This is a genomic window from Rhizobium sp. M1 (assembly GCF_002531805.1).
In the GTDB taxonomy this organism is placed as follows: Bacteria; Pseudomonadota; Alphaproteobacteria; order Rhizobiales; family Rhizobiaceae; genus Rhizobium; species Rhizobium etli_C.
The window spans coordinates 115,344-171,123 of record NZ_NWSW01000017.1; the positions used below are offsets into that span (position 1 = coordinate 115,344).

Here is a 55,780-nt window from a genome sequence, read left to right on the forward strand (position 1 = left end):
TCGGAGACGCGCATGACGCGGCCGGTCTCGGCGGTGCGCTGTGCCGGCGTTTCGACTGCCTCGTCGGCAAGCAGCGACGGGTCGAGCAGCCGGTGCGTATAGTCGAAGGTCGGCCCGAGAAGCTGGCCGCCCGGCAGATCCTTGTAGGTCGCCGAGATGCGCCGTTCGATCGTCATATCAGCCGTGTCGAGCGGCTTGGAATAACCGAAGCGCGGCAGCGTCGTGCGATAGGCGCGCAGCAGGAAGATCGCCTCGATCATGTCGCCGCGCGACTGGCGGATGGCGAGTGCGGCGAGCGTACGGTCGAAAAGCGAGGCCTCGGCCATGACCCGGTCGACGGCGAGCGCCAGCTGCGCGACGATCTGGTCGATGCCGATCGCCGGCAGCGACCGGTCGCCGCGCCGGCGGTCGGCAAGCAGGCGGTGGGCATTGGCGATGGCGGCCTCGCCACCCTTGACGGCAACATACATGAGCTCAGATCTCCGTTGCGGTGATCTTGGTGGTGCGCGGCAGGCAGAGGAAGCGCTTGCCCGAGGTCAGCACGATGTCGATGCCGCGCGGAAAGAGCGCGCGGTTCTCGGTCCAGAGCCGCAGGAAGGTCTCCGGCAGGCCAACCGGCGCAATGTCCGCGACACTCTGGATGCCGGGGCCGATCAGCGCCAGCCTGCGCCCACCCTCGAGGTCGGAAAGTTCGATGATGAGCGTCGTCGAGCGGTCGGGATATTCCTGCGTGCCAGAGGCGAAGAGGCCGAAGGGGCAAAGCGCAGTTCCGGCTTCCGTGAAGGCGAAGCGTGCCTCGGCCTTCTCCTTGGTCAGCGGCGCGCCGGCGTGGAAGCCGAGCCATTCCGGCACGGTGGATTTCGTCAGCCCCTGCGAAAGCCAGACCGGCGTGTCGTGGTCGCAAAGCGTCAGCGCGATCGCGCCGGCGGCGATGCCGAGCGGCGCAGGCGGCGCGACATCGGGCTGAACGGTCTGGATCGTCCCGGGACGGGCCATGCCGTCCATCAGCATCTTGAAGACGCTCTGGGCATGGAAGACCGGCTCGGCAAAGCCGCCGGTCAAGGCTTCCGTCTTGAAACCCATCAGTTGTCTCCCCGCACCATGGTGAAGAAATCGACGCGGGTCGCCGCCGTCTCGTCGGCCTTGCGGCGTTCGGCATCGGCGATCCGCTCAGTGATCGGTAAAAGCAGCGCCCGTTCGACGAAATCCTTCGTCGCCTCCTCCTGCCAGAGCGCATCGAAGATCGCCGCAAGCCGCGCCTTCTCACGGTCGGTGCCGAGCGCCTGCGCATGGCCGACCGAGCCGGAGTCGAGCCGGACCGTCGCGCGCGTCACCGTCACTTCGCCAAGATTGAAGGGAGCGCCGCCGCCGCCGATGCGTCCGCGCACCATCACCAGCCCGGTCTCCGGTCCACGCACCGGATGCGCCGCAGGCTTTTGCGGCAACGCATCCCAGGCCGCCGAGAGTTCGCTGCGCTCTGCGCGCGCCAGCAGATCGGCGACGCGTTTGCGCTCCGATGCCGTCTGTGACGCAGCGTTGTTGCTGTCCGCTGATATCATCGCCGCTTCCTCTAAAATGTCTATTGATATAGACAATCATACAAGCTATATCTAGTCCTAAATCGATGCCGTGACAAGCGTGTGACATCCTGCAGCGCGGCCACGTCTTTTCAGGCGCGTGTAGAGTGTTAAAAAGGCGCGAAATGGCAGGGCAGGGGATGGAATGGCGGGACTGAAGCAGGTGCAAAGGCAGACCGGCGTGGCGCTCTGGCGCCAGATCGCCGACCGGATTCGCGAGGCGATCGGCAATGGAGCCTATGATGAAACCGGAATGGTGCCGCCAGAAACCGTTCTGGCGCTGCAATTCGGCGTCAACCGGCATACGGTGCGCAGCGCCTTGGCAGCCTTGGCACAGGAGGGCATCGTCCGGGCGGTGCAAGGTCGCGGCACGCTGATCGAACGCAAGGAGCGGCTGAATTTCCCGATCACCAGGCGCACCCGTTTTACCGCCGGCATCGGCGATCAGGCGCGCGAGATGCGCGGCCTGCTGCTCGATGAGGTGAAGGAGGAGGCGAGCCCCGAGAGCGCCCGCTGGCTGGGGCTGAAGCCGGGAGCAACGGTGATCCGGCTGGAAACGCTGCGCGAGGCCGACAAGCGGCCGGTGTCAAAAGCGACGAGCTGGTTTCCCGCCGAGCGTTTCGCCGGGATCGGCGAGGCCTACCGCAAACATCAATCGATCACCAAGGCTTTCGCCGAACTTGGGTTGGCGGATTATGTCCGGGCGACGACCGAGGTGACGGCGGCCCATGCCGATACGGCCGATCTGGCCGATCTCGAACTCACCCCCGGGGCGATCCTTCTGATCGCCAAGGCGATGAATACCGATCTCGACGGCGTGCCGGTGCAATATTCGATCAGCCGGTTCGCGGCCGACCGGGTGCAGTTCACCATCGAGAACTGAGGACGGCCTTCCCTGTCGGTGCAGGGAAGGCCGTTGGCTTCAATGTGCGCCGGACATGTCGCCGAGCACTTCCTTGGAAGCGACGGTGGAATCGGCGTTCAGCTTGTAGACCATGGGAACGCCGGTCGCGAGGTTGAGGGCAAGTACGCCTTCCTTGGTCAGCTTGTCGAGCACCATGACGAGCGAGCGCAGCGAATTGCCGTGTGCGGCAACCAGCACCTTCTCGCCCCTGAGCACGCGCGGCAGGATCTCCGTGAGATAATAAGGCCAGACGCGGGCGCCGGTGTCGCGCAGGCTCTCGCCGCCCGGAGGCGGTACGTCGTAGGAGCGGCGCCAGACATGGACCTGTTCCTCGCCCCATTTGGCGCGGGCATCGTCCTTGTTGAGCCCGGAGAGGTCGCCGTAGTCGCGCTCGTTCAGCGCCTGATCGCGGATCGTCTGCAGGTCGGGCTGGCCGACCTTGTCGAGAATGAGCTTCAGCGTGTGTTGGGCGCGCACCAGCGCCGAGGTGTAAGCGACGTCGAATTTGATCCCGTATTCGGCAAGTGCTGCGCCGCCGGCATTGGCTTCCTGGATGCCGAGTTCAGTCAGATCGGGATCCTTCCAGCCGGTGAAGAGATTCTTCAGGTTCCAGTCGCTCTGGCCGTGGCGAACGAGGACGAGGGTTCCGCTCATGAATATATCTCCGAAATGTCGTTATTGGGAAGAAAGCCCGAGCACGTCGAGCATGGAATAGAGACCCGGCTTCTTGTCGCGCGCCCAGAGAGCCGCCTTGATGGCGCCGCGCGCGAAGATCGAGCGGTCGGCCGCACTGTGCGACAGGGTGACGATTTCGCCTTCTCCGGCGAAAAGCACGGAATGCTCGCCGATGACGGAGCCGCCGCGCAGCGTCGCAAAGCCGATCGTGCCGGCTTGCCGAGCGCCGGTATGGCCGTCGCGCACCCGGACCGATTTCGAGGCCAGATCGATGCCGCGCCCCTTGGCCGCTGCCTCGCCGAGAAGAAGCGCGGTGCCGGAAGGCGCATCGACCTTGTGCTTGTGATGCATTTCCAGGATTTCGATATCCCAGTCATCAGGATCGAGCGCCCGGGCGGCCTGCTCGGCGAGCACGCTGAGCAGATTGACCCCGAGGCTCATATTGCCCGACTTGACGACGCGGGCATGGCGGGCGGCCGCGGCGATCCTGGCATTGTCGTCTTCCGAGCAGCCGGTGGTGCCGACGACATGGACGATGCGGGCCTGGGCAGCGAGGCCCGAAAATTCCACCGTCGCCGCCGGCGAGGTGAAGTCGAGCACGCCTTCGGCATGCAGGAAGGCATTGAGCGGATCGTCGCCGATGATGACGCCGGTCGGGCCGAGCCCGGCAATCTCGCCGGCATCCTTGCCGACGTACGGCGAACCGGGGCGCTCGACGGCGGCATGCAAAGTCACGCCCTCGATGGAATGGATGAGCCGGATCAGCGTCTGTCCCATGCGCCCTGCCGCGCCGACCACCACCAGTTTCATCGCAGCATCGCTCATTTCAGTCTCACCAGGTCAGTTTAGATCGGAGGCCGAAGGCCTCTGCAAATTGTTGAGGCGAGCGTAAAGACCGTCGCTGACCTTCGCAAGCGTCTCGTGATTGCCTTCTTCCACGACCCGGCCCTGCTGCATGACGACGATCTTGTCGGCGCGCACCACGGTTGAAAGCCGGTGGGCGATGACGACGACGGTGCGTCCGGTCATCGCCTCGTCGAGCGCCTTCTGCACAGCGGCTTCGGATTCGGTGTCCAGCGCCGACGTCGCTTCGTCGAGAAGCAGGATCGGAGCATTGCGCACCAGGGCCCGCGCAATCGACAGCCGCTGGCGCTGGCCGCCCGACAGCGTCACGCCGTTTTCGCCGACCGGCGTATCGTAACCCTGCGGCTGGGCGCAGATGAAATCATGCGCATAGGCAAGCCGGGCTGCCTCCTCGACCTCGGCATCGGTCGCTTCCGGCCGGCCGTAGCGGATATTGTCGCGGATCGTGCCCTCGAACAGGTAAGGCTGCTGCGAGACATAGGCGAGCTGCTGGCGCAGCGACTTCTTGGTGATGTGGGCGATGTCCTGCCCGTCGATCAGGATCTCGCCCTCGCGTGGGTCGTAAAAGCGCGGAATGAGGTTGATGACCGTGGATTTGCCGGCCCCCGAGGGCCCGACCAGGGCCGTCGTCGCGCCGCCCTCGGCGATGAAGCTGACGCCGCTCAACACGCTCTCATTGCCGTAGCCGAAGGAAACGTTGCGGAATTCGATCTTGGCTTGCGTCACCGTCAGCGGCTGAGCATCCGGCAGGTCGCGCTGGCGCGGCTCCATGTCGAGCAGTTCGTAGATCATCCGCGCATTGACGACGGCGCGCTCCATCTGCACCTGCAGGCGCGCAAGCCGACGGGCCGGGTCATAGGCCAGCAGCAAGGCGGTGACGAAAGAGAAGAAGGCGCCCGGCGGCACGTTGTAATAGATCGAGCGGTAGGCGGCATAGGCCAGCACGCTGGCGACGGCAAAGCCCGCGAAGCTCTCGGTCAGCGGCGAGGTGCGTTCTGAAAGCCGGGCAATCCGGTTTGCTCGGTTTTCGGCGCCTTTGATCAGTTTATTGACCTTGCGTTCCAGCTCCTCTTCCATCGTGAAGGCTTTCACGATGGCGATGCCCTGGATCGTCTCCTGCATGGCGCCCAGCACGTGGCTGTTCAGATGCACGGCCTCGCGGGTTGCCGAGCGCAGCCGTTTGGAAACATAACGCAGCGCATAGAGCAGCGGCGGCGCCATGATGAACACGGCAAGGCTGAGCAGCGGGTCCTGGAGGACCATCACGCCGATCAGCGAAACGAAGGTCAGGAGGTCGCGGACCGTCGAGGTGATCGTCAGGTTGAGCACGTCGCGGATGCCGCTGACGTTCTGGCTCACCTGCGCGGCGATATGGGCCGAGCGCGCCTCGCTGAAGAAGCCGACGGAAAGCGTCATCAGATGCGCGTAAAGGCGGCGCTGATATCGGGCGACGATATCGTTGCCGACCTTGGAGAGCGCCACCGCCTGACCGTAGCTCGCAAAACCGCGCAGCACGAAGGCGACGAAGATCGAAAGACAGATGATCCAGACGACGTCGGCGCGGCGATTGGCGAAGGCCTCATCGATGATCGCCCGCATGATCCAGGCAGTGAACGCCGTCGAAAGCGCCACGATGATGAGGCAGGCAATCGCGAAGACATAACCCCAGAGATGGTCGCGGCCGTTTTCAGCGATGATGCGCTTCAGGATGCCGGTGACGGTATCGCTGCTGACGCTCTGCTTTCTGCTTTCCGCCGCTTCCAATAATGAGCTTTCCTGTCTCGACCCAACGCGGCGCAGGGGCGACGCGTGCTTTTGGCGGCTCTATAAAGAGTTGGGATCGGTTTGGCTAGAGTGCGGCGCGTCCGGGTGGGACGCGCACTGGATCAGCGCCGCCAGCGGCGGCCTTCCGTCGAGACGCCGAAATTGGCCGGCATGCGCGCATAGGAGGAAAGCCCGGCAAGGGCTGCCAGCGGGTGCGTCACGACATAGGTCGGGATGGTGCGAAGCAGGGCGGTATGCGGAGCCTTGTCCTCGAAGGCCGCGCGGAATTCCGGCTTCTTCAGGGCCGGGAGAATCTTCTGCGAGATGCCGCCGGAGAGGTAGACGCCGCCGCGTGCCATGAACACCATCGCCATGTCGCCGGCCACGCGGCCGAGATAGGTGGCGAATAGCGAGACGGTCTCGACGGCGGCCTTGTCGCTGCCGGCAAGCGCGTGCGAGGTGATGTCGGCCGGATCCTTCATCGTCGGCTGGATGCCGTCGACGATGCAGATGGCGTTATAGAGATTGACGAGGCCGCGCCCGCAGAGGATCTGCTCGGCCGAGACGCGGCCTTCGATCGTCTCGATATGCGGAAAGATCTCATAGTCGCGCTTGCTGCGCGGCCCGAGATCGATATGGCCGCCTTCGCCCGGGACCGGGATCCAGCTGTGTTGGGCATGCACGAGCCCGCCGACGCCGAGGCCGGTGCCGGGTCCGAGCACGACGCGCGACGCGATCATGTCGCCGGTGGCATTGCCGATGCGCTCGCGGTTTTCATCCGACAGGGCGGCGATCGCCAGTGCCTGTGCCTCGAAATCATTGACGACGAGCACGTCCTCGATGCCGAGGCCCTCTATCATCGTTCTCGGCCGCACCACCCAGTCGCAATTGGTGAGCGGGATCTCGTCGTCGTTGATCGGGCCGGCGACGGCGAGGATCGCCGAGCGCGGCTGCACCGCGGTCTTGTCGAGCACGCCCTTTTGGATCGCTTCGTCGATCGTCGCGAAATCCGCCGTGCGCACGTTCGGAAACTGTTTCGGCTCGGCATAGGCATCGGACAGGATGGAGAAGCGGGCATTGGTGCCGCCGATATCGCCGATCAGGATCGGGAAGGGCAGCGGAGCGGTGCTGTGGTTCGGTTTTGGCATGGCCGGTTCCGTGCTGATCAGGCTTCGAGGGTGGGAAGGAGCTTTATAGCGGTCGCATGGTTGAGAGCCATCGGAATGTCGTAGACGATCGCCAGCCGCATCAGCGCCTTCACGTCGACATCATGCGGCATCGGCGTCAGCGGGTCGACGAAGAAGATCAAGGCATCCACCTCACCGGTCGAAATCAGCGCGCCGATCTGCTGGTCGCCCCCAAGCGGCCCGCTTTTCAGCCTGACGACGTCGAGGTCGGGCACGGCATCGAGCACCCGCCCGCCGGTCGTGCCGGTGGCGACGATCTTCCAGCGCGAGAGAAGGTCCTTATTGGCGCGGGCGAACGCGGCCATGTCGTCCTTCTTCTGATCATGCGCAATCAATGCGAGGCATTTGCCGCCGGCCATCAATCCCTCCGACCCAATAATTCAATCGATTTGACCGCTTCTATACCAAGAATTTGCGATTTGAAAGACAGCGCCGGGCGCACCTCATTGGACCACCGGCTTGTCGTTCGGAACCGGGCCGACATCGGGCAGTTCTCCGTCGTCATCGTCGGCGGCCGGCGCCGCCGCCGGCGCGGCGGCAAGCGCGCTCGCGGCAGAAGGTCCGCCCGCGGCGGAAGGTCCGCCGTAGGTGGCGGCCTGCATCGAGGTGACGGAAGCGGCGTCGAGCACGGCGGCGCAGGCCTTCGGCATGTCGGAGACCATCATCTCGCGCGGCGGCTTCGGCGGCTTGGCGTCGGGTTTTGGCGGTTTCGGCGGCGCCCAAGGCGCCGGCGTGAACCAATAAGCGAGCGACTTGTCGCAGCCGTCTCCCGCGGCGACGGCTGCTTGCGGGGTGCATCCGGCTGCACCGGGCGGGCACTTCATACGGATGTGAAAATGCGAGTCATGGCCGTATATCGGCCGGAGCTTGCCGAGGTTGGTGCGATCGCCCGTCCAGGTGTCGCACATCTTTTTCTTGATGGCGGGATTGACGAAAATGCGCTCCACCTGGGGATAGCTTGCCGCCAGCATCAAGAGCCGCGCCCGCGATTCCGTCCATACTTTGGGGTTGACGGTCAGGAACTTGTTCTTTTGCAGCATGGTGGTGAAAGGCAGGTTCTCGCGCTCCTCGGCCGTCAGGCGGCGAGCCGGCATCGGCGTGAACCATATATCGGCATCGAGGCCGATCTGGTGCGAGGAATGGCCGTTGAGCATCGGTCCGCCGCGCGGCTGGGCGATGTCGCCGACGAGGATGCCCGGCCAGCCGGCATAGTTGACCGCATCCTGCGAAAACCGTTCCAAGAGCGCGATCATCGCGGGGTTGCCCCAGCGGCGGTTGCGCGAAAGCCGCATCGCCTGCCAGGTCGGCCCGTCGGTCGGCAGCGCCACAGCGCCGGTCATGCAGCCCTTGGCATAAAAGCCGATCGGCTGCGCCGGCCCCTGCGTCGGCAGGCTGGCGCCTGCGAATAGCGCCTTGGCGCTGCCCGGGCTTGGCGTCTTCTGCTCGGCGCCGACGTCGCCGGCGGCAAGGCCTGCGCCGATTGCGCCGGCGAGCGCCAGTCTGCCGAATGTCCTGAAAGATTGAGCGAAGCCGAAAGCCATGCTGTTTCCTTAAGTCGATGCCGAAGTGATTTGCGCTGGAATCTATCGTGAAAAGCGATTTTGGTGAATCGATGATTTGGCGGACAGGCGCAGGAGGAACCGGTGACGGATCGCCGCAGCGCCGCCGAACCCGCCCTTGGACAGGAGCTGGCGGTCTCAAAATTTCGCGAGCCCGGCAAAAACCAAACTCTTTCCTGTTTTTCGCCCCTATTTCTCGTATTGTCGAATCCATCAATATTCAGGGGAAAGTGTGAATGGCTCTGTGGTCGAAGATCGGATTGTTTCTATCGCTTGCGGGGCCCCTGGTGCCGTTGACGGCAGCGGCTGAGGAGCAGCCGTTCCAGATAGGAAGCTCGGTCATCAGCGAGATGAAATACAAGCCGGGCTTCGCCCATTTCGATTACGTCAACCCCAATGCTCCGAAAGGCGGCGACCTGCGCCTTTCCGCAAGCGGCGCCTTCGACACCTTCAACCCGCTGCTGGCCAAAGGCCAGACGGCGGTAGGCCTGTCGCTCGTATACGACACCTTGATGAAGCCCGCTGATGACGAGCTGCTTGTGTCCTATGGCCTGCTTGCCGAAGGGCTGTCTTTCCCCGCCGATGTTTCGAGTGCGACCTTTCGCCTGCGCAGGGAGGCAAAATGGGCGGACGGGCAGCCGGTCACGCCAGAGGATGTCATCTTCAGCCTGGATAAGACCAAGGAGCTCAATCCCGTCACCGCGAACTACTATCGGCACGTGGTAAAGGCCGAAAAAACCGGCGATCGCGACGTCACCTTCACTTTCGACGAGAAGAACAACCGCGAGCTTCCGAATATTCTCGGCCAGTTGGTTGTCGTGCCGAAACATTGGTGGGAGGGGCAGGGATCGGACGGCAAGCCCCGCGATATTTCAAAGACGACGCTCGAGCCCGTAATGGGGTCTGGACCTTATAAGATTGCATCCTTCTCGCCCGGAGCGACGATCCGTTATGAACTGCGCGACGACTATTGGGGCAAGGATCTCAATGTGAATGTCGGCCAGAACAATTTCCGCAACGTCATCTACACCTATTTCGGTGATCGGGACGTCGAATTCGAGGCCTTTCGCGCCGGCAACAGCGACTATTGGCAGGAAACCACAGCTGCCCGCTGGGCGACGGGATATGATTTCCCTGCAGTGAAGGAAGGACGCGTCAAGAAGGAGGAAGTCAAAAATCCGCTGCGCTCCACCGGCATCCTGCAGGCGCTCGTGCCCAACATGCGGCGCGACCTGTTCAAGGACATCAGGGTCCGCCAGGCGCTGAATTACGGTTTCGATTTTGAGGAGCTGAACCGCACGGTTGCCTTCAACAGCTACAAGCGCATCGACAGCTACTTCTGGAACACCGAACTCGCCTCCACCGGCCTGCCGCAGGGACGTGAACTGGAAATATTGCAGGGCATGAAGGACAAGGTTCCGCCCGAGGTCTTCACGACGCCTTACACCAATCCCGTCGGCGGTGACCCGCAGAAAAGCCGCGACAACCTTCGAAAGGCGATTGCACTGCTGAAAGACGCTGGCTGGGAGATCAAGAGCAATCGCATGGTCAATACCAAGACCGGCCAGCCGATGAGCTTTGAGATACTGTTGTCGAGCCCCATGTTGGAGCGCTGGGCGGTCCCTTATGCCAACAATCTCAAGAAAATCGGTATAGATGCGCGCGTGCGGACAGTCGATGCGTCGCAAGCTGTCAACCGCGAACGCAGCTTCGACTACGATATGATCTGGAATGTCTGGGCGCAGTCGATGAACCCCGGCAACGAGCAGGCCGACTATTGGGGATCCGGCTCGGTGAACCAGCAAGGCTCCCAAAATTATGCCGGCATCGCCAATCCGGCGGTCGACGAACTCATCCGCATGATCATCTTCGCGCCGAACCGCGATGAACAGCTCGCGGCAATCAAGGCGATGGACAGGGTCCTGCTTGCAAACCACTACGTCATTCCGCTGTTCTATCGCGGTACCCAGAACATCGTCTATTGGAACACGATTACCCATCCGGCCGAATTCCCGGCTTACAGCCTTGGCTTCCCCGATGTCTGGTGGTCAGCCTCGGCAAAATGAGCGGGCTTGCAATGCTGGGGCTCTGGGCTCCAAATGGCACGAGCGAATCACGGAAAGCCGGCAGGGCCGGCAAGGGAAGGCTGGCGGATTGAGCGGCATTAGACTGGACGGCAGGCAGACAAGAAGAAGATTTCCGGAGGCTGAAGGCTGATGGGCGCCTATGTCATTCGCCGCCTGCTTTTGATGATTCCGACCATTATCGGCATCATGGCGATCTCTTTCATCGTCGTGCAATTCGCCCCCGGCGGTCCGGTCGAGCAGGTGATCGCGCAATTGACCGGCCAGGCCGATGGCGCCGACCAGCGCCTGTCGGGAGGCAGCGACCTGATGGGCGATGGAGGAGGGGACGAAGGCTCCAGATATCGCGGCGCCCAGGGGCTCGATCCGGAACTGATCGCCAAGCTCGAAAAACAGTTCGGTTTCGACAAGCCGCCGCTGACGCGCTTTGGCGAAATGATGTGGAATTACATCCGCTTCGATTTCGGCGAGAGCTTCTTCCGCAACACCTCAGTGCTCGACCTCATCAAGGAGAAGCTGCCAGTGTCGATCTCGCTCGGCATCTGGATCCTGATCTTCTCCTACGCCATCTCCATCCCACTCGGCATTCGCAAGGCGGTCAAGGATGGGTCGACCTTCGATGTCTGGACGTCGGGCGTCATCGTCGTCGGTTACGCCGTGCCGAGCTTTCTCTTCGGCATCCTGCTGATCGTGCTTTTCGCCGGCGGCTCGTTTTACGACTGGTTCCCGCTGCGGGGACTCGTCTCCGACAATTTCGACCAGCTCGCCTGGTGGCAGAAGCCGCTCGATTATTTCTGGCACCTCACTTTGCCGCTGATCTCGCTTTCGCTTGCCGCTTTCGCCACAACGACGCTGCTCACCAAAAATTCCTTCATCGAGGAGATCAAGAAGCAATATGTCGTCACCGCCCGTGCCAAGGGCCTGAACGAGCGGCAGGTGCTTTACGGCCATGTGTTCCGCAATGCCATGCTGATCATCATCGCCGGTTTTCCAGGCGCCTTCATCTCCGCCTTCTTCACCGGCTCGCTGCTGATCGAGAATATCTTCTCGCTCGATGGTCTCGGCCGCCTCGGCTATCTCTCGGTAGTCAACCGGGATTATCCGATCGTCTTCGCGACGCTCTACATCTTCTCGCTGCTCGGCCTTTTCGTCAGCCTGATCTCCGACCTGATCTACACCTGGATCGATCCGCGCATCGATTTCGAGCGGAGGGATGTCTGATGGACGCTGCCGCAAATCCTGCCGTCGCAACCCCGGTCAAGCCGCCGCGCAAGGGCCTGCTGTCGCCGACCAATATCCGCCGCTGGAAGAATTTCCGGGCGAACGGCCGCGGCTACTGGTCGCTGTGGCTGTTCCTGCTGCTCTTCGTGCTCAGTCTCTTCGCCGAATTCCTCGCCAACGACCGGCCGATTGTCGCCTCTTACAAGGGCGAGATCCTGTTTCCGGTGCTGATCGACTATCCCGAGGAGAAGTTCGGCGGCTTCCTTGCCGAAACCGATTACCGTTCCTCGGTGATCGCAGACGAGATCAACGCCAATGGCTGGATGATCTGGCCGCCGGTGCGTTATTCCTACCGCTCGGTCAACTCCAACATCCCGCATTCGGCGCCGACTGCTCCTTTCTGGCTGATGACCAAGGAGGAGCGCTGCTCCGGCTATCCTGAAGGGGTGAACGATCCCGCCTGCACGCTCGGCAATCTCAACTGGCTCGGCACCGACGATCAGGCCCGCGACGTGCTCGCCCGCGTCATCTACGGCTTCCGCATATCGGTGCTCTTCGGCCTGGCGCTGACCATCTGCTCGGCGATCATCGGCGTGACGGCCGGCGCGGTTCAGGGTTATTTCGGCGGCTGGACCGATCTTTTGCTGCAGCGCTTGATCGAGATCTGGTCGTCAATGCCGGTGCTTTACATCCTGCTGATCATCGCCGCCATCCTGCCGCCCGGCTTCTTCGTGCTGCTCGGCATCATGCTGCTCTTTTCCTGGGTCGGCTTTGTCGGCGTCGTGCGCGCCGAATTCCTGCGCGCCCGCAATTTCGAATATGTGCGCGCCGCCCGCGCCCTTGGCGTCAACAACCGCACCATCATGTGGCGCCATCTGCTGCCGAACGCCATGGTCGCGACGCTGACCTTCCTGCCCTTCATCCTCTCCGGCTCGATCACGACGCTGACCTCGCTCGATTTCCTGGGCTTCGGCATGCCGCCGGGCTCCCCCTCGCTCGGTGAGATGATCGCCCAGGGCAAGACCAACCTGCAGGCGCCATGGCTCGGGCTGACGGCCTTCTTCGCCATGTCGATCATGCTGTCCCTGCTGATCTTCATCGGCGAAGCCGTGCGCGACGCCTTCGACCCGAGGAAGACGTTTCAATGAATGACATGACAGAACCGCTCCTTTCCGTCCGCGATCTCTCGGTTGCCTTTCATCAGGGCGGCGAAACCTCGCTTGCCGTCGATCGGATCTCCTTCGATATCGCCAAGGGCGAGGTCGTGGCACTGGTCGGCGAATCCGGTTCCGGCAAGTCGGTCTCGGCCAATTCGATCCTGAAGCTTTTGCCCTATCCTTCCGCAAGCCATCCCTCCGGCGAAGTCCTGTTCAAGGGCAAGGACCTCTTGAAGGCGTCGGAGCGGGCGTTGCGGGAGGTGCGCGGCAACGACATCACCATGATCTTCCAGGAGCCGATGACCTCGCTCAATCCGCTTCATACGATCGAGAAGCAGATCGCCGAAATCCTCGCCCTGCACCAGGGCATCACCGGCCAGCCGGCGCGCCAGCGCGTGCTGGAACTGTTGAACCAGGTCGGCATCCGCGAGCCGGAGAAGCGGTTGAAGGCCTATCCGCACGAACTATCCGGCGGCCAGCGCCAGCGCGTCATGATCGCCATGGCGCTCGCCAACCGGCCGGAATTGCTGATCGCCGACGAGCCGACCACGGCGCTCGACGTCACCGTGCAGGCGCAGATCCTCGAACTGCTGCGGCAATTGAAGGCGGCGCACGGCATGTCGCTGCTGTTCATCACCCATGATCTCGGCATCGTGCGCAAATTCGCCGATCGCGTCTGCGTGATGACCAAGGGGAGGATCGTCGAAACCGGAACCGTGGAGGAGGTCTTCGCCAATCCGAAGCACGATTATACCCGGCACCTCCTTGCCTCCGAGCCGCGCGGCGAACCGCCCCTTGCCGATCCGTCGAAGCCGGTGGTGATGGAAGGTTCCGACATTCGCGTCTGGTTCCCGATCAAGGCGGGGCTGATGCGCCGTGTCGTCGACCACGTCAAGGCAGTCGACGGCATCGATCTTTCGCTGCGCGCCGGGCAGACGCTCGGCGTCGTCGGCGAGTCCGGTTCCGGCAAGACGACACTCGGCCTGGCGCTGACGCGGCTGATCTCCTCGCAAGGACGGATCGCATTCGTCGGCAAGGATATAGCCGGCTATTCGTTCAGCGAGATGCGGCCGCTGCGCAACCAGCTGCAGATCGTCTTCCAGGATCCTTATGGCTCGCTGAGCCCGCGCATGTCGGTCGGCGATATCATTGCCGAAGGGCTGAAGGTGCATGAACAATCATTGAGCGCCGAAGAGCGCGACCAGCGCGTCTGCTGGGCGCTGGAGGAGGTCGGTCTCGACCCTCTGACCCGGTGGCGTTACCCGCATGAATTTTCCGGAGGCCAGCGCCAGCGCATCGCCATTGCCCGCGCCATGGTGCTCAAACCGCGCTTCGTCATGCTCGACGAGCCGACCTCGGCCCTCGATATGAGCGTCCAGGCCCAAGTGGTCGATCTCCTGCGCGACCTGCAGAAAAAGCACGACCTCGCCTATCTCTTCATCAGCCATGATCTGAAGGTGGTGAAGGCGCTTGCCAACGACGTCATCGTCATGCGTTTCGGCAAGGTGGTGGAGCAGGGGCCCTCCTCGGAAATCTTCCGTGCTCCGAAGGACGATTACACCAAGGCGCTGATGGCCGCCGCCTTCAACATCGAGGCGGTGCCGACGCCCGCCGTGCAGCAGTAAAGAACATCATGTCCGCACCTTCTCCTGTTCTCGTCGACATCAAGTTCAATCCCGAAGGCGTCGCCCGTGTGCTGAAAACGGCTTTTGCCGACCGCGGCAGCATCAATCTCGCCGATCCGGCCGATCGGACGCGGGATCTCCGCGCGGCCGAATACGCGCTTGTCTGGAAGCCGGATGCCGATCTTTTCAACCGGGCGCCGAACCTCAAGGTCATCTTCTCGGGCGGCGCCGGCGTCGACCATATCATCGGCATGGACGGCCTGCCTGAGATACCAATCGTTCGTTTCGTCGATCGCAGCCTGACCACCCGCATGAGCGAATGGGTGGTGATGCAATGCCTGATGCATCTGCGCGGGCAATACGCCCATGATATCAGCCAGCGGCGGGGCGAATGGGCCAAGTTGATCGCGCCCGAAGCAGCGGAGGTGACGGTCGGCGTCATGGGCCTCGGCGTGCTTGGGCAGGACGCGGTCGCCAAGCTGAAAGTGATGGGTTTCAACGTCATCGGTTGGTCGCGTACCCGCAAAGAGATCGACGGCGTCGAAACCTTCGACGCGCGCGAATTGGATGGGTTCCTGGCCAAGACCGACATTCTCGTCGGCCTCTTGCCACTGACACCTGATACCACGGGCTTCTATGATAGCGGGCTATTTAAAAAGCTCCGCCGCGACGGCGCGCTTGGGCGGCCGGTGTTCATCAATGCCGGCCGCGGCCGCAGCCAGGTCGAGGCCGACATCGTCTCGGCCATCCGGGACGGCATCCTCGGCGGCGCTTCGCTTGATGTTTTCGAGGTGGAGCCCTTAGCGTCAGACAACCCGCTATGGGATTTGGAGAACGTCTTCATCACCCCGCATGACGCGGCGGTCTCCGAAGAGAACGCGCTGTTCCGCCATGTCGAGACGCAGATCGCCCGTTTCGAGCGCGGTGAGCCGCTGCAATTCGTGGTCGACCGCGCCGCCGGCTATTGAGCGTCCGGAACCTTCGAGACGACTGACCGTTTTCTCTGCGACAGTTTCTTGCGGCCGGATCGGCCGCTAAGACAGCGGAAGGAGACGATGATGGCGCATCAGACGGAAACACGCTGGGAAAAATCCGACGGCAAGCTTCACAAGGAAGAGCTGATCCCGCCGGTCAAGGCAAAGCAGGGGCGCATGGGATACCGAATCCTGACGGTGCTGCTCGTCGCGCTGATCCTCGCTTTCGTCGTTTGGATCCCGGTCGAGATCTGGGGCAATCGCGAGGCGAACGAGGTGGCGCCGCAGCAGCCCGGTCAGCAGCTCCAGCAACAGCAATCGGACGCAGCACCTGCCCCGACGCCGCAGAACGGCAATGCCGTGCCGACGGAGACCCCGGCAACAGCGCCGGCCCCGAATGCTGCACCTGCGGCACCGGCCCAGCCAGCGGCGCCGGCCCAATAGAGCAATTCCAGATGATCTCCCCATCCCGCCGCCATGCCGAGGCGGGATGTTTATGTTTTGTCTGGACTTTTCCTGCCGATTTTTCGATAAGAAGACGCACGAGCCGGTTTCGTGCGCCGGCCCGCAAACTTGGCAGCACCTGACCGGATTGGACAGGGGCAGGAATTCATGGCCAAGACCGATATTGCAAGACGCGTCTACAATCACGCTTGGAAGCTCGACCCGATCATCCGCAGCCTGATCGATACCGACTTCTACAAACTGCTGATGCTGCAGATGATCTGGAAGCTCTATCCAGACGTCAATGCCTCCTTCACGCTGATCAACCGGACCAAACGCGTCCACCTCGCCGAGGAGATCGACGAAGGTGAACTGCGTGAACAGCTGGATCACGCCCGTACGCTGAGGCTCTCCAAGAAGGAGATGATCTGGCTTGCGGGTAACAGCTTCTACGGCCGCGCGCAGATTTTCGAGCCGGAGTTCCTCGCCTGGCTTTCCAACTTCCAGCTTCCCGAATACGAGCTGTCGAAGAAGGACGGTCAATATGTGCTCGATTTTCATGGGGCCTGGAAGGAAACCACGATGTGGGAGATCCCGGCGCTCGCGATCGTCAACGAGCTGCGGTCGCGCTCGGCGATGAAGGCTCTCGGCCCTTTCACCCTTGACGTGCTCTATGCCCGCGCCAAGGCGAAGATGTGGTCGAAGGTCGAGCGGCTGAGGGAACTGCCGGGCTTGCGCATCTCCGATTTCGGTACCCGCCGCCGCCACAGTTTTCTCTGGCAGCGCTGGTGCGTCGAGGCGCTGAAGGAAGGCATCGGCCCGGCCTTTACCGGCACCAGCAATGTATTGCTGGCTATGGATTCCGATCTCGAGGCGGTGGGCACCAATGCCCATGAGCTGCCGATGGTGGCGGCTGCCCTGGCGCAAACCGACGAGCAGCTGCGCAACGCGCCCTACAAGATCCTGCGCGACTGGAACAAGCTCTATGGCGGCAACCTTCTGATCGTCCTGCCGGATGCCTTTGGCACTGCGGCCTTCCTGCGCGACGCGCCGGAATGGGTGGCCGACTGGACCGGCTTCCGCCCGGACAGCGCGCCGCCGATCGAAGGCGGTGAGAAGATCATCGACTGGTGGAAGAAGATGGGCCGCGATCCGCGCCAGAAGCTGCTGATCTTCTCCGACGGCCTCGATGTCGACGCCATCATCGATACCTACCGGCATTTCGAAGGTCGGGTGCGGATGAGCTTCGGCTGGGGCACGAACCTGACCAATGATTTTGCCGGCTGCGCCCCGACCGAAATCTCGGGCCTCAACCCGATCTCGGTCGTCTGCAAAGTCAGCGATGCCAATGGCCGTCCGGCGGTGAAGCTCTCAGACAATCCGCAGAAGGCGACCGGCGAACCGGCAGAGGTCGAACGTTACCTGAAATTCTTCGGCACCGAGGACAGGGTCGATCAGACCGTCCTGGTTTAGGCTTGCCACGCCGCACGGCCATCCCCGGATACGGCGCGGCCGTTCCGCGGCACGGCGTGGCCGTCCCGGGGCATATCGATGTGCCCGGCCATCGCGTCCTCGATTGACCAGCCGAAGCGCCAGGCGTCGAACATTGAAAACCATTCCTGAAGGTCGGTGATCGGCAGCACATCCGGTTTCGACATCGGATTGTCGGCCAGACTGCGGCCGAGCGAACGGTCGCGTGCGCCGCGTTCCTGCATCTCAAGCAGATCCTCGAACATCGTCACCCCCTCTTTAGATGGGTTTATGCAATCATGCTAATGAAGCCTTGTCGAGTCCGGATGCGATGATTCCGGTTTTTCACAGGATTAGCCCTAATTTGCTATCTCGACGCTGATTGACGGGGAGGCCCGGCTTCCTGGCTGGGGTCCGCCGCCGAGCCTCCCGGCTGGCCGATCTTCAAGTCGGCAGCGCCGACAACTTGTCGCCTTCCGGCCGGGGCGATCCAACCAAGATGAGATCAATGGTGAACGGTCGGCTAATATCCACCGGATCTGTGCCGATTCCATACGACCCGTCAGGTCGGCTGCGGCATGCCTCGACGGTTCAGGCCGCCAGCCTGCGAAACCGGGTTCTGATCCGGTCGAGGTAATAATGGCCGGGAGACGGCGCCGCCGTCATCGCATGGGCTTCCGAAGAGGGAACGCCCTCGAACAGCCGCTCCTCGCCATTCCTAAAGCAAATCCTGAGCCGCCCGTCTTCCTGGCTGAAATAGACGGATTTGATGATCTTCGACTTCACCGAAAGTTCTTCCACCTGTTTTACCTCTGTTTTTAGTTTTGCAGACGGTAAACCCAAACGTGCAAAGACGCGGTGAAGCAGCGTGGTAAAAATTCAGGAATCTCTCTGATCAACCCTGGCGTTTACTTCGATGGGGATCGGGCCTTCGTTTCCGCAGGTTATGGGAGATCAGGCGATGTTGACAAACTTTGCCAAACAACTCAATTTTGATGAAACGGAGAGCTTCGATGGCGACCATGAACGTATCGCTGCCCGATCCCATGAAAGATTGGGTGGAAGCGCAAACCAAAACAGGCCGTTATGCCAATGCGAGCGATTATGTCCGCGACCTCATCAGGAAAGATCAGGAGCGAAACGACAAGATCGCAGCTATGCAGCGCTTTGTCGATGAAGGCTTGAAGGGCGGCGTCGGGTCGCGGTCGAAGGACGAGCTGTTTGAGGCGGCGCGGGCGCGAGTGGAAAGCTCTCGCGGCAATTGATGATGGGCTTTCGCCTTACGGAAGAAGCGGAAGAGGACATTGTCGGCATAGCCGAAACGGGCATTCGCCTGTTTGGCTCAGCGCACGCTCGGCGCTACCATGATGAACTCTACGCCATTTTTGATCTGATTGCTGCCAATCCCCGTATGGCGCGCGAACGGCATGAAATTTCTCCTCCGATGCGCATTCATCCGTTCAAGGCCCATCTCGTCGTTTATACAATTGCGGAGGGCGATAATGTTCTCATTGTCCGTATTCGCCACGGACACGAAGATTGGTCCAGTCAGGTTTAAAATTCAATCTGTTGGATGAAAATGCGAAAAATGGCGGACAGGGAGGGATTCGAACCCTCGGTACGCTTTCACGTACACACGCGTTCCAGGCGTGCGCCTTAAACCACTCGGCCACCTGTCCTTTGGCGTTCGCACCAGGAGAGGAGCAAATCGTCGGAACGGCGCGATATATACCGATGAATTTTTGTCGATCAACCCAAATCTAACAGTTTTTTGACTTCTTCCGATAAAACTCGCTTGCGCCCGTCCATTGTGCTTCACCCCATCGATGACTATGTAATTCTCAAGGTGGAGAATGGCGCGGGTCCGCCGGAATTGTCCGGCATATCGAAGCGTCGGAGGAGTTGATGCGTTTCCTGTTGCGTCTGGCCAGTCTTGTCGCGCTTGCGGCGGCCGTTATTGCCGGGACCATCGATTCGATCCAGTCGGTTGCGGCATCCGCCGTTGTCATGACGCCGATGTCGGAGGCCTGGCAGGATGTGAGCCCGGACACGCTGACGTCGCTGCAATCTGCGCTTTCCTACTATATCCATCCCCGCTTCTATGCCTTCATCTTCCAGTGGCTGATGCTCCAGCCGGCCTTTGCCGTCTTTCTGGTGATCGCGCTGCTTCTCTGGATGATCGGCTACAAGAAGCCGCCGATCGCCGGTCGCTTCACCGCATAGCTGTTTGAGCCGGTGCGATCCGGCAAAAGACCGGGTGCATTTGCCCTTCCCCGGTTTCAGCAACGGCCAGCGGATCGGCTAAAAAATCCGCATCCCGGTCGGCGAGATGTCCAAAAATCCGCCCGGCAGAACTGATTTTCAGCAATTGCTGCAAATCTTTACCGCCTGAAAAATTTCTGGTGAATTTTTCCGTGAGCCATGCAAGGATGCGCGCAGCCAGGCCTCCGGGGGGAGGTCGGTGGTTCCGCAGACATGTCCGCAAAGGGCTTGCGGGAGGACCCCAAACAAATAGCAACAACAGGGCTGCAACTCATGAAAAAATCCCTTCTCACTCTTCTTGCCGTGGCTGCCATGTCGACGACGGCGCTTGCCGCCGATGTCAAGCCGGCGCTGGTTTACGGCACTGGCGGGAAGTTCGATAAGTCTTTCAACGAAGCGGCCTATAACGGCGCCGAGAAGTTCAAGGCCGAGACCGGCATTGCCTATCGCGACTTCGAGCCGACCGGCGACACCCAGGGCGAACAGGCCATCCGCAACTTCGCAAGCCGCGGCTTCAACCCCGTGGTCGCCGTGTCCTTCGCCTGGACTTCGGCCATTGAGAAGGTCGCAGCCGAATTCCCCGACACCAAGTTCATCATCGTCGACTCCGTCGTCGACAAGCCGAACGTCCGCTCGGTCGTCTACAAGGAAGAAGAAGGCTCCTATCTCGTCGGTATTCTCGCCGGCATGGCCTCCAAGACCGGCAAGGTCGGCTTCGTCGGCGGCATGGACATTCCGCTGATCCGCAAGTTCGAATGCGGCTATGAGCAGGGCGCTCGCGCCGCCAAGGCCGACATCCAGGTTTTCCAGAACATGACCGGCACCACCGGTGCGGCCTGGAATGACCCGGTTCGCGGCGGCGAGCTCACCAAGAACCAGATCGACCAGGGCGCCGACGTCATTTACGCGGCAGCCGGCGCCACCGGCCTCGGCGTTCTGCAGACCGCCGCCGACAACAAGAAGCTGTCGATCGGCGTCGACTCCAACCAGAACCATCTGCATCCGGGCTCGGTGCTGACCTCGATGGTCAAGCGCGTCGACCTCGCCGTTTACAACGCCTATACCGACACCAAGAACGACAAGTTCACCGGCGGCGTTCAGGCGCTCGGCGTCAAGGAAGATGGCGTTGGCGCCGCGATCGACGACAACAACAAGTCGCTGATCACGCCGGAAATGCAGGCCGCCGTCGACAAGGCCAAGGCCGATATCATTGCCGGAACCGTCAAGGTTCACGATTACACCTCGGACAATTCTTGCCCGAAGTGATCCGCGCCCTGATGTAATCGACGATTGAGATCGGGCGTATGGCGGAGGGGATTTTCGCCATACGCCCTTTTCTTATTTGGAGCCTGCTGTGACAGATAAGCCCGCTATCGAGCTTGTCGGCATCGATAAGAAGTTCGGTGCCGTCCACGCCAACAAGGACATCAACCTCACCGTTGCCAAGGGGACGATCCACGGCATCATCGGCGAGAACGGCGCCGGCAAATCGACGCTGATGTCGATCATTTACGGTTTTTACCACGCCGACAGCGGTGAGATCCGCGTGAACGGCAATCCGATCACCATTCGCGACAGTCAGGCGGCGATCGCCGCCGGCATCGGCATGGTGCACCAGCATTTCATGCTGGTCGACAATTTCACGGTGCTCGAAAATGTCATGCTCGGCGCCGAAGGCGGCTCGCTGCTGGCGAGAGGCGTCGCCTCGGCTCGCACCGAGCTCAAGCGGCTGGAAACGGAATACGGCCTCGAGGTCGATCCGGACGCGTTGATCGAAGAGCTGCCGGTCGGGCTGCAGCAGCGCGTCGAAATTCTCAAAGCGATGTATCGCGGCGCCGAAATCCTGATCCTCGACGAGCCCACGGGCGTGCTGACGCCGGCGGAGGCCGATCACCTCTTCCGCATCCTCAAGGTGCTGCGCGACCAGGGCAAGACGATCATCCTCATCACCCACAAGCTGCGCGAGATCATGGCGATCACCGATACGGTCTCCGTCATGCGCCGCGGCGAGATGGTCGCCACCCGCAAGACGGCGGAAACGACGGTGGAAGAACTCGCCGAGCTGATGGTCGGCCGCCGTGTGCTGCTGCGGGTGCAGAAGGGCGAGGCCAATCCAGGCGCTGCCGTGCTCTCCGTCCGCAACCTCACGGTCAAGGACAATCGCGGCGTCACCATGGTCGACAATGTCTCCTTCGACGTGCGCGCCGGCGAGATCGTCGGCATTGCCGGGGTTGCCGGCAACGGCCAGTCCGAATTGCTCGAAGCGATAGCCGGCATCCGCAAACCCACCTCCGGCGAAATCCTTCTCGACGGCCAGACGATCGACAAGGCCGATCCCGCCCGTCTGCGCGACCTCGGCCTCGCCCATATTCCCGAGGACCGCCACCACATGGGCCTGGTTCTGAAATTCGAGGAATATGAAAATTCCGTGCTCGGCTATCACCGCCGTCCGGGCTACAGCAAAGGTCCGCTGCTCGATCTCGAAGCGATCCGCAGGGATGCGATGGAGAAGATCGAAAAATACGACATCCGCCCGCCGAACCCGCGGCTGAAGACGGCAAACTTTTCCGGCGGCAATCAGCAGAAGATCGTCGTCGCCCGCGAGATCGAACGCGATCCGAAGATGCTGATCATCGGCCAGCCGACGCGCGGCGTCGATATCGGCGCCATCGAATTCATTCACCGCCGCATCATCGAAATGCGCGATGCGGGCAAGGCGATCCTGCTCGTCTCCGTCGAACTCGATGAGATCCGCGCCCTTTCAGACCGTATCCTTGTCATGTTTGCCGGCCATGTGGTCGGCGAGAAGACGCCCGATGCCGGTGAACAGACCCTCGGCCTGATGATGGCCGGCATTGCCGCGTGAGGCCTTTATGAGCACTGCTTCCGTTCCGCTACCAAACTGGATCAACTACGGCCTGATCCCGCTTTTGAACCTCATCGTCGCCTTCCTGATCTCCGGCTTCGTCGTCTGGCTGATCGGCGAAAGCCCGCTTGCCGCACTCTCCCTGCTGATCGAAGGCGCCTTCGGCAGCGGCGAAGGCGTCGGTTTCACGCTGTATTATGCGACGAGCTTCATCTTCACCGGCCTTTCCGTGGCAGTTGCCATTCATGCCGGCCTCTTCAACATCGGCTCCGAAGGCCAGGCCTATATCGGCGGTCTCGGCTGCGCACTGGTAGCGCTGGCGCTCGACAATTATGTGCCCTGGTATGTGACGATGCCGATCGCCATCGTCGGCGCCGGTATCTTCGGTGCGGCCTGGGCCTTCATTCCCGCCTTCCTGCAGGCCAAGCGCGGCAGCCATATCGTCATCACGACGATCATGTTCAATTACATAGCAGCCGCCCTCATGGTCTATCTGCTGGTGCACGTGCTGATCGTGCCGGGCAAGATGGCGCCGGAAACTCGGACTTTCCTCGAAGGTGGGCAGCTTCCGAAGCTCGGCTGGGTCATGAACATCTTCGGCGCCAAGTTGGGTGCCGCACCCTTCAACGTCTCCTTCATCATCGCTCTTCTTGCCGCCTGGTTTGTCTGGATCCTCATCTGGCGCACCAAGCTCGGCTTTGAGATGCGCACGCTGGGCGTGAGCTCGACGGCGGCGGACTATGCCGGCATTCCTTATGCCCGCATCGTCATCATCGCCATGCTGCTGTCCGGTGCGCTCGCCGGAATGATGGCGCTCAATCCGGTCATGGGCTCTTCCGCTCGTTTGCAGGTGGAGTTTGTCGGCGGCGCCGGCTTCGTCGGCATCGCCGTGTCGTTGATGGGCCGCAACCATCCGCTCGGGATCATCTTCGCTGCAATTCTTTTCGGCACACTCTATCAGGGTGGTGACTGGATCTCCTTCGAAATGCCGAACATCACCCGTGAAATGATCCTCGTCATCCAGGGTCTGGTCATTCTGTTCGCCGGTGCGCTGGAATATATGTTCCGGCCGGCGATGGTGCGCGTCTATCAGCAATTCCAGCGAGCTTGAGGAGCGGACGATGGATTATTATGACATCTTCATCAACGTCCTAAGCTCGACGGTCCGGCTTTCCATCCCGCTGATCTTTACGGCGCTGGCGGGATTGTTTTCCGAGCGCGCGGGCGTTTTCGATATCGGTCTTGAAGGCAAGATGCTGGGCTCGGCCTTCGCCGCGGCCTGTGTGGCCTATCTCACCGGTTCTGCCTGGCTCGGACTCGGTGCCGGCATCGTCTGCTCGGTGGCGCTCAGCCTGGTGCATGGCTTCGCCTCGATCACCAATCGCGGCAATCAGATCGTCTCCGGTGTGGCGATCAATTTCTTCATCGCCGGCATCACCATCGTGCTCGGCCAGGCCTGGTTCGGCCAGGGCGGGCGCACGCCACAGCTGCCGCCGGATGCGCGCTTCGCGCCGATCATCCTGCCGGGCGCCGATGCCCTCCGTGACGTGCCGATCCTCGGCCCGCTCTATGCCAACGTCATATCGGGCAACAATATCCTCACCTATCTCGCCTTTCTCGCCGTGCCCTTCTCCTGGTGGGTGCTTTACCGCACCCGCTTCGGCTTGCGGATGCGCGCCGTCGGCGAAAACCCGGGTGCAGTCGATACCGCCGGCATCTCGGTCGCCTGGCTGCGCTACCGCGCCGTCATGTGCGCCGGCATCCTCTGCGGCTTTGCCGGCACCTATCTGGCGATCGCCCAGTCCGCCGCCTTCATCAAGGACATGTCGGCCGGCAAGGGCTATATCGCGCTCGCCGCTCTGGTCTTCGCCAAGTGGAAACCGGTGCCCGTCATGTTTGCCTGCCTGCTCTTCGGCTTCCTCGATGCGTTGGCGAATTTCATGCAGGGCAAGCAGGTGCCGGTGCTCGGCGAAGTGCCGGTCCAGGTCTTCCAGGCGCTGCCCTATGTCCTCACCTGCATCCTGCTTGCCGGCTTCATCGGTGTCGCGATCCCGCCAAAGGCCGGCGGCGTGCCCTATACGAAGGAACGTTGATCATGTCCCACGACCTGTTCGAAGCCGCGCGCGGCGCCATGGCCTTTGCCCATGCGCCCTATTCGAAATTTCCCGTCGGCGCGGCAATCCGCGCCGAGGACGGCAAGGTCTATACCGGCGCCAACATCGAAAACCTCTCCTTTCCGCAAGGCTGGTGCGCCGAGCCGACGGCAATCAGCGCCATGATCATGGGCGGGGCCAGGAAGATCGTCGAAATGGCTGTTATCGCCGAGAAGCTGCCGCTCTGCCCGCCCTGCGGCGGCTGCCGCCAGAAGATCTCCGAATTCGCTTCCAAGGACACGAAGATCTATCTCTGCGACGAGGCCGGCGTGCAGAAGACCATGACCATGGAAGAGCTTCTTCCCTTCAGCTTCGAGACGGAACTCGGATGAAGGCGACAGTCGACCTGCTCGCCGCATTGCTCGGCGCCATCAAGCCACGCCATGGCATCGTGCTCGGCTCCGGCCTCGGCTCCCTCGTCGGTCAGCTGGACGGCGCCGTACGTATTCCCTATCGCGACCTGCCGGGCTTTCCCGTCAGCGCCGTCTCCGGCCATGCCGGCGAGGTCGTTGCCGGCCGGCTCGGCGGCGTGCCCGTCGTCATGCTTTCGGGCCGCGTGCATTATTATGAGAAGGGCGATCCCAACGCCATGCGCCTGCCGATCGAGGTCTTGAAGGCGCTCGGCGTCGAGGCGCTGATCCTGACCAATTCAGCAGGATCGCTGCGTGACGACATGCCGCCCGGTTCGGTGATGCAGATCACCGACCACATCAACTATTCCGGCATGAACCCGCTGATCGGCGAGGAAAGCGATCATCGCTTCGTCGGCATGACCAATGCCTATGATGCCGGTCTTGCTAGCGCGATGCGGAAGGCTGCGGCAAAGCTGAAGATCGAGCTGGCGCAGGGTGTCTATATGTGGTTCTCCGGCCCGAGCTTCGAAACGCCGGCCGAAATCCGCATGGCGCGCATCCTTGGCGCCGATGCCGTCGGCATGTCGACGGTGCCCGAGGTCATCATCGCAAGAATGCTGGGCCTGAGGGTTGCCGCCGCCTCCGTCATCACCAACTATGGGGCAGGCATGACCGGCAATGAGCTCAGCCATGAAGAAACCAAGGACATGGCGCCTGTCGGTGGCGCCCGTCTCGCCGCCATATTGAAAGACATGATAGCGGCCAGAACAGGATGATTTTAGGCCGGGTCGGCCTAAAATCTGAATCCTGTTCTTCATTAATAGCGAGAGCATGATGTCGTCCGAAAACCGCTCACACTTTTCGGCATCATGCTCTAGAGGAAGTGAAGATGAATAGCCATTCCATCCGGGAAACGGCGGCGGTCGCCCTTTCCCTTCTCGATCTCACCAATCTGAAGGACGATTGCACCGAGGCGCAGATCGAAGCGCTCTGCGCCCGCGCGCAGACGCCCTATGGCAACAGCGCTGCGATCTGCATCTGGCCGCGCTTCGTCGCCCAGGCCCGCAATATCCTCGGCACCGGCCATGCCGTGCGGATCGCGACCGTCGTCAATTTCCCGGCGGGCGAGATGGAAGTGGCCGATGTCGCCGCCGAAACCCGCGAGGCGATTGCCGACGGCGCCGACGAGATCGATCTGGTCATCCCCTACCGCAAGTTCATATCAGGCGACGAGAAGGCCGTGACCGACATGGTCAAGGCGGTGCGCGCCGAATGCGTCGGCCCCGTTCTGCTGAAGGTCATTATCGAGACCGGCGAATTGAAGGAGGCGGCATTGATCCGCCGCGCCTCCGAACTTGCCATCGAAGCCGGCGCGGATTTCATCAAGACCTCCACCGGCAAGGTCGCCGTCAACGCGACGCTCGAAGCCGCCGACATCATGATCCGGGCCATTCGCGAAAGCGGACGCAAGGTCGGCTTCAAACCGGCCGGCGGCATCGGCTCGGTGGCCGATGCCGCGCTCTATCTCAGCCTCGCCGAAACCATCATGGCGCCGGATTGGGCGATGCCCTCGACCTTCCGCTTCGGCGCTTCCGGCCTGCTCGACGATATACTGGCGGTTCTAAGCGGAGCGCAGCCGGCATCGGCGGCGGCGTCGGGCTATTGAGATGATCCCGCAGGAGATCATCCGGCGTAAGCGCGACGGCGGCGAACTCGACGCTGCCGATATCCGATCGTTCATCGATGCGCTTGCCGCCGGTCGATTGTCCGAAGGCCAGATCGGCGCCTTTGCCATGGCCGTCTGGTTCAAGGGCATGTCGCGCCAGGAAATCGTGGCCTTGACGCTGGCGATGGCCGATTCCGGCGATCGGCTGCAATGGGCCGATATCGACCGTCCGATTGCCGACAAACATTCGACCGGAGGCGTCGGCGACAACGTGTCGCTGATGCTGGCGCCGATCGCCGCCGCCTGCGGCCTCGCCGTTCCGATGATATCGGGCCGCGGCCTCGGCCATACCGGCGGCACGCTCGATAAGCTCGAATCCATTCCCGGCTATATGATCACCCCGGATGCGGACCTGTTTCACCAAGTGGTCAAACAGGCAGGATGTGCCATCATCGGCCAGACCGGCGCCTTGGCGCCTGCCGACGGCAGGCTCTATGCCGTACGCGATGTGACCGCCACCGTCGATTCCATTCCCTTGATCACCGCCTCCATCCTCTCCAAAAAACTTGCCGCCGGTCTTCAGACGCTGGTGCTCGATGTCAAGCTCGGCAACGGCGCCTTCATGGCTGAGCGCGAGCAGGCGGAAATTCTGGCACGGTCGCTGGTCGAGGTGGCGAATGGCGCGGGCGTGAAGACGTCGGCACTGATCACCGACATGAACGAGCCGCTCGCCGATAGCGCCGGCAACGCCGTCGAGATGCGCAACTGCCTGGATTTCCTGGCCGGCAGGAAAGGAAATACGCGGCTCGATACTGTCGTTCTTGCCTTCGCCGCCGAGATGCTGGAGAAATCGGGCATTGCCGCTTCGCCTGAGGAAGGCGAGGCAATGGCGCGCCGGGCCCTGTCGTCGGGCAAGGCAGCCGAGGTTTTTGCGCGGATGGTTTCCATGCTCGGCGGCCCGGCCGATCTCATCGAAAACCCGGACAGATACCTGGCTCGAGCCCCGGTTGAAAAGCCTGTCCCGGCTTCCCGGTCCGGCTGGCTTGCCGCCTGCGACGCCCGCGGCATCGGTGTCAGCGTCATCGATCTCGGTGGCGGAAGACGCCATCCCGCGGATCGGATCGATCATCGCGTCGGCTTCTCCGAACTCCTGCCGCTCGGCACCCGCGTGAATGCCGGCGAGCCGATCGCCCTCGTTCACGCCGCCGACGAAGCTGCGGCGGAGAGGGCAGCCGCAGCACTGGCCGCGCATTACCGCATCACCGAGGACGAGCCGGCGCTGAACCCCGTCATTGCGGGTCTTATTTGACGCAGTCTATTGCTTGAGGCTGAGCGAGCCGTCAGCGACGGAATAGGAGGCGAGCTTCTGCAGGAAGCTCATGCCGACCAGCGTCGTCGTCAGTGCGTCATCCCTAAGGACGAAGGCTTCGACATCGCGGACGCGGATGCCGCCGATTTCGATCCGGTCGAGCGTCACATGCGCGGCCTTGGTCTGGCCGTTGGCGGTGTTCACGCCATAGCGGAAATCGAGCTGGTTGGATGTGAAGCCCAGCCGGCGTGCGAGCGTCTCGTTGAGCGCGACATAGGTGGCGCCGGTATCGATCAGGCCTTGAACCGGCTTGCCGTTGATCTTGAAACTGCCGGTATAGTGACCCTGCGCATCCGCCCGCATGCGGATCACATTGCTGCCGGAGACGGGTGCGGGGGCTGCGGGCTTGTCGCTTTCGGTCGAGATGTAATTGGCGGAAAGAGTGTCGGCGGGCGACTGGCCGGTGCCTGTGACGAAGGACGGCACCTGTGTGGCGAGCACCGCGGCGATGCTGGCGAATATGACGGTACGCACAAGCATGAAACAGAAATCCTTCCTGTATAAACCCCCCTTCATGCGGGGCCTCATGCTTCCAGACTGCTAAGCCTGAAGTGCTGATAAGTTGCTAATATCGACAGCGAAAAGGCCCGGGGCGAACCGCCGGGCCTTAAAAGTCTTTCCATTTGGTAAAGGAAGGCTGAAATTACTTGGTGCCGTACATGCGGTCGCCGGCATCGCCGAGGCCGGGCACGATATAGCCCTTCTCGTTGAGGTGGCTGTCGATCGCCGCGGTGAAGACGGGAACGTCGGGATGCGCGGCGCGGAAATTGCGGATGCCCTCCGGGGCGGCAAGCAGGCAGAGGAAGCGGATGTTGTGAGCGCCGCGTTCCTTCAGCTTGTCGATCGCCGCGATCGAGGAGTTGCCGGTCGCCAGCATCGGGTCGACAACGATGATCAGGCGCTCGGCCACATCTTCCGGCGCTTTGAAATAATATTCGACCGGCTGCAGCGTTTCGTGATCGCGGTAGACGCCGATATGAGAGACGCGGGCGGAAGGCACCAGATCGAGCATGCCTTCAAGCAGCCCGTTGCCGGCGCGCAGGATCGAGGCGAAGACCAGCTTCTTGCCTTCCAGGATCGGCGATTCCATCGTCTGCAGCGGCGTCTCGATCGTTGCCATCGTCAATTCGAGATCACGGGTGACCTCGTAACAGAGCAGCGTGGAGATTTCGCGCAGCAGCCGCCGGAAACTTCCCGTCGATGTCTCCTTGCGCCGCATGATGGTGAGCTTGTGCTGCACAAGCGGGTGATCGATGACTGTGACGCCGTCCATGGGGAAGCCTTTCATTCTTTCTATCGAATGTTTCTTTCACGGAAATCGGCCCGACCGCAAGAGTGCAGCCGAATTTGCGCCGATCTTCCCCAACCTCCGGAGCCTTTCCCGGTCAGGAAAGGCGCGCACTCTCAAAGGCGGGCGAGCAGAGCCCTCCGCGTCTCCTCGTCGACGAAGGCCGCTTCGATTGCGGTGCGCGTCATGGCGTCGATCTCCGCATCGCCGAAGCCGAAAGCTTCGGCGGCAAGCGCATACTCCCGTTCGAGCGACGTATGAAAGAAAGGTGGATCATCCGAGCTGATCGTCACCTGCACGCCCGCTTCCTTCAGCCGGCGCAGCGGATGCGAAGCGAAATCGGGAAAGACCCGCAGTGCGATATTGGAGCCGGGGCAGATCTCGAGCACGGTGCCGAGATCGGCAAGCCGCTTCACCAGATCGAGGTCTTCGACGGCGCGCACACCATGGCCGATGCGCGCGGGGCGCACGGCATCAAGTGCATCGGCGACGCTGAAGGCGCCGCAAACCTCGCCGGCATGGATGGTGAGCCCCAGGCCGGCATCGCGGGCGATATCGAAGGCGCGGGCATAATCGGCGACGCGGCCCATGCGCTCTTCGCCGGCAAGATTGAAACCGGTGATCAACGGATTGCCGGCCTTGGCGGCATATTCGGCCGCACCGATCACGCTCTCCGGGCCGAAATGCCGCTCGCCGGTGACGATCAGCCGGGCCTCGATGCCGCTCTTTTCCCGAGCGCGCCGGATGCCTTCGCAGACACCCGCTATATAGGCATCGGCGCCGAGCCCGATGCGTTTGCCATGATCGGGTGAGACGATGAGTTCGCTGTAGATCGTGTTGATGGCGGCCAGTTCATCGAGATAGGTTTCGGTCAGAAGCGCATAGTCCTCCTCGGTCTTGTAGACCTCCGAAACCTTGTCGTAGCATTCGAGGAAGCTTGCGAAATCATGCCAGACATAGGCGCCGTCGCGAAGCTGCCCGCTGATGTCGATGCCGTATTTCCGCGCCTGCGCCTCGGTCAGGGCAGGCGGTGCCGCACCCTCCAGATGGCAGTGCAGCTCGACCTTCTTCAAATGCGATGTCACAGAAAACTCCTTCCGTGCGGTCCGGCCGGAATGCCGAGATGGCGCGCAATGCTTTCGCCTATATCGGCATAGGTGCGGCGTACGCCGATCGAACGCGACCTTATGCCGGGGCCATAGGCGATAACAGGCACGCGTTCGCGCGTATGGTCGGTGCCGCGCCAGGTCGGATCGCAGCCATGATCGGCGGTAAGCACGACGAGGTCGCCCAGCTTCAGCTTCTTGTGGACTTCGGGCAGGCGCGCATCGAAAGCTTCGAGGGCTGCGGCATATCCCGGCACGTCACGGCGATGGCCGTAATTCATGTCGAAATCGACGAAATTGGTGAAGACGAGATCGCCGTCCTCCGCTTCGTCGATCGCCGACAGCGTCGCATCCATCAGCGCCTCGTTGCCGTTTGCCTTGATCAGCCTGGAAATGCCCTGATGGGCGAAGATGTCGCCGATCTTTCCCACAGCATGCACATGCCGGCCGTGCTCAAGCAGCCGGTCGAGCAGCGTCGGCTCCGGCGGCAGCACCGAGAAGTCGCGCCGGTTTCCGGTGCGCTGGAAGGTGGAGGCCGAATGGCCGACGAAGGGCCGGGCGATGACGCGGCCAATATTGTAGGGATCAAGCAGTCCCCGGGCGATACGGCAGAAGGCGAGCAGCCGATCGAGGCCGAAATGCACCTCATGCGCCGCGACCTGGAAGACCGAATCCGAAGAGGTGTAGCAGATCGGCTTGCCGGTGCGGATATGGTCCTCGCCGAGCCGGGCGATGATATCGGTTCCCGAGGCATGACAATTGCCAAGAATGCCCGGCACTTCAGCCTGCCGGCACAGCGCCTCGATCAATTGCTGAGGGAAGGCGTCGCCCTCGGTCGGGAAATACCCCCAGTCGAAGCTGACCGGCGTGCCGGCGATCTCCCAATGGCCGGACGGCGTATCCTTGCCGCGCGAGATTTCGCTGGCGGCGCCATAAACGCCGTAAACCTTGTCCGGGACGGGCATGCCGGCGGGGAAACGGCCGGAGGCGGACCGTGCGATGTGCATCAATCCCAGTTCCGACATGTTGGGCAGGGAAAGCGGCCCGCCACGCAATCCGTCGCGATCGCCGGCTCCGGCTGCACAGAATTCGGCGATGTGACCGAGCGTATCGGCACCCTCGTCGCCATAGGCCGCCGCATCCGGCGCGCCGCCGACACCGAAGGAATCCAGAACGAAAAGAAAGGCACGCGCCATGTTACACCCGAGAGACCGATTCACCCCTCCGGTATGTCGGAAGCGGCTAAGGCCCAGGCATATAATGCCGCGGCCGGCTTGGCAAATTCGAGATCGTGAAGGCCGTCAGCAGTCGCCGCAGGGGATCGAATCGCCTTGCCGCTGGCGGTAGAAATAGCTGCGGCTGATGGTGATCGTGCGCATCCCATCCGGCATGAAGTTCGGCGCGAACAGGAACATTGTATAGGGAATGCTGAGTTCGGTGCGGACGAGGAAGCTGTTGGCCGTCTTCATGTCCGAGGGCACGTCGCTGACGGCGGTGTTCTTGGCATAGGGCACGCTCCCGTCCTGCGCCCAGGACCAGAGTACCTTCGCATTGGCGCTGGCGTCGACGGTAATCCCGGTGATCTTCAGCGTCAGCGAGGTCGAGTTGTAGGGCACGAAGATCGCGGTTGCGACCGACCGCATCTCTGCGAGCGTGCTCTTCGTGACCGATTGCTGCTGGGTGACAAGATCGGCGATCGAACCGGCGGCGCGGGTCGCACGCTTGGAGACGCTGAGGCCGATCGTGATCTCGAAAGCGCCGATATAGAGCATCACGAGCACGGGAAAGAGGATCGCAAATTCGATCGCGCCGGCGCCCTTGCGCTCTCGGATCAGCCGCCGCGCCGTCAGTGGCAGTCTGGTGAACGGGTTGCGCAATGCCATTATGGATACTGCTCGTTCTGGAAGGCCGCGGTCGCGATAATCAGATATTGCGTCGGCATCGAACCGTCGGAGGGACGGATCGTCGTGATGTAAGGCCGGACCAGATCCGTGATGATTTCCCAGCGATAGTAAGCGCGCACCATGTTGATCGTGCTGGCGCCGCCGGGCGTATATTTGATAGCGGCCGTATTGATGTCGGAATATCTGTCGGTGGAGAGCTTGGGGATTGTCGTCGGAATGGCCGAGAAGGCGGTGAAGGTCTGCACATCCAGGTAAAGCTTGCTCGGCGTGGCGGCCTCGGTCGCCGAGCAGCTGATCAGGATCGCGATCTCGCCGCAGAAGGCCTGACGGAATTGCGTTTGAGTCATATCGGTCGTACGGCCGAGATTGTAGGTGATCTGCCCGGTCCGCATCCGGCGGCTCATCGTATCGACGGCATTGGAGACGAGTTCTTCGGCGGCGAAAGCGATGAAGGTTTCGAGGATCGCGAAGATCACGACGAAATAAGGGATGGCAAGCAGGGCGAATTCGATCGCCGCCGCGCCGTCGCGAGAGCGGGCGGCAGCGCGAAACTGGGAAAAACGGAACGGCGCAAAGGCGCGCTCCTCATCCGTCTTCTGATCAACTACCGTCATTGCTTGGACCCGAGCGACATCTACCTGCCACACTAGGGTCCGTTCGTTGATTTTCCGTTTCAGTCCGATACGACGATTTTAACGAATGGCGAAGATCCGAGCCGAGCCGATCAGGGTGACGTGCCGCCGGCCGCTTGCTGCGCATGCTGCTCGCAGTTCGGCGTGCAGGACAGCACGGAGCGCTCCGTCTGCCGGTAGACGCGCACCGTGTTGCCCTCGTCGATCGACACCAGGATGCGCTCGTCGAGGATGGCATTGCCGTCGGCGTCGAGAAGTACGAGATTAGTCGTGCCGAAGCTGCGCCCTGTCAGGACGATCGTCTTGGCATCGGCGACGGTCGCGTCGGCGACCTTGGCATTGCCGACGATCACCTTGCTGACGGGGCGGTCGAGCTTCAGCACGCGCGCGTGATCCATATAGACGCGCAGCATGTCATCGTCTGCGGCCGCGGAAACTCCCGAAACACCGAAAACGGCGATCATGCCGGCAAAGAAAATGGTTTTGCCGCTCGATGACATTTGGTCCTCTTTCACGATCACAGCGCAATAGCGCATAGAATGGAAAAAAATGGTGAATGAAGCTTTAAACTCACCCAGTTGTTTCGAGGTGAGGCAGGATGATCCGATTTGGCACGCGCTCCGGGCAGTACACGTCCCAGTTGGGTGCGGCGCCTATGCTATTTCCAGATGAAACCCCCTCGTTACCCAGGAGTATCGTTAAATATTGAGAGAAATGAATAAGGTAATACTTACCCTACAGCGGCCTCTTATTGCCTTCACACCTCGTTAACTCTTTTTCTTAAGCCGATAGAAACGCCCATTCACTAGATTGCGGTCATCCGATCAACGGCAACAGTTGGCGGACGTGCTGAACATCAACTGGAGTTAGGAGTAACCATGACCAAGCTTTTTAGCCGTTTTCTGAAGGACGAATCCGGCGCGACCGCAATCGAATACGGCCTGATCGCTGCTCTCATTTCCGTCGCGCTCATCACCGGCGCAACGAGCCTCGGCGGCAAGATCGGCAACACGTTCAACGGCCTGAGCACCAAGATGGACGGCGCCACTTCGGCGGCCAACTAAGCGAGCTGCCGCGAAGCGGCATCTCCCATTCTGGCCGGAACTGCTCTGGCTGGTCTATCGAGCGGGCTCACGCGCCGTACGGCCGTGAGCCTTTTCGCATCTTACGATGATCGGGTATACGCATGATCGCAGCTGCAGTCTTTCTAATTCTGCCACTCTGCCTCGCCATGGCGGCCTTCTCGGATCTGTTCACCATGACGATCCCGAACCGCGTTTCCCTGATCCTTATCGTCTCGTTCCTCGTGCTCGCGCCGCTTTCCGGCCTGGGCCTAGCGGCAATCGGCATACATCTTGCCGCTGCCGCTATCGTGCTTGCCGCCTGTTTTGCGCTTTTTGCCTTCAATGTGATGGGCGGTGGGGACGCCAAGCTTCTGACCGCCACCGCGCTCTGGTTCGGCCTGAACCAATCCCTTGCCCTGCTGATGGCCGACGTCGCCATGATCGGCGGTCTCATCACCCTGCTCATCCTGCTGGTGAGAACGCAGTCGAACACCATTCTCGCCATCGGCCTGCCGGTCCCGAACTCGGTGCTGCTCGCCAAGAAGATCCCTTACGGCATCGCCATCGCAATCGGCGGCTTCATGGCCTTTCCGTCCTCACCGATCTTCATCGCCGCGCTGGAAAGCCTGAAATAACGGCATTTTAAATGCTCGTTAACTTAAAATGTAAGCGTTCCATTAACCATAATTATACCAATTGCTGAGCATTCTGCAGGGCGAACATATCGTGCCTTGAGGAATGATCGATGAAACCGGCCCGCCTGATAATCCTAGCTGTCGCCCTGGTGGCAGCCGGCCTCGCCGGCTTCCTGGCGATGCAAATGGCCGGAAGTGGCAGTGTCGTCACCCAGGTCCAGTCGGTCATCGAGAAAGAACCCACCGTCAACATCCTCGTCTCGAGCGCCAATCTGCCGGTCGGCGCAAGGCTGGGCGACGACACGGTGCATTGGATGGCCTGGCCGAAGGACGGGGTCGTCCAGGGATTCATCACCGATGCCGACAAGCCGGATGCGATCAAGGATCTGCAGGGCGCCGTCGTGCGTCTGCCGATCTTCGAAGGCGAGCCGATCCGGCCTGAAAAGGTCGCCGATTCCAGCAGCCGTATCCTGTCCTCGCTGTTGCCGGCCGGCAAACGCGCCGTTGCGACCGAGATATCCGTGGCAACGGGCGCCGGCGGCTTCATCCTGCCGAACGACCGCGTCGACGTCATCATGGTCCGCAAGGGTACCGAGGCTAACAAGCTCATCACCGAAACGGTGCTTAGTAATGTCCGCGTTCTCGCCATCGACCAACAGATCCAGGAAAAGGATGATGGCTCGAAGGCGGTGGTCGGCACCACTGCGACGCTCGAGCTTACGCCCGATCAAACGAAGGTTCTCGCCGTCGCCCAACAGATGGCCGATCGGCTGTCGCTCGCGCTGCGCTCGGTCGCCGATGCGCAGGAGCAGGATACCAGTGCCGCCGACTACCTGCTGAGCGGTGACAACGGCAGTGCGATCATTCAGGTCATCAAGTCGGGCTCCATCGTAACGGACGCCGGCGAAGCGCCGAAGCCGGAGTAAAGGGACGTGCAAATGGGCAATTCAACGCGGCGCGCCAAGCTTCTTCTGACAGGCAGCCTTTCGTTTGCGGTGAGCGTCACCGGCCTGGCGCCAGCCCCTTTCGGGCCGCTGCTCGCCCTCGATCAGGCGCGTGCCGATTCTGGAAACCTTATCCGCATCGCGCAGACCGGCCCCGACGCGCATCGTCGGCTGAAGCTCGGGTTGAACAAGGCCGTCGTCGTTGATCTGCCGGAGGATGCGCACGATATTCTCGTATCCGATCCGAGCATGGCCGATGCCGTCACCCGTACCTCGCGGCGCATCTATCTGTTCGGCAAGAAGGTCGGTCAGACGAATATTTTTGTCTTCGGCGCCGGCGGGCAGGAGATCATCAATCTCGATATCGAGATCGAACGCGACGTCTCCGGTCTCGAAGCCAATCTCCGCCGCTTCATTCCCGATTCCGCCATCAACGTCGAAATCGTCTCCGACAACATCGTCCTGACCGGCACCGTGCGCACCCCGCAGGACGCCACGCAGGCCGCCGATCTCGCCCAGGTTTTCCTGAAGGGCGGCGAGGCGACGACGAGAACGGAGACGGCGTCCGGCACTGGCGGCGACAGCGCGGTGGCGCTCTTTGCCGAAGGCCGGCAGACTTCCCAGGTCGTTAACCTGCTGAAGATCGAGGGTGAGGACCAGGTCACCCTCAAGGTCACGATCGCCGAGGTCCGTCGTGAGGTGCTGAAGCAGCTCGGCTTCGACAACCTGGTTTCCAATTCCTCCGGCATGACGGTCGCCCAGCTCGGCACTCCCAGCGCCGACAGCGCGACGGCGACGGTTGGCGGCGGCCTGGCGGCACTCTTCAAGAGCTCGATCGGCAAATACGATATCTCCACCTATCTCAATGCGCTGGAGCAGGCCAAGGTCGTCAGGACGCTTGCCGAGCCGACGCTGACGGCTATCTCCGGCCAGGCCGCGACCTTCAATTCCGGCGGCCAGCAGCTTTACTCGACGACCGACAGCGACGGCAATGTCACCGTCGTGCCCTTCAATTATGGTATCAACCTGGCCTTCAAGCCGGTTGTCCTGTCGTCGGGCCGCATCAGCTTGGAGATCAAGACCAACGTCTCCGAACCGGTGGCCGGCAGCGGCAACGCCACCTATCAGCGCCGTTCGGCAGAGACCTCGGTGGAGCTGCCCTCGGGCGGCTCGATCGCGCTCGCCGGCCTCATCCGCGACAACGTCTCCCAGACGATGGGCGGCACGCCCGGCGTTTCGAAGATTCCGCTGCTCGGAACGCTGTTCCGCCAGAAGGGCTTCGAACGTCAGGAAACCGAGCTCGTCATCATCGCAACGCCCTATCTGGTGCGTCCGGTGGCGCGCAATCAGCTGAACCGGCCGGACGACAATTTCAGCCCCGAGAACGACGGTGCGACCTTCTTCCTCAACCGTGTCAACAAGGTCTATGGCCGCCGCGAGGCACCCGTCGCGGATGCACAATTCCACGGCTCGATCGGGTTTATCTACAAATGAGTGGAGGGGCATCGGCAGCAATGGCACAGAACAGAGATCAGGCGATGGCCTTCATGACTTCGACGACACCCCGGCTCGCAATCTCCAAGGCGTTTTTCGTCACGGCCGCCGTTTCGGTGGCGATCCTTTCCGGATGCGCCGGCCCGCACGACCAGCTGACAACCGGCGGCATTCCGGATGATTACCGTGCCCGTCACCCGATCATCGTCACAGAGGCCGAGCAGACGGTGGATATTCCGGTTGCTTCCACCGATCGGCGCCTGACCATCGCCCAGCGCGATCTCATCCGCGGCTTTGCCGCAAACTATATCTCCCGCGCCTCGGGTCCGGTGTATGTATTGTCGCCGGAAGGCTCGCCGAATTCGGCAGCCGCCCATCAGCTGCGCAATCAGGTCCGCGCCGAGTTGGCGTCGAGAGGGATCGCGAGCTCGAAAATCATCAATACGTCCTATGCCGCCGCCGGTGCTGGCGATGCGGCGCCGATCCGCCTGAGCTTCACCGGCACGACCGCGGTCACCACGCAGTGCGGTCAGTGGCCGAAGGACATTTCGAACGATTTCGCCAATCAGAATTACTATAATTTCGGCTGCGCCACGCAGAACAACCTCGCCGCCCAGGTCGCCAATCCGGAGGACCTGGTGGCGCCTCGCGGCATGACGCCGATCGACGCGCAGCGGCGCAACAATGCGATCCAGGAATACCGAACGACGACATCGACGATCGAGGATGTCGCCGGCAGCGACAGCAGCTTCTGAGGCGAGACGGGACGATGAGCGCCATCGAATACGAGATCAAGAATCCCAGCGAGCTTCGTCACGCCGAAGAGGCGGTGCGCATGGCGGATCTGGAAGCCATGCGGCCGCTGCCGCGCATTTCCGTTCACGCCTTCTGCGAGAGCGAGACCCTGCAGCATGTCATGGAACGCTGTGCCAATGACCGGCGCATGGCGAAGGTGAGCCTGCGCATCACCAGCGGCGGCATCGCCGCTGCCGCCAATATGTTTTCCGGTGCGCCGACGCCGAACCTCATCATCCTCGAGACCAAGGCGAATGTCGGAAGCCTCCTTGCCGAGCTCGCCCCGCTCGCCGCGGTCTGCGATCCGACCACCAAGGTCGTCATCGTCGGCTACTATAACGATATCGGACTGTATCGCGAGTTGATCCGCAACGGCATTTCCGAATACATGGTCCAGCCCGTCGCCATGCCCGATATCCTTGCGGCGATGGCCTCGATCTTCGTCGATCCGGAAGCCGAGCCGCTCGGCCGCAGTATCGCCTTCATCGGCTCGAAGGGCGGCACCGGCGCTTCCACCATCGCCCATAATTGCGCTTTCGGCATTTCCAATCTCTTCTCCACCGAGACGATCCTCGCCGACCTCGACCTTCCCTATGGCACGGCGAATATCGACTTCGACCAGGATCCGGCCCAGGGCATCGCCGAGGCGGTCTTCGCGCCCGACCGTCTCGACGAGGTCTTCCTCGACCGCCTGCTGACGAAATGTTCCGAGCATCTGTCGCTGCTCGCCGCACCCTCGCTGCTCGACCGCGCCTATGATTTCGACGGCCAGGCCTTCCAGCCGGTGCTCGACGTCCTGCAGCGCAGCGCCCCCGTCACCGTGCTCGACGTTCCGCATGCATGGTCGGAATGGACCCGCTCGGTGCTGGCGAGCGTCGACGAGGTGGTCATCGCGGCCGTTCCCGATCTTGCCAACCTGCGCAACACCAAAAACATGCTGGATGCGCTGCGCAAGATGCGGCCGAATGATAAGCCGCCGCATCTCATTCTCAATCAGGTCGGCATGCCGAAACGTCCCGAGATCTCACCGTCGGATTTCTGCGAGCCTTTGGAGATCGATCCGATCGCGATCATCCCCTTCGATATCAACCTCTTCGGCAACGCCGCCAACAGCGGCCGGATGATCTCGGAAGTCGATCCCAGGTCGCCGACGGCGGAAACCTTTTCGCAGATATCGCACATCGTCACCGGCCGAGCGGCGATCAGGAAGGCGAAGAAGGGCGGCCTGCTGGGCCTCCTGAAGCGCAAGTAACGACAAGAACGAGCAGATTGGATCGAGGGCATGTTTGGAAAACGCGGAAACGAAGGTTTCGGAAAGGCTGGGGGTGCGATCGCTTCTCCGCCGCCGGCTCCGGCCGCGCCCGCATCCGCACCCGTGGCATCCTCTCCCTCCATTCTGGTCGAACCCTCGCGCGAGAACCAGCGCCAGCAGGTGACGCCGCCGCCGATGCAGGCGCCGCAACGTAAGCGCCCCGTTCGCACCGACGAATATTACGACACCAAACAGCAGGTCTTTTCTGCACTGATCGACACGATCGATCTCTCGCAGCTTTCCAAGCTCGACGGCGAAAGCGCGCGCGAGGAAATCCGCGACATCGTCAACGACATCATCACCATCAAGAATTTCGCGATGTCGATCTCCGAGCAGGAAGAGCTGCTCGAAGATATCTGCAACGACGTCCTCGGCTACGGTCCGCTGGAGCCGCTGCTGGCGCGCGACGACATCGCCGACATCATGGTCAACGGCGCTGGCCAGACCTTCATCGAAGTCGGCGGCAAGACGATCGAATCGGAAATCCGTTTTCGCGACAACGCGCAGCTTCTTTCCATCTGTCAGCGGATTGTTAGCCAGGTCGGCCGGCGCGTCGACGAATCGAGCCCGATCTGCGACGCGCGCCTGCCCGATGGCTCGCGCGTCAACGTCATCGCGCCGCCGCTGTCGATCGACGGGCCGGCGCTCACCATCCGCAAGTTCAAGAAAGACAAGCTGACGCTCGATCAGCTCGTCCGTTTCGGTGCAATCACGCCGGAAGGCGCGACCGTGCTGCAGATCATCGGGCGAGTGCGCTGCAACGTCATCATTTCAGGCGGCACGGGTTCGGGCAAAACGACCCTCCTGAACTGCCTGACCAATTATATCGACCGCGACGAGCGCGTCATCACCTGCGAGGATACGGCCGAACTGCAGCTGCAGCAGCCGCATGTCGTGCGTCTGGAAACGCGCCCGCCGAATATCGAAGGCGAGGGCGAGATCACTATGCGCGATCTCGTCAAGAACTGCCTGCGTATGCGCCCCGAGCGCATCATCGTCGGCGAAGTGCGCGGACCCGAGGTATTCGACCTGCTGCAGGCGATGAACACCGGTCACGACGGCTCGATGGGCACGATCCACGCCAACACCCCGCGTGAATGCCTGAGCCGTATCGAATCGATGATCGCCATGGGCGGCTTCACGCTACCGGCAAAGACGGTGCGCGAGATCATCTCCACCTCGGTCGACGTCATCATCCAGGCGGCGCGCCTGCGCGACGGTTCGCGCCGCATCACTCAGATCACCGAGGTGATCGGCATGGAAGGCGACGTCATCATCACCCAGGATCTGATGCGCTACGAGATCGAAGGCGAAGACGCGGGCGGCCGATTGATCGGCCGGCACATGTCGACCGGCGTCGGCAAGCCGCATTTCTGGGATCGGGCTCGTTACTTCAACGAGGAAAAGCGCCTGGCCGCCGCCCTCGACGCGATGGAAGCGAAAACCAAGGATTAGGCTGATGTTCGGGTTCGATCCGGTAGTCCTGGCAATCGTCGTCCTCGCTGCAGTTTCCGCGGCGGCGGTCGCCTATGCCCTGATGTTTTCCCGGATCGAGGCCGACAAGAAATCGGCAAGCCGCATCAATCGTGTGAAATCGGCAGAGGTCGACCGGGTCAAGGTCAAGGCTGCTCGCGACCGCGTGCAGGAACTGTCGAAGCGGCGCAAGTCGGTGCAGGACAATCTGAAGGATCTGGAAAAACGCCAGCACGAAAAAACCCGTAAGACCCTGTCGATGAAATCCCGCCTGTTGCAGGCCGGCCTGCCGATCAGCGTGGGGAAATTCTATCTCATCAGTGCCATCTTCGCCTCGGTGCTGCTGTTCGGGGCCTTCGTCGTCGGCGCATCTTGGATGGTCATGATCGGCATTGCCGTCGTTGCCGGTCTCGGCCTGCCGCGCTGGGTTCTCGGCTTCCTGATCAAGCGCCGCCAGAACAAATTCCTCAACGAGCTCCCGAATGCACTCGACGTCATCACCCGCTCGATCAAGTCAGGTCTGCCGCTCAACGATGCGATCCGGCTGATCGGAACCGAAGGCACCGAGCCGGTCAAGAGCGAGTTCCGGCGAGTAATCGAGGCGCAGCAGGTGGGCCTCAGCATTCCCGACGCCTGCGCCCGCATGACGCTCCACATGCCGCTCCAGGAAGTCAACTTCTTCGCGATCGTCATCGCCATCCAGTCGCAGGCGGGCGGCAATCTGTCGGAAGCGATCGGCAACCTCTCCAAGGTGCTACGCGAGCGCCGGAAGATGAAGGCCAAGGTGTCGGCGCTGTCGATGGAAGCCAAGGCGTCGGCCGTCATCATCGGCGCGCTGCCCTTCATCGTCGCGACCCTCGTCTACCTCACCTCGCCGAACTACATGATGATCCTTTTTACCGATCCGCGCGGTCATTTCATCATGGGTGTCTCGGCGATCTGGATGTCGATCGGCATCTTCGTCATGCGCAACATGGTCAATTTTGACATCTAGCGGAAGGAAGCACCATGTCGCAGGACCTCGCCGCAACGCTGACCAATCCGGGCATGCTGATCGCCATCTTTGTCGCGATCGCCGTCTTCGCCACTTTCTACACGATCGCCATCCCCTTTTTCGAGCGCGGCGATCTCACCAAGCGCATGAAGGCTGTTTCGACCGAGCGCGAGCAGATCCGCGCCCGCGAACGCGCCCGCATGAATACCGATCCGGCCGGCAAGGCGTCGCTCCGCAGCCAGAACAATCGCTCGGTCCGCCAGATCGTCGAGCGGTTCAACCTGCGCCAGGCGCTGGTCGACGAAAATACGGTCAACAAGCTGCGTGCCGCCGGTTTCCGCTCGGAGAATGCGCTGAATACCTTCCTTGTCGCGCGCTTCCTGCTGCCCTTCCTCTTCCTGGCGCTTGCCGCCTTCTGGGTCTTCGGCCTCGGCAACCTCGCCGAAAGGGGCATGCCTATCCGCCTCTTTGCCGTCATCGGCATCGGCTATGTCGGTTTCTACGCGCCCAACATCTATATCTCCAACCGCATGGGCAAGCGTCAGCATTCGATCAAGCGCGCCTGGCCGGATGCGTTGGACCTGATGCTGATCTGCGTCGAATCCGGTATCTCGATCGAGGCGGCGATGCGTCGCGTGTCGGAGGAACTTGGCGAGCAGTCGCCGCCGCTCGCCGAAGAGATGGTCCTGACGACGGCAGAGCTTTCCTTCCTGCCGGATCGCCGGGTGGCGCTGGAAAACCTTGCCACGCGCACCCAGATCGAACTGGTGCGGTCGGTGACTCAGGCGCTGATCCAGGCCGATCGCTACGGCACGCCGGTCGCCCAAGCGCTGCGCGTTCTCGCTCAGGAAGGGCGCGACGAGCGCATGAACGAGGCGGAAAAGAAGGCGGCCGCCCTGCCGCCGAAACTGACGGTGCCGATGATTCTGTTCTTCCTGCCGGTGCTGATCGCCGTTATCCTCGGCCCGGCCGGCATCCAGGTGGCGGACAAGTTCTGACGGGTGCGCGGACGATATGTCGTCCGTGCCCGTGACGGGCGCCGGCATAGCTGCTAAACGGGATGGACGATGATCGGCTGCGCGGAGGCCGTGCGTCTCTGACGCCTTCCATACCGAAAGAGAGGTTCACATGTCTTCTCAGGGCATTTTCATCAGCATCATGGCAGCCCTGGTGGTCGGCGCCATGAGCCCCGGCCCGAGCTTCGTCGTCGTCTCCAGGATCGCCATTTCACGGTCACGGCTGGACGGACTTGCGGCCGCGCTGGGCATGGGCGCCGGTGGTGTGGTGTTTGCCGTGCTGGCGCTCGCCGGGCTGACGGCGCTGCTATCTCAATTCGAATGGCTCTATATCCTGCTGAAGGTCGCAGGCGGCGCCTATCTCGTCTATATCGCCGTCAATATCTGGAAAGGCGCCGGTCGGCCGCTCGAGGTTTCCGACGCCGTCCATGGCCGCCGCGCGCCGATGCGCAGCTTCACGACCGCGCTCCTGACCCAGCTCAGCAACCCGAAGACCATCATCGTCTATGCCAGCCTGTTTGCCGCGCTTTTACCGAGGACGGTGCCGCTCGATCTCATCTTCGCCCTGCCGCTCGGTGTCTTTGCGGTGGAGGCGGGCTGGTATTCGATCGTGGCGCTCGCTTTTTCGGCCCGCCATCCGCGGCGGCTCTATCTCCATGCCAAGGGCTGGATCGACCGGGCCGCCGGCGCCGTCATGGGCGGCCTCGGTCTCCGTCTCATCCTTTCGGGCCTCAGCGTCCGCTGAACACGGTTTAGTTGGTATTGCTGCCGTCCGCCGCGCCCGGCGTCTTGTCCTTGGCGGCGAGCTTCTGCCAGGAATTCTGCTGCGAGAGCATGCCCCTGAGATAGGCGACATTGGCATCGGCCTGCTGCGGCGAAAGTTCGCGCCGCGCGATCTGCTCGGCTTCCGGGAAACGTCCCTGCAGGCCGACGACGAGGGCAAGGTTCTGCCTGACGCGGCTGTCGGCGTTTGGTTGGCCGGCGGCCGAGCGCAGATAGGTTTCGGCCGTGCGCAGGTCGCCGGTCAGCACGTAGGACATTCCGAGATTGGAAAGGATGGACGGTTCGTTCGGCTGAATGTCGAGCGCGTCGCGGTAGCGCTGCCTGGCCTCGCTTGCCCGGCCCATCTGATCGAGGATCGCGCCTTGGGCCGAGATCAGCCTCCAGTCCGGACGATCCGGTGTCTGGGCCCGGCCGATCGTGTCGAGCGCCTGCTGGAACTGTCCGGCTGCCGCTTGCGCCTTGCCATAGGCGGCCAGCACGGTGCGGTCGCCGGGATTGGCGATCGCCACCTGCTGCATGACGGCGAGCGCCTGCGCGTCACGGCCGTTCATGCGCAGCAGATTGGCATAGTTGACGCCGGTGACGGGATCGCGCGGGTTCTTGTCATAGGCCTGGCCGAGCCGATCCGTTGCCGAGCGCAGCTCGGTCGCGTCCATCTCTTCGACCGGCTTGGTGAGTTTCGGCACCGAGCCTGTCGTCATCCGGTCCTTCGTCGTCGTCGAGCAGCCCGCCAGCGCAAGGACGATCAGCGACGCCGCGACGCCCTGCAGGAAGCGATTGGTGGATATGGTGGTGAGCGAGGCAGGCATGACGCGTTCCTGATTCCGAAATCGGCGCCTGACCTCGAACGCGGAACAGGGAAAGGTTTGACGCAATCTTCGCTCCAGCAATAGTCTGTTAACCCTAACAGACCGTTAAGGAGTGATTCCTGACGACCGCCGAAGGACAATCATGGCCCCCTATCAGTTCATCGAAAGACCGACCCCCTTCAACACGAAGGGCGGTTCGACGCTGCCGATCTTTGCCGTCACACCCGCCCATATCGAGACCGGCACAATCGATCCGATCGCCCTCGACTGGGCGAAAAAGGCAGGGTTCAAGGCAGAGAGCGGATCGCTGCTGCTGATCCCGACCGCCGAAGGCCATCTCGGCGGCGCGCTTTTCGGCCTCGGCACCAATCCGTCCGAACAGCCCTATATCGCCGGCAGACTCCCGCGTGCGCTGCCGGCCGGCGACTGGCACATCGAGACCGCGCCGCTGACGGCAAATCGCCTGGCCCTCGGCTTCGGGCTCGGCAGCTACCGTTTCGACCGCTATAAATCGGAAAAATCTCCACCTGCGACAATGCTCATTCCGAGCGATGCCGACGGCGCCGACATCAAGCGCCAGCTCGCCGGCGTCTTTCTCGCCCGCGATCTCATCAATACGCCGACGAACGACATGGGGCCGGACCAGCTCGAGGCGGCTTTCCGCGGCCTGGCTCAGCATTACAAGGCGGAAGTATCGGTGATAACAGGTGACGCACTGCTTGAGCAAAACTTCCCGCTCGTCCATACCGTCGGCCGCGCCAGCGCCGATGCGCCGCGCCTTCTCGAACTGCGCTGGGGCAAGAAGGGCCATCGCAAGGTGACGCTCGTCGGCAAGGGCGTCTGCTTCGATACCGGCGGTCTCGACATCAAGCCTGCTGCTTCGATGCTGCTGATGAAGAAGGACATGGGCGGCGCCGCCAACGTCATGGGGCTCGCCCTGATGATCATGGACGCCAAGCTGAAGGTCGATCTGCGTGTCATCGTCCCGGTCGTCGAAAACGCGATCTCCTCCAACGCCTTCCGCCCAGGCGACATTTATCGCAGCCGCAAGGGCCTCACCGTCCAGATCGACAATACCGACGCCGAGGGCCGCCTGATCCTGGCCGACGCGCTCGCCTATGCCGACGAGGAGGAACCCGAGCTCTTGATCGACATGGCGACGCTGACCGGTGCCGCTCGCGTTGCGCTGGGTCCGGATCTTCCGCCCTTCTTCACCGACGACGCCAATCTGGCGCATGACCTGACCGAAGCGAGCCTGGAAACGGACGATCCGATCTGGCGCTTGCCGCTCTATCCCGGCTACGAAAAGGATATCCGCGCCAAATTCGCCGATCTCACCAACGCGCCGGCCGGCGGCATGGCGGGATCGATCACCGCTGCGCTCTTCCTCAAGCGTTTCGTCAGCAAGACGAAGAGCTGGGCGCATTTCGATATTTACGGATGGGCCCAGTCTGAACGGCCGCATTCGCCGGGCGGCGGCGAAGCCCAGGCGATCCGCGCGCTCTTTCATCATATCCGCACCGGCCTGCGCTAGAGCATGATGCCGAAAAGTGTAAGCGGTTTTCGGATGACATCATGCTCTAACTCTTTAATTTAGAACAGGATTCAGATTTTAGGCCAATGGGCCTAAAATCATCCTGTTCTAAGGCACGTCGGCCGAAACCGCGCTGGCGTTGGACAGAGGGCGATCGTTAAAATTTTATTCACCTTGCCGGACGGCAATTGCCGGCCGCCCTTGCATGTCCATGGCAACTGCCGGAAAATGAAACGCTAGCGTAACGATTTTCCGGAGGGGCCGTGCCGATCGAACTGACCGCCTCGCAGGCGCTGGGGCTCTGGCATGGCGTGGCGCTCGATCAGGTGCGCCTTGACGATCGCGATTTGACGTTGCGCCAGATGGCGATCCTGCTGCATATTTATCTGGTGCCGCCGCCCCACACCGTGCGCGGGCTTGCCGCCACGCTCGGTGTCACCAAGCCGGTCATCACCCGCGCGCTGGACACGATGGGCGAGATGGGCCTGGTCGATCGCGTGCGCGACGATGCCGACCGGCGCAACGTCATCATCAAGCGCACCGTCGGCGGCGCGCTTTACCTGGAAAAGCTCGGCGATCTCGTCCGGGAGCAGGGCCGCCGTCTGCCGATCTGAACGGGCGATCTGAAAGGAATGGGAATGACGATGTTCGACCGCCGCCTGCATGCCTATAGGCCCGATCTCGCGGAAGCAGAACTCGAAGGCAAGGTGGAGGCGTCGCGCTTCGTGGAAGGCGCCCCCGCGCGCGTCGCCGTTCCCGTCATTGCCTTGCGCCCCGAGCCGGCGCTTGCGCGCGGCATTGATACGGAGCTGCTCCTTGGCGAGCAGGTGACGGTTTTCGATCGCGCCGACGGCTGGTGCTGGGTGAAAGCCGCTTCGGACGGTTATGTCGGTTATCTCCCCGCAGACGCGCTCTCGCAAATTGACCCGGCACCGACCCATATCGTCACCGTCGCGCGCACCTTCCTCTACCCGGAGCCCGAACTGCGCAAGCCGCACCTGACGACGCTTTCGATGGGAAGCCGCGTTCACGTCGCCGGCGAGGCGGAAGCGCGGGGCAATCATTATGTCGTGCTTGAGGATGGAACCGCGATCTTCGCCAGGCACGTCCAGCCGATCGGCGCTCTCGACGGTGCCGATTATGTCGAGATCGCCGCCCGATTCCTGGAGACGCCCTATCTCTGGGGCGGGCGCTCCGGTCTCGGCATCGATTGCTCCGGCCTCGTCCAGCTTGCGATGCTGATGACCGGCCGACAGGCGCCGCGCGATACCGACATGCAGGCAGCCGGCCTCGGCGAAGCGATCGACCGCTCCGAAATCCGTCGTGGTGACCTGGTGTTCTGGAAGGGCCATGTGGCGATTTTCGAGGATCCGCAGACCATCCTTCATGCCAATGGTCACAGCATGACGGTGGCGCGCGAGAATTTCGAGGCCGCCGTCGAGCGCATAGGCTCGCTCTACCAACAGCCGACCGGCTATCGCCGCCCGTTCAAGTGACTGGTGGCCGCGGCCAGGCGCTTACGCCGCCCGTCCAGTCTTCGAAGGCTTTCGACAGCTTGAGGACCCGCATGTCGTCGAAGCGTGGCCCGACGATCTGCAGCCCGATCGGCATGCCCGACCGGGAGAAGCCGCAATTGATCGAGGCGGCCGGCTGTTCCGACATGTTCCATGGCACGGTGAAGGCGATATGTTCGAACGGCCTTGCCGGATCGTTGGTCGGCGATGCCCATTCGGCCGGATAGGAAATGATCGGGTTGGTCGGCGAGAGCAGCGCGTCGATCGTGGTGAACAGCTGTCCGCAGCTCCTGCGCATTTCGATCGTCTGGTTGAAACCTCTAACCGCATCGACGCCGCTGACATCGGCGCCGGCCTTCGCCCAATCGCCTATATAGGGCAGGATACTGTCGCGCCGCTCTTCGTCCAGGCCTGCGATATCGCTCCAGAGGCGGGCGCGCCAGAAGCTGTCGAGCCCGTCAAGCATGGCGCGCGTCAGCACCGGTTGGACGGCTATGATGGTGGCGCCGGCCTTCTCGAAACCTTTTGCCGCCGCTTCGACCGCGCCCGTGATTTCGTCATCCACCGCAAGCCCGCAGCCGGCATCGAGCATCAGGCCGATCTTCATGCCTGACATGTCGATCTCGAGATCCATCCAGTTGAAATCGTTCGGCGGCAGGCTGGTGCCGTCGCGCCAGTCCGGCCGTGACAGCGTCGCCATGGAAAAGGCCGCATCCTCGACCCTGCGCGTCATCGGGCCGAGGCAGCGCCCGACATAATAGGGATCGGCCGGGATGCGCCCATGGCTCGGCTTGTAGCCGAAGATGCCGGTCCAGCCGGCGGGCAGGCGCACCGAGCCGCCGATATCCGTGCCGATATGCAGCGGCCCGTAGCCGGCCGCCGCCGCGCCGGCAGCCCCGGCGCTCGAACCGCCGGGATTCTGTGTGATGTTCCATGGATTGCGGCTAAGGGGATGAAAGCTCGAAAGGCCGGAGGAAAGCATGCCGTAATCGGGGCAGGTGGTCTTGGCGAAGATTACCGCGCCATCCTCCCGCAGCCGGGCGGCGGCCGGCGCATCGGCTTCCGCCGGTTTCAGCTCCACCGCCTTGGTGCCGAACGGCACCGGCTGGCCCTTCGTGGCGATCAATTCCTTCAGCGTCACCGGAATGCCGTCGAGCGCGCCGAGCGGCCGTCCCTTCGCCCACCGCGCCGTCGATGCTTTCGCCTGCGCACGCGCCGCTTCCGGATCGTAGAGGTAGAGCGCTGAAATCGACGGCTCCCAGGCGGCGATATGGTCTTCGAGCGCGAGCCAGTATTCCAGCGGCGAAAGGCTTTTATCGGCGAAGCGCCGTCTGAGCTCGCGGATGGTCAGATGGGTGTCGCTCATGGCCTCGGTCCTGGGCTTTTTGTCTCGGGAGGACATCAGCGGCTTGCCTCGCGTGGATCGAGAAGGTCGCGCAAGCCGTCGCCGAGCACGTTGAAGCCGAGGACAGCAAGCGCGATGGCAAGGCCCGGCAGGATCGCCAGCCAGGGGGCCAGCGCCAGATAGGTTTGCGCATCGGCGAGCATCCGGCCCCATGTCGGCGCCGGCGGTGCCATGCCGAGTCCGAGAAAGCTGAGACCGGCTTCGGTCAGGATCGCCAGCCCGAGCTGGATCGCCCCATGCACGATGATCTGGCTGATGATATTCGGCAGCACATGGCGCAGCGAAATGGTCAGGCGCGTATTGCCGATCGCGCGCGCCGCCGTCACATAATCCCGGCTCCAGGCCTGCAGCGAGGTCGCAAGCGTCACCCTGGCAAAGACCGGGATCATGAAGACGGCGATCGCGGCGATCGCGGTGAACCGGCCCGGCCCGAGAAAGGCGCCGAGCACCATCGCCGACAGGATTGGCGGCAAGGCAAAAATGACGTCGCAGATGCGCATCAGCAGCGCTTCGAAAGGACCGCGGATCGCCGCCGCCGAAACGCCGGCGATCGAACCGAGCGTCCCGCCGATCGCAACCGCGCTGATGGCGATCGACAGCGAATTCCAGCATCCCGCCATCAGCATCGACAGCACGTCGCGGCCGAACTGGTCGGTGCCGAGCAGGCCGAAGGCGAGCGGCGGCTGCAGTTTGTGGACGATCTGCATCTTTGCCGGCGGCAGCGGCGTCCAGACGAGCGACAGCAGCGCAACGGCGATCAGCAGGCCGACGATGACAGCACCCGAGATCAGGTTCTTTCGCCGGCTAAGTCTAGGTGCCGGACGACGGCGGGCAATGGCCGTGAATGTGATCGGTGCCATCTGTCAGGCCGCCTTTCTCATCCTGGGATCGATCGCTAGATAGGAGAGATCGACGATGAAGTTCACCACGATGACGAGGGCGGCGAAGAACAGCACGACATCCTGCATGACGATGATGTCGCGCTGGGCAAGCGCCTGCAGCGCAAGCCGCCCGAGGCCGGGCAGGTTGAAGACGTTTTCCACCAGCACCGCGCCGGCGACGAGAAAGGTGAACTGCAGCCCGATCATGGTGAGGATCGGGATCAGCGCGTTCGGCACGACGTGCCGCCATAACACCGCGCTGCGTGAAAGCCCTTTGGCCACCGCGGTGCGGGCAAAATCCTCATGCATCGTCTCGAGCACGGCCGAACGCGCCACCCGCGTCAACACGCCCGCCTGCGGCATTGCCAGTGCGACCGCCGGCAGAATAAGCGCCTGCAGTGCCGGCAGCAGACCGGCGCCCCAGCCCGGGAAACCGCCGGCCGGCATCAGTCTGAGCATCGTCGAAAACAGAATGATTAGGAGCAGCGCCACCCAGAAAGCCGGCATGGCGATGCTGATCTGTGAAAACAGCGCTGCGGCGATATCGAAGACGCGGCCGCGGCGCGAGGCCGCCAGCACCCCGAGTGGCAGGGCGATCGCCACCGAAAGTGCGATCGCCATCAACGCCAGCGGCAGCGTCACCGCCAGCCGCTCGACGATCAATCCCGCGACCGGAACACCATAGGTGTAGGATTGGCCGAGATCGCCTGACAATACGCCCGCCAACCATTGCCCGTAACGCAGGATGAGCGGCTGGTCGAGTCCGAGATCATGGCGCAGCGCCGCTAAGGTCTCCGGGCTTGCCGAGGTGCCGAGCATGATCGAAGCGGGATCGCCGGGCAGGAGATCCATGACGGTGAAGATCAGCAGCGAGACGATGAGAAGCGTGATGACAAGGCCGGCAAAGCGGCGGGTAAGGAGGGCGATCATGTGGGCCACGCTGCCGAGGTGGCACGGCGGCTCTCCCATGGGCTGGCGTTGGATTTGGCAAGAAGTTCAACCCCACTCTCTCTCATCCTCGGCCTTGAGCCGAGGATCCATGTCGCGGCTGTTGGTGGGTGCCGTGTGGATGCTCGGCTCAAGGCCGAGCATGACGGAGGGTGGGGCGGGTGGAAGGAGCCATCTAAGGCGCTGGCGCCAGGAGTGCCGTCCAGCGAAATCAAACCATCTCGGCCCCAGCTGAATGGAGTTGGCGAGCCAGGGGAAGGGCTGCACGCTGTATCGGCCAAATACATCTCGGATCTGTCCAAGGCCATCCCCTTTATTGCGTCACCACCCGGCCCGCCGCCTCACTCCTCCCAGGAAACCCCGGACAGCACGTTGGAAGGGATCGGCTCGTTCTCCCACAGCCCCTTCAGCTTCCTGTCCCAGACGCCGAGTTTCGGCATGACGAAGAGGTAGAGCGCCGGCACGTCCTCGGCGAGGATCTTCTGCGCTTGCGCATAGATCGCATTCTGCGCGGCGGGATCGGCCGTCTCCTGGACCTTCTTCATCAGCGCGTTGAAATCAGGGTTCTTGTAGTTGAAATAATAGGGATCGCGGGCATAGATGTCGATGTCGAGCGGTTCGGCATGGGCAACGATCGTCATGTCGAAGTTGCGGTCCTTCATGATGTCCTGGACCCATTTCGCCGGAAATTCCGTCGGCTCGATATTCATCGTCACGCCGATCTCGGCAAACATCGCCTGCATCACCTGAGCGCTGCGCGGCGCATAAGCCATCTGCGGCGATTTGATCGTGAAGGTGAAGCCGTTGGGATAGCCGGCTTCGGCCAGCAGCGCCTTGGCCTTCTCGACGTCATAGGGCAGCACGCCGGTCATATCCTGATAGCCCGGATCGTTCGGCGTGTAATGGCTGCCGATCGGCGTGCCGAGGCCCGACCACGCGCCGTCGATCACCGTCTTGCGGTCGATCGCCATCATCAGCGCCTGGCGCACGCGCTTGTCGTCGAACGGCTTCCTGGCATTGTTCATGCCGGCGACGACTTTAAGCTCGGTATTACCGATCCTGGTGACGAGCCTGGCATCGCCGTCGAACGAACTCATCAGCTCGGGTGCGGCAAATTCCGGAAAGGCGTCGAGATCGCCCGATTTCAGCGCAGCCGCCTGCGCCTGTGGATCGGCGATGAAGCGGAAGGTCACCTTGTCGAGCTTGGCGGCGGCATCCTTGTTCCAGTAGTCGGCATTTCTGGCGAGTTCGACCTTGTCGCCCTTCGCCCAACCGGCGAATTTGAAGGGACCGGTGCCGATCGGTGTCGTCTTGTCGTCGGCCGCCGTCTTCGGCGCGACCATGACAGAGGCCGGCCAGCCGAGCCAATAGATCAGGCTGCCGGTCGGCGCTGAGAGATGCAGCACCAGCGTTTCGGCATCGGGCGTTTCGATCGAGGCGATCGAGGCGAAGAAACGCTTCTGCGGATTGACCGAATCCGCGCCGCGGGCGCGGTCGAGCGAAAACTTGGCGCTGGCGGCATCGAAGGCCTCGCCGTCGTGGAATTTGACACCGGTCTGCAGCTTGAACGTATATGTCAGGCCGTCGGGCGAGACCTCCCAGCTTTTGGCCAGCTGCGGCTGAACCTTGCCGGCCTGGTCGATCCTCACCAGTCCCTCGAACACGTTCTGCCAGGTGACCTGGCCGATTGCGACGGGGGCTGCGATCGTCGGGTCGAGCCCGGTCGGCTCGACGCTCATGCCAAGGTTGAGGGTGGTTTTCGCCGCTTCCGCCGGCGTCATCGCCGTCATCATCAGACCGGCCGAAAGCGCAGCGCCAAGGGAAAGCCGCCGGACGAAACGTCCCGAAGGCGCAAACGAAACCTTATTCATCATGCCCATTCCACCAGGTTGCGACCATAAGGCGTGCCGCGATCTTTCAGATCTGCCTGCCGCTTCCGGTCTTTGTTGTCCGCATGTCTTTGACGCAAACACTGCACAGTTTTGCGAGACATGTTTATGCAATCAATGACCGTCAGGATAGCGGTCGCGCCACGCCTTCTGCGCGCCTTCGGCCGGAAGGGCGCTCGCCTCGTAGACGCCGCGGGCGATCGCCCGCGCCATCACGATGGTGGCGAGGTGGCAAAGCTCCATCAGGCTTGCCATGTCGTCTCGTCGATGCCTGCCGGTCGAAGCGGCAAAGACGGTGTCGCCGTCGAGCGGCAGATGCGCCGGCAAAAGCGCCCGGGCGAAGCCGTCATGGCCGGCAAGCGAAAGCCGATGCGCCTCCGCCTTCGTCAGCTGCGCGTCGGTGACCACCGCACCGATCGTCGTCGCCGGCGTGTTCATCCCCTTGAGCCGCATCCGGTGGTCGGTCACGACAGGCATGCCGAGCCCGCCGAATTCGCCGTCCTTCTCGAAGGGCGCCGCCCAGAAATGCGGCCCGTCGCCGATCGTTGCCGAGCCGAGCGCGTTGACGGCGACAACAGCCGCGATGCGGTGCCCGGCGCTGCTGACCGCGCTGGCCGAACCGAGCCCGCCCTTGACGGTGGCCGTTGTCGCCCCCGTCCCGGCGCCGGCGGTGCCGAGCGCGAATACGCCCTTGGCGGCCGCCTTCAACGCCGCATAGCCCATGTCCCGATAGGGTGAATGCAGCCCCCAATCCTTATCGCCGCCGTTCAGCAGGTCCATCAGGATCGCCTGCGGCACGATCGGTATGCGCACCGAACCAACCGCAAAACCGCGGCCGATCTCGCGCAATCCCGCCTGCACGCCACCGGCGGCATCAAGCCCGAAAGCCGAGCCGCCGGAAAGCACGAAGGCGTCCACGGCGCTGACGGTCATCGACGGGTCGAGCAGGCCGGTGTCGCGCCCGCCCGGCGCGCCGCCGAGCACTGTGCCGGATGCGATGGCCGGCTCGTCGAAGACGATGACCGTGACGCCGGAGCCGAGGGTGAGATCGGTCGCATGGCCGACGGCGACGCCATCAATATCGGTGATCAGGTTGAGAAGCTCAGGCAAGGGCGGATCCTTGTGCACGAAGGGCCGCCGATAGGACTGCAATTGTCCTCAAAAAACAAGACCGGCCCCTAAGGACCGGTCACAACAGGAAGGCTGCCAAACTCGGCAGCGGCCGCATGCCCTCAGGCATGAACCGGCTTCGGATGACGGCGGGTCATCAGGTCATGGATGGCCAGCCGCACCTCGTCGGGCGAGCCGAACCGCTGCTCGTCGAGGTCGTGGACATGATATTTCACGGCGATGAACTTCAGCCGGTCTTGGTCGGGAATGACGATTCCGACGGGAACGCCGGCATATTCGATAACTTGCTTCTTCATGGATAGAACTCCTGCCGCGCGACATGCGCAGCCATGGCGAATTGACTTGTCTGGTACCGTTGAAAGGAGGACGAACGTCACATTCGACAGTTCGGGCGGGAGAGGGCGCCCGGACGGTCATTGCCAAGCACAGATCGCCCAAGGAGATCGGCGAGAATATCGATGTCTGTCATGTCTCGTTCCTTGCGTTGGCGTTGCGCTTGAGTGGTCCCGGAAGAGCCCGGGGCCGGTGATGGCTATCTGCTATAATCTACTAACTTGGTAGAGATTACCCGAGAGCCTGTCAGAAACATATTCCGAAACGTGTCAAAAAATCGACGATCCGAAAAAAATCATTCCGCCTTGCCCGAACTTACGGAAAGAAACATATCAGCTTTTCGTAAAATTCGGATGACAGAATCGAAACTCTTTCGACCGCCGCAGCAGAGATAGGAAGCCTTGCTGTATCAGGCAATGGGCCACGTCGGCAAAAATCGAAATGCCTCGAAATGACCGCTTTGGTTAAGGCGGCAAGAGCTACGTTCACCAGCCTTCGTCGAGCACCTTTTCCAGCATGTCGGCGAAGAAATCTGCGCTTTCGATGCTGAGGCAGAGCGGCGGTTTGATCTTCAGCACATTTTGGTGATCGCCGGTCGGCTGCATGATGACACCGAGATCGAGAAGCCGGTCGCAGATCGCCGCCGTCTCTTCTTTTGCCGGCTCCAGCGTCGTTCTGTCGCGGACGAATTCCAGGCCGAGATAGAGGCCCATGCCGTGCACGGCGCCGGCGATCGGGTGGCGGTCGATCAGCGCCGCAAGCCGCCCCTTCAGGTGTTCGCCGACCGTGCGGGCATTTTCCTGCAGCTTTTCCTCGGCCATGATGTCGAGCACCGCCAGGCCGGCGACGCAGCTGACCGGGCTGCCGCCGGTGGAGGAAAAGAACGGCCCTTCCTTTTCCAGTGACTGTGCGATCTCGCGTGTGGTGATGACGGCGCCGAGCGGATGGCCGTTGCCCATGCCCTTGGCGACGGTGATGATATCGGGCACGACCCCTTGTTGTTCGAAACCCCAGAAATAATGACCGAGTCTGGAATAACCGACCTGCACCTCGTCGGCGATGCAGAGGCCGCCGCGGGCCCGTACCTGCGCGTAGATCTCCCGGAGGTAACCATCCGGCAACGGAATGCCGCCGGCATTACCGTAGACTGATTCGCAGATGAAGCCGGCCAGGCCTTGGCCGCCGGCGTCGATCGTGTCCAGCATCGGCATGACGGCGCTGAGATAGCTCGCTGCCGTGTCGGGCCCGCGAAACGCGCCGCGATAGGTATTCGGCGAAACGACCGCATGCACCCAGTCCGGCCGGGTGGTCAGCGCCTGCGGATTGTCGGCGATCGAGGTGGAGACGGCGTCACTCGCCGCCGACCAGCCGTGATAGGCTTCGAGCAGGCAGAGCATATTGCGCGCGCCGCTATGGGCTTGCGCCAGCCGGATCGCCAGATCGTTCGCCTCCGAGCCGCTGTTGACCAGAAAGACCGTATCGAGGCCCTCCGGCGAAAGGGCGGCGAGCCGTTCGGAAAATTCCGCGATCGCGGCATAATGGAAGCGCGAATTTGTATTGAGCAGCAGCCATTGGGCGCTGATCGCCGCCGCCAGCTTGGGATGGCCGTGGCCAAGAATCGTGACATTGTTGACCATGTCGAGATAGGCGCGGCCCTCGACATCGAACAGATGCTCCCTCCAGCCGCGCTCGATCTGCGGCGGCACGGCATAATAGTGCTTC

At 62.3% G+C, this 55,780-nt stretch carries 60 protein-coding genes and 1 tRNA gene (2 of these 61 only partly in view); 33 read left to right on the plus strand and 28 right to left on the minus strand.

Annotation, left to right across the window (positions count from 1 at the left end):
- The 3 genes in view from CO655_RS18040 to phnG are tightly spaced (at most 4 nt apart) and all read right to left on the minus strand, a layout consistent with a single transcriptional unit that may run on beyond the window.
- Positions 1-470 carry the 5' portion of a carbon-phosphorus lyase complex subunit PhnI gene (locus CO655_RS18040; protein WP_097608110.1) on the minus strand. 637 nt of this gene lie to the left of the window's left edge, so only the first 470 of its 1,107 coding nucleotides appear in the window; its start codon is at positions 468-470; its stop codon lies off the left edge, out of view.
- Positions 471-474: 4 nt separating this feature from the next.
- The gene (gene phnH / locus CO655_RS18045) at positions 475-1,083 is read right to left on the minus strand and encodes a phosphonate C-P lyase system protein PhnH (RefSeq protein WP_097665748.1); all 609 of its coding nucleotides are present in this window, start codon (positions 1,081-1,083) and stop codon (positions 475-477) included.
- A complete protein-coding gene (phnG, locus tag CO655_RS18050; RefSeq protein WP_097608112.1) occupies positions 1,083-1,559 on the minus strand; it encodes a phosphonate C-P lyase system protein PhnG in 477 nt (158 codons plus the stop codon). The genes phnH and phnG overlap by 1 nt, the downstream gene beginning before the upstream one ends.
- Before the next feature lie 163 nt (positions 1,560-1,722).
- Between phnG and phnF the strand changes: the two genes are divergently transcribed.
- Positions 1,723-2,460 carry a phosphonate metabolism transcriptional regulator PhnF gene (phnF, locus tag CO655_RS18055; protein ID WP_097665750.1) on the plus strand — a complete coding sequence of 246 codons (738 nt, stop codon included), beginning with the start codon at positions 1,723-1,725 and terminating at the stop codon, positions 2,458-2,460.
- Positions 2,461-2,499: 39 nt separating this feature from the next.
- On the opposite strand, the gene CO655_RS18060 is transcribed toward phnF, so the two are convergent.
- From CO655_RS18060 to mepA, 6 genes are all read right to left on the minus strand, one after another.
- Positions 2,500-3,135 (minus strand): 2,3-bisphosphoglycerate-dependent phosphoglycerate mutase, encoded by a 636-nt coding sequence (locus tag CO655_RS18060; protein WP_004673523.1) that lies wholly within the window; start codon positions 3,133-3,135, stop codon positions 2,500-2,502.
- Positions 3,136-3,156: 21 nt separating this feature from the next.
- On the minus strand, positions 3,157-3,981 hold the full coding sequence (gene dapB / locus CO655_RS18065) for a 4-hydroxy-tetrahydrodipicolinate reductase (protein ID WP_097665752.1): 825 nt from the start codon (positions 3,979-3,981) through the stop codon (positions 3,157-3,159).
- A gap of 15 nt (positions 3,982-3,996) precedes the next feature.
- Positions 3,997-5,784, minus strand: coding sequence for an ABC transporter ATP-binding protein (locus tag CO655_RS18070; RefSeq protein ID WP_097608116.1), 1,788 nt, complete (start codon positions 5,782-5,784; stop codon positions 3,997-3,999).
- A 122-nt stretch (positions 5,785-5,906) separates the two neighbouring features.
- Positions 5,907-6,932 (minus strand): glucokinase, encoded by a 1,026-nt coding sequence (locus CO655_RS18075; protein ID WP_097608117.1) that lies wholly within the window; start codon positions 6,930-6,932, stop codon positions 5,907-5,909.
- 17 nt (positions 6,933-6,949) lie between these two features.
- A complete protein-coding gene (locus CO655_RS18080) occupies positions 6,950-7,330 on the minus strand; it encodes a methylglyoxal synthase (RefSeq protein WP_097581316.1) in 381 nt (126 codons plus the stop codon).
- An 84-nt stretch (positions 7,331-7,414) separates the two neighbouring features.
- On the minus strand, positions 7,415-8,512 hold the full coding sequence (mepA, locus tag CO655_RS18085; RefSeq protein WP_097665754.1) for a penicillin-insensitive murein endopeptidase: 1,098 nt from the start codon (positions 8,510-8,512) through the stop codon (positions 7,415-7,417).
- A 47-nt stretch (positions 8,513-8,559) separates the two neighbouring features.
- Here mepA and CO655_RS33445 point away from each other — a divergent pair, with 47 nt between their 5' ends.
- From CO655_RS33445 to pncB, 8 genes are all read left to right on the plus strand, one after another.
- Positions 8,560-8,766 (plus strand): hypothetical protein, encoded by a 207-nt coding sequence (locus CO655_RS33445; protein WP_141514334.1) that lies wholly within the window; start codon positions 8,560-8,562, stop codon positions 8,764-8,766.
- On the plus strand, positions 8,767-10,596 hold the full coding sequence (locus CO655_RS18090) for an extracellular solute-binding protein (protein WP_097608119.1): 1,830 nt from the start codon (positions 8,767-8,769) through the stop codon (positions 10,594-10,596).
- Between the two features lie 150 nt (positions 10,597-10,746).
- On the plus strand, positions 10,747-11,835 hold the full coding sequence (locus tag CO655_RS18095) for a microcin C ABC transporter permease YejB (protein ID WP_097665756.1): 1,089 nt from the start codon (positions 10,747-10,749) through the stop codon (positions 11,833-11,835).
- Positions 11,835-12,983: an ABC transporter permease gene (locus CO655_RS18100; protein ID WP_097665758.1), complete on the plus strand. Its 1,149-nt coding sequence runs from the start codon at positions 11,835-11,837 to the stop codon at positions 12,981-12,983. Before CO655_RS18095 ends, CO655_RS18100 begins: the two co-directional genes overlap by 1 nt.
- Positions 12,980-14,617, plus strand: a complete 1,638-nt coding sequence (locus CO655_RS18105) for an ABC transporter ATP-binding protein (protein WP_097665760.1) — start codon at positions 12,980-12,982, stop codon at positions 14,615-14,617. Before CO655_RS18100 ends, CO655_RS18105 begins: the two co-directional genes overlap by 4 nt.
- Before the next feature lie 8 nt (positions 14,618-14,625).
- A complete protein-coding gene (locus CO655_RS18110) occupies positions 14,626-15,585 on the plus strand; it encodes a glyoxylate/hydroxypyruvate reductase A (protein ID WP_097608123.1) in 960 nt (319 codons plus the stop codon).
- A gap of 87 nt (positions 15,586-15,672) precedes the next feature.
- On the plus strand, positions 15,673-16,035 hold the full coding sequence (locus CO655_RS18115) for a hypothetical protein (RefSeq protein WP_097608124.1): 363 nt from the start codon (positions 15,673-15,675) through the stop codon (positions 16,033-16,035).
- A gap of 168 nt (positions 16,036-16,203) precedes the next feature.
- Positions 16,204-17,508 (plus strand): nicotinate phosphoribosyltransferase, encoded by a 1,305-nt coding sequence (gene pncB / locus CO655_RS18120; protein ID WP_004673542.1) that lies wholly within the window; start codon positions 16,204-16,206, stop codon positions 17,506-17,508.
- On the opposite strand, the gene CO655_RS18125 is transcribed toward pncB, so the two are convergent.
- Positions 17,505-17,771 carry a CrpP-related protein gene (locus CO655_RS18125; protein ID WP_097608125.1) on the minus strand — a complete coding sequence of 89 codons (267 nt, stop codon included), beginning with the start codon at positions 17,769-17,771 and terminating at the stop codon, positions 17,505-17,507. The two genes, pncB and CO655_RS18125, sit on opposite strands and share 4 nt — an antisense overlap.
- A 325-nt stretch (positions 17,772-18,096) precedes the next feature.
- Positions 18,097-18,306 (minus strand): KTSC domain-containing protein, encoded by a 210-nt coding sequence (locus CO655_RS18130; RefSeq protein WP_009994618.1) that lies wholly within the window; start codon positions 18,304-18,306, stop codon positions 18,097-18,099.
- Positions 18,307-18,518: 212 nt separating this feature from the next.
- Between CO655_RS18130 and CO655_RS18135 the strand changes: the two genes are divergently transcribed.
- Together CO655_RS18135 and CO655_RS18140 are read left to right on the plus strand one after the other, a co-directional pair.
- Positions 18,519-18,770, plus strand: a complete 252-nt coding sequence (locus CO655_RS18135) for a type II toxin-antitoxin system ParD family antitoxin (RefSeq protein ID WP_010026828.1) — start codon at positions 18,519-18,521, stop codon at positions 18,768-18,770.
- Positions 18,771-18,772: 2 nt separating this feature from the next.
- Positions 18,773-19,063, plus strand: coding sequence for a type II toxin-antitoxin system RelE/ParE family toxin (locus CO655_RS18140; RefSeq protein ID WP_097608126.1), 291 nt, complete (start codon positions 18,773-18,775; stop codon positions 19,061-19,063).
- A 31-nt stretch (positions 19,064-19,094) separates the two neighbouring features.
- Here CO655_RS18140 and CO655_RS18145 read toward each other — a convergent pair.
- A tRNA-Ser gene (locus CO655_RS18145) sits at positions 19,095-19,184 on the minus strand.
- 226 nt (positions 19,185-19,410) lie between these two features.
- Here CO655_RS18145 and CO655_RS18150 point away from each other — a divergent pair.
- On the plus strand, positions 19,411-19,728 hold the full coding sequence (locus tag CO655_RS18150; protein WP_038686170.1) for a hypothetical protein: 318 nt from the start codon (positions 19,411-19,413) through the stop codon (positions 19,726-19,728).
- On the opposite strand, the gene CO655_RS33890 is transcribed toward CO655_RS18150, so the two are convergent.
- On the minus strand, positions 19,718-19,882 hold the full coding sequence (locus CO655_RS33890; RefSeq protein WP_170965047.1) for a hypothetical protein: 165 nt from the start codon (positions 19,880-19,882) through the stop codon (positions 19,718-19,720). The two genes, CO655_RS18150 and CO655_RS33890, sit on opposite strands and share 11 nt — an antisense overlap.
- 158 nt (positions 19,883-20,040) lie before the next feature.
- On the opposite strand from CO655_RS33890, the gene CO655_RS18155 reads away from it, so the two are divergent.
- From CO655_RS18155 to deoA, 8 genes are all read left to right on the plus strand, one after another.
- Positions 20,041-21,033 carry a BMP family ABC transporter substrate-binding protein gene (locus tag CO655_RS18155; RefSeq protein WP_064693372.1) on the plus strand — a complete coding sequence of 331 codons (993 nt, stop codon included), beginning with the start codon at positions 20,041-20,043 and terminating at the stop codon, positions 21,031-21,033.
- Between the two features lie 88 nt (positions 21,034-21,121).
- Complete coding sequence (locus tag CO655_RS18160; protein ID WP_097608127.1) at positions 21,122-22,633, plus strand: ABC transporter ATP-binding protein; 1,512 nt, start codon at positions 21,122-21,124, stop codon at positions 22,631-22,633.
- Between the two features lie 7 nt (positions 22,634-22,640).
- A complete protein-coding gene (locus CO655_RS18165) occupies positions 22,641-23,744 on the plus strand; it encodes an ABC transporter permease (RefSeq protein WP_097608128.1) in 1,104 nt (367 codons plus the stop codon).
- A 10-nt stretch (positions 23,745-23,754) separates the two neighbouring features.
- The gene (locus CO655_RS18170; protein WP_097608129.1) at positions 23,755-24,726 is read left to right on the plus strand and encodes an ABC transporter permease; all 972 of its coding nucleotides are present in this window, start codon (positions 23,755-23,757) and stop codon (positions 24,724-24,726) included.
- Between the two features lie 2 nt (positions 24,727-24,728).
- Entirely contained in the window at positions 24,729-25,118 is a 390-nt protein-coding gene (locus tag CO655_RS18175; protein ID WP_004673557.1) for a cytidine deaminase, read from the plus strand.
- Entirely contained in the window at positions 25,115-25,915 is an 801-nt protein-coding gene (locus tag CO655_RS18180; RefSeq protein WP_064681537.1) for a purine-nucleoside phosphorylase, read from the plus strand. The genes CO655_RS18175 and CO655_RS18180 overlap by 4 nt, the downstream gene beginning before the upstream one ends.
- 113 nt (positions 25,916-26,028) lie before the next feature.
- A complete protein-coding gene (gene deoC / locus CO655_RS18185; RefSeq protein WP_097665762.1) occupies positions 26,029-26,805 on the plus strand; it encodes a deoxyribose-phosphate aldolase in 777 nt (258 codons plus the stop codon).
- Position 26,806: 1 nt separating this feature from the next.
- Positions 26,807-28,114, plus strand: coding sequence for a thymidine phosphorylase (gene deoA / locus CO655_RS18190; protein WP_097608131.1), 1,308 nt, complete (start codon positions 26,807-26,809; stop codon positions 28,112-28,114).
- A 6-nt stretch (positions 28,115-28,120) separates the two neighbouring features.
- Here deoA and CO655_RS18195 read toward each other — a convergent pair whose 3' ends face one another.
- The 7 genes from CO655_RS18195 to CO655_RS18225 form a co-directional block, all read right to left on the minus strand.
- Positions 28,121-28,690 carry a TIGR02281 family clan AA aspartic protease gene (locus CO655_RS18195; protein ID WP_097665764.1) on the minus strand — a complete coding sequence of 190 codons (570 nt, stop codon included), beginning with the start codon at positions 28,688-28,690 and terminating at the stop codon, positions 28,121-28,123.
- 127 nt (positions 28,691-28,817) lie between these two features.
- Positions 28,818-29,447, minus strand: a complete 630-nt coding sequence (gene upp, locus CO655_RS18200; protein WP_097608133.1) for a uracil phosphoribosyltransferase — start codon at positions 29,445-29,447, stop codon at positions 28,818-28,820.
- 131 nt (positions 29,448-29,578) lie between these two features.
- Positions 29,579-30,547: an adenosine deaminase gene (locus CO655_RS18205; RefSeq protein ID WP_097665766.1), complete on the minus strand. Its 969-nt coding sequence runs from the start codon at positions 30,545-30,547 to the stop codon at positions 29,579-29,581.
- A complete protein-coding gene (locus CO655_RS18210) occupies positions 30,544-31,764 on the minus strand; it encodes a phosphopentomutase (protein ID WP_097608135.1) in 1,221 nt (406 codons plus the stop codon). The genes CO655_RS18205 and CO655_RS18210 overlap by 4 nt, the downstream gene beginning before the upstream one ends.
- 105 nt (positions 31,765-31,869) lie before the next feature.
- Positions 31,870-32,451 (minus strand): TadE/TadG family type IV pilus assembly protein, encoded by a 582-nt coding sequence (locus tag CO655_RS18215; protein ID WP_097665768.1) that lies wholly within the window; start codon positions 32,449-32,451, stop codon positions 31,870-31,872.
- Positions 32,451-33,086, minus strand: coding sequence for a TadE/TadG family type IV pilus assembly protein (locus tag CO655_RS18220; RefSeq protein ID WP_097665770.1), 636 nt, complete (start codon positions 33,084-33,086; stop codon positions 32,451-32,453). The genes CO655_RS18215 and CO655_RS18220 overlap by 1 nt, the downstream gene beginning before the upstream one ends.
- Before the next feature lie 110 nt (positions 33,087-33,196).
- Positions 33,197-33,604 (minus strand): pilus assembly protein N-terminal domain-containing protein, encoded by a 408-nt coding sequence (locus tag CO655_RS18225; protein WP_010028435.1) that lies wholly within the window; start codon positions 33,602-33,604, stop codon positions 33,197-33,199.
- Between the two features lie 378 nt (positions 33,605-33,982).
- Here CO655_RS18225 and CO655_RS18230 point away from each other — a divergent pair, with 378 nt between their 5' ends.
- From CO655_RS18230 to CO655_RS18275, 10 genes are all read left to right on the plus strand, one after another.
- Positions 33,983-34,168 carry a Flp family type IVb pilin gene (locus CO655_RS18230; protein ID WP_064681527.1) on the plus strand — a complete coding sequence of 62 codons (186 nt, stop codon included), beginning with the start codon at positions 33,983-33,985 and terminating at the stop codon, positions 34,166-34,168.
- A gap of 122 nt (positions 34,169-34,290) precedes the next feature.
- Entirely contained in the window at positions 34,291-34,803 is a 513-nt protein-coding gene (locus tag CO655_RS18235; RefSeq protein WP_097608137.1) for a prepilin peptidase, read from the plus strand.
- A 110-nt stretch (positions 34,804-34,913) separates the two neighbouring features.
- Complete coding sequence (cpaB, locus tag CO655_RS18240) at positions 34,914-35,729, plus strand: Flp pilus assembly protein CpaB (RefSeq protein ID WP_097665772.1); 816 nt, start codon at positions 34,914-34,916, stop codon at positions 35,727-35,729.
- Between the two features lie 12 nt (positions 35,730-35,741).
- Positions 35,742-37,241, plus strand: a complete 1,500-nt coding sequence (locus tag CO655_RS18245) for a type II and III secretion system protein family protein (RefSeq protein WP_097665774.1) — start codon at positions 35,742-35,744, stop codon at positions 37,239-37,241.
- Positions 37,238-37,996: a CpaD family pilus assembly protein gene (locus tag CO655_RS18250; RefSeq protein ID WP_097665776.1), complete on the plus strand. Its 759-nt coding sequence runs from the start codon at positions 37,238-37,240 to the stop codon at positions 37,994-37,996. Before CO655_RS18245 ends, CO655_RS18250 begins: the two co-directional genes overlap by 4 nt.
- Before the next feature lie 14 nt (positions 37,997-38,010).
- Entirely contained in the window at positions 38,011-39,288 is a 1,278-nt protein-coding gene (locus CO655_RS18255) for a CpaE family protein (RefSeq protein ID WP_097608141.1), read from the plus strand.
- Between the two features lie 30 nt (positions 39,289-39,318).
- Positions 39,319-40,803, plus strand: a complete 1,485-nt coding sequence (locus tag CO655_RS18260) for a CpaF family protein (RefSeq protein ID WP_097665778.1) — start codon at positions 39,319-39,321, stop codon at positions 40,801-40,803.
- A gap of 4 nt (positions 40,804-40,807) precedes the next feature.
- Positions 40,808-41,815 (plus strand): type II secretion system F family protein, encoded by a 1,008-nt coding sequence (locus CO655_RS18265; protein WP_097608143.1) that lies wholly within the window; start codon positions 40,808-40,810, stop codon positions 41,813-41,815.
- Between the two features lie 14 nt (positions 41,816-41,829).
- The gene (locus CO655_RS18270; RefSeq protein WP_097665781.1) at positions 41,830-42,813 is read left to right on the plus strand and encodes a type II secretion system F family protein; all 984 of its coding nucleotides are present in this window, start codon (positions 41,830-41,832) and stop codon (positions 42,811-42,813) included.
- Between the two features lie 130 nt (positions 42,814-42,943).
- Positions 42,944-43,576 carry a LysE family translocator gene (locus CO655_RS18275; protein ID WP_010028582.1) on the plus strand — a complete coding sequence of 211 codons (633 nt, stop codon included), beginning with the start codon at positions 42,944-42,946 and terminating at the stop codon, positions 43,574-43,576.
- A gap of 7 nt (positions 43,577-43,583) precedes the next feature.
- Here CO655_RS18275 and CO655_RS18280 read toward each other — a convergent pair whose 3' ends face one another.
- A complete protein-coding gene (locus CO655_RS18280) occupies positions 43,584-44,423 on the minus strand; it encodes a tetratricopeptide repeat protein (RefSeq protein ID WP_097665783.1) in 840 nt (279 codons plus the stop codon).
- Positions 44,424-44,565: 142 nt separating this feature from the next.
- Here CO655_RS18280 and CO655_RS18285 point away from each other — a divergent pair, with 142 nt between their 5' ends.
- From CO655_RS18285 to CO655_RS18295, 3 genes are all read left to right on the plus strand, one after another.
- Positions 44,566-45,957 (plus strand): M17 family metallopeptidase, encoded by a 1,392-nt coding sequence (locus tag CO655_RS18285; protein ID WP_097665785.1) that lies wholly within the window; start codon positions 44,566-44,568, stop codon positions 45,955-45,957.
- A gap of 263 nt (positions 45,958-46,220) precedes the next feature.
- Positions 46,221-46,571 (plus strand): MarR family winged helix-turn-helix transcriptional regulator, encoded by a 351-nt coding sequence (locus CO655_RS18290; RefSeq protein WP_010032039.1) that lies wholly within the window; start codon positions 46,221-46,223, stop codon positions 46,569-46,571.
- Positions 46,572-46,595: 24 nt separating this feature from the next.
- The gene (locus CO655_RS18295) at positions 46,596-47,453 is read left to right on the plus strand and encodes an NlpC/P60 family protein (RefSeq protein WP_097665787.1); all 858 of its coding nucleotides are present in this window, start codon (positions 46,596-46,598) and stop codon (positions 47,451-47,453) included.
- On the opposite strand, the gene CO655_RS18300 is transcribed toward CO655_RS18295, so the two are convergent.
- The 7 genes from CO655_RS18300 to CO655_RS18330 all read right to left on the minus strand — a co-directional run.
- The gene (locus CO655_RS18300) at positions 47,446-48,837 is read right to left on the minus strand and encodes an amidase (protein WP_097665801.1); all 1,392 of its coding nucleotides are present in this window, start codon (positions 48,835-48,837) and stop codon (positions 47,446-47,448) included. The two genes, CO655_RS18295 and CO655_RS18300, sit on opposite strands and share 8 nt — an antisense overlap.
- Positions 48,838-48,872: 35 nt before the next feature.
- Entirely contained in the window at positions 48,873-49,736 is an 864-nt protein-coding gene (locus CO655_RS18305; protein WP_097665789.1) for an ABC transporter permease, read from the minus strand.
- Positions 49,737-49,739: 3 nt separating this feature from the next.
- Entirely contained in the window at positions 49,740-50,687 is a 948-nt protein-coding gene (locus CO655_RS18310) for an ABC transporter permease (protein ID WP_097665791.1), read from the minus strand.
- Between the two features lie 359 nt (positions 50,688-51,046).
- On the minus strand, positions 51,047-52,576 hold the full coding sequence (locus CO655_RS18315) for an ABC transporter substrate-binding protein (RefSeq protein ID WP_176539272.1): 1,530 nt from the start codon (positions 52,574-52,576) through the stop codon (positions 51,047-51,049).
- Positions 52,577-52,708: 132 nt separating this feature from the next.
- The gene (locus tag CO655_RS18320) at positions 52,709-53,704 is read right to left on the minus strand and encodes a P1 family peptidase (RefSeq protein WP_097665805.1); all 996 of its coding nucleotides are present in this window, start codon (positions 53,702-53,704) and stop codon (positions 52,709-52,711) included.
- Positions 53,705-53,826: 122 nt separating this feature from the next.
- Positions 53,827-54,021: a hypothetical protein gene (locus tag CO655_RS18325; RefSeq protein ID WP_097665793.1), complete on the minus strand. Its 195-nt coding sequence runs from the start codon at positions 54,019-54,021 to the stop codon at positions 53,827-53,829.
- A 522-nt stretch (positions 54,022-54,543) separates the two neighbouring features.
- On the minus strand, positions 54,544-55,780 hold the 3' portion of the coding sequence (locus CO655_RS18330) for an aminotransferase (RefSeq protein WP_097665795.1). 1,703 nt of this gene lie beyond the right edge of the window; the window shows 1,237 of its 2,940 coding nt (coding positions 1,704-2,940); its start codon lies beyond the right edge, outside the window; its stop codon occupies positions 54,544-54,546.

Coding starts and splice junctions, on each gene's coding strand:
- CO655_RS18170 (WP_097608129.1), top strand. CDS start 23,755: ATGGATTATTATGACATCTTCATCAACGTCCTAAGCTCGACGGTCCGG.
- CO655_RS18100 (WP_097665758.1), top strand. CDS start 11,835: ATGGACGCTGCCGCAAATCCTGCCGTCGCAACCCCGGTCAAGCCGCCG.
- CO655_RS18125 (WP_097608125.1), bottom strand. CDS start 17,771: ATGTTCGAGGATCTGCTTGAGATGCAGGAACGCGGCGCACGCGACCGT.
- CO655_RS18295 (WP_097665787.1), top strand. CDS start 46,596: ATGACGATGTTCGACCGCCGCCTGCATGCCTATAGGCCCGATCTCGCG.
- CO655_RS18265 (WP_097608143.1), top strand. CDS start 40,808: ATGTTCGGGTTCGATCCGGTAGTCCTGGCAATCGTCGTCCTCGCTGCA.
- CO655_RS18310 (WP_097665791.1), bottom strand. CDS start 50,687: ATGATCGCCCTCCTTACCCGCCGCTTTGCCGGCCTTGTCATCACGCTT.
- CO655_RS18235 (WP_097608137.1), top strand. CDS start 34,291: ATGATCGCAGCTGCAGTCTTTCTAATTCTGCCACTCTGCCTCGCCATG.
- CO655_RS18275 (WP_010028582.1), top strand. CDS start 42,944: ATGTCTTCTCAGGGCATTTTCATCAGCATCATGGCAGCCCTGGTGGTC.
- CO655_RS18195 (WP_097665764.1), bottom strand. CDS start 28,690: ATGAAGGGGGGTTTATACAGGAAGGATTTCTGTTTCATGCTTGTGCGT.
- deoA (WP_097608131.1), top strand. CDS start 26,807: ATGATCCCGCAGGAGATCATCCGGCGTAAGCGCGACGGCGGCGAACTC.
- CO655_RS18140 (WP_097608126.1), top strand. CDS start 18,773: ATGGGCTTTCGCCTTACGGAAGAAGCGGAAGAGGACATTGTCGGCATA.
- CO655_RS18150 (WP_038686170.1), top strand. CDS start 19,411: ATGCGTTTCCTGTTGCGTCTGGCCAGTCTTGTCGCGCTTGCGGCGGCC.
- CO655_RS18135 (WP_010026828.1), top strand. CDS start 18,519: ATGGCGACCATGAACGTATCGCTGCCCGATCCCATGAAAGATTGGGTG.
- CO655_RS18220 (WP_097665770.1), bottom strand. CDS start 33,086: ATGACGGTAGTTGATCAGAAGACGGATGAGGAGCGCGCCTTTGCGCCG.
- CO655_RS18210 (WP_097608135.1), bottom strand. CDS start 31,764: ATGGCGCGTGCCTTTCTTTTCGTTCTGGATTCCTTCGGTGTCGGCGGC.
- CO655_RS18090 (WP_097608119.1), top strand. CDS start 8,767: ATGGCTCTGTGGTCGAAGATCGGATTGTTTCTATCGCTTGCGGGGCCC.
- CO655_RS18325 (WP_097665793.1), bottom strand. CDS start 54,021: ATGAAGAAGCAAGTTATCGAATATGCCGGCGTTCCCGTCGGAATCGTC.
- CO655_RS18060 (WP_004673523.1), bottom strand. CDS start 3,135: ATGAGCGGAACCCTCGTCCTCGTTCGCCACGGCCAGAGCGACTGGAAC.
- CO655_RS18305 (WP_097665789.1), bottom strand. CDS start 49,736: ATGGCACCGATCACATTCACGGCCATTGCCCGCCGTCGTCCGGCACCT.
- deoC (WP_097665762.1), top strand. CDS start 26,029: ATGAATAGCCATTCCATCCGGGAAACGGCGGCGGTCGCCCTTTCCCTT.
- upp (WP_097608133.1), bottom strand. CDS start 29,447: ATGGACGGCGTCACAGTCATCGATCACCCGCTTGTGCAGCACAAGCTC.
- CO655_RS18075 (WP_097608117.1), bottom strand. CDS start 6,932: ATGCCAAAACCGAACCACAGCACCGCTCCGCTGCCCTTCCCGATCCTG.
- CO655_RS18315 (WP_176539272.1), bottom strand. CDS start 52,576: ATGAATAAGGTTTCGTTTGCGCCTTCGGGACGTTTCGTCCGGCGGCTT.
- CO655_RS18165 (WP_097608128.1), top strand. CDS start 22,641: ATGAGCACTGCTTCCGTTCCGCTACCAAACTGGATCAACTACGGCCTG.
- CO655_RS18250 (WP_097665776.1), top strand. CDS start 37,238: ATGAGTGGAGGGGCATCGGCAGCAATGGCACAGAACAGAGATCAGGCG.
- mepA (WP_097665754.1), bottom strand. CDS start 8,512: ATGGCTTTCGGCTTCGCTCAATCTTTCAGGACATTCGGCAGACTGGCG.
- CO655_RS18255 (WP_097608141.1), top strand. CDS start 38,011: ATGAGCGCCATCGAATACGAGATCAAGAATCCCAGCGAGCTTCGTCAC.
- CO655_RS18225 (WP_010028435.1), bottom strand. CDS start 33,604: ATGTCATCGAGCGGCAAAACCATTTTCTTTGCCGGCATGATCGCCGTT.
- CO655_RS18285 (WP_097665785.1), top strand. CDS start 44,566: ATGGCCCCCTATCAGTTCATCGAAAGACCGACCCCCTTCAACACGAAG.
- CO655_RS18215 (WP_097665768.1), bottom strand. CDS start 32,451: ATGGCATTGCGCAACCCGTTCACCAGACTGCCACTGACGGCGCGGCGG.
- dapB (WP_097665752.1), bottom strand. CDS start 3,981: ATGAGCGATGCTGCGATGAAACTGGTGGTGGTCGGCGCGGCAGGGCGC.
- CO655_RS18230 (WP_064681527.1), top strand. CDS start 33,983: ATGACCAAGCTTTTTAGCCGTTTTCTGAAGGACGAATCCGGCGCGACC.
- CO655_RS18260 (WP_097665778.1), top strand. CDS start 39,319: ATGTTTGGAAAACGCGGAAACGAAGGTTTCGGAAAGGCTGGGGGTGCG.
- CO655_RS18080 (WP_097581316.1), bottom strand. CDS start 7,330: ATGGCCGGCGGCAAATGCCTCGCATTGATTGCGCATGATCAGAAGAAG.
- CO655_RS18280 (WP_097665783.1), bottom strand. CDS start 44,423: ATGCCTGCCTCGCTCACCACCATATCCACCAATCGCTTCCTGCAGGGC.
- cpaB (WP_097665772.1), top strand. CDS start 34,914: ATGAAACCGGCCCGCCTGATAATCCTAGCTGTCGCCCTGGTGGCAGCC.
- CO655_RS18175 (WP_004673557.1), top strand. CDS start 24,729: ATGTCCCACGACCTGTTCGAAGCCGCGCGCGGCGCCATGGCCTTTGCC.
- CO655_RS18115 (WP_097608124.1), top strand. CDS start 15,673: ATGATGGCGCATCAGACGGAAACACGCTGGGAAAAATCCGACGGCAAG.
- phnG (WP_097608112.1), bottom strand. CDS start 1,559: ATGATATCAGCGGACAGCAACAACGCTGCGTCACAGACGGCATCGGAG.
- phnH (WP_097665748.1), bottom strand. CDS start 1,083: ATGGGTTTCAAGACGGAAGCCTTGACCGGCGGCTTTGCCGAGCCGGTC.
- CO655_RS18245 (WP_097665774.1), top strand. CDS start 35,742: ATGGGCAATTCAACGCGGCGCGCCAAGCTTCTTCTGACAGGCAGCCTT.
- CO655_RS18110 (WP_097608123.1), top strand. CDS start 14,626: ATGTCCGCACCTTCTCCTGTTCTCGTCGACATCAAGTTCAATCCCGAA.
- CO655_RS18180 (WP_064681537.1), top strand. CDS start 25,115: ATGAAGGCGACAGTCGACCTGCTCGCCGCATTGCTCGGCGCCATCAAG.
- CO655_RS18105 (WP_097665760.1), top strand. CDS start 12,980: ATGAATGACATGACAGAACCGCTCCTTTCCGTCCGCGATCTCTCGGTT.
- CO655_RS18095 (WP_097665756.1), top strand. CDS start 10,747: ATGGGCGCCTATGTCATTCGCCGCCTGCTTTTGATGATTCCGACCATT.
- phnF (WP_097665750.1), top strand. CDS start 1,723: ATGGCGGGACTGAAGCAGGTGCAAAGGCAGACCGGCGTGGCGCTCTGG.
- CO655_RS18155 (WP_064693372.1), top strand. CDS start 20,041: ATGAAAAAATCCCTTCTCACTCTTCTTGCCGTGGCTGCCATGTCGACG.
- pncB (WP_004673542.1), top strand. CDS start 16,204: ATGGCCAAGACCGATATTGCAAGACGCGTCTACAATCACGCTTGGAAG.
- CO655_RS18270 (WP_097665781.1), top strand. CDS start 41,830: ATGTCGCAGGACCTCGCCGCAACGCTGACCAATCCGGGCATGCTGATC.
- CO655_RS18300 (WP_097665801.1), bottom strand. CDS start 48,837: ATGAGCGACACCCATCTGACCATCCGCGAGCTCAGACGGCGCTTCGCC.